Annotated in this window: 49 protein-coding genes and 1 pseudogene (1 of these 50 running past the window's edge); 37 read left to right on the forward strand and 13 right to left on the reverse strand. The window is 67.8% G+C overall.

Annotation, left to right across the window (positions count from 1 at the left end; all coding sequences use genetic code 11):
* The 4 genes from ptsP to VGK20_00440 all read right to left on the reverse strand — a co-directional run.
* Positions 1–567 carry the 5' end (the start) of a phosphoenolpyruvate--protein phosphotransferase gene (ptsP, locus tag VGK20_00425; GenBank protein ID HEY2772490.1) on the reverse strand. 1,779 nt of this gene lie to the left of the window's left edge, so the window shows 567 of its 2,346 coding nt (coding positions 1–567); it begins with the start codon at positions 565–567; its stop codon lies off the left edge, out of view.
* A gap of 217 nt (positions 568–784) precedes the next feature.
* A complete protein-coding gene (locus VGK20_00430) occupies positions 785–1,567 on the reverse strand; it encodes a bifunctional hydroxymethylpyrimidine kinase/phosphomethylpyrimidine kinase (GenBank protein ID HEY2772491.1) in 783 nt (260 codons plus the stop codon).
* On the reverse strand, positions 1,564–2,796 hold the full coding sequence (locus VGK20_00435) for a DegT/DnrJ/EryC1/StrS family aminotransferase (protein HEY2772492.1): 1,233 nt from the start codon (positions 2,794–2,796) through the stop codon (positions 1,564–1,566). The genes VGK20_00430 and VGK20_00435 overlap by 4 nt, the downstream gene beginning before the upstream one ends.
* Complete coding sequence (locus tag VGK20_00440) at positions 2,793–3,596, reverse strand: Sir2 family NAD-dependent protein deacetylase (protein HEY2772493.1); 804 nt, start codon at positions 3,594–3,596, stop codon at positions 2,793–2,795. Before VGK20_00440 ends, VGK20_00435 begins: the two co-directional genes overlap by 4 nt.
* 171 nt (positions 3,597–3,767) lie before the next feature.
* Here VGK20_00440 and VGK20_00445 point away from each other — a divergent pair, with 171 nt between their 5' ends.
* Positions 3,768–6,668, forward strand: a complete 2,901-nt coding sequence (locus tag VGK20_00445) for a PBP1A family penicillin-binding protein (GenBank protein HEY2772494.1) — start codon at positions 3,768–3,770, stop codon at positions 6,666–6,668.
* Here VGK20_00445 and VGK20_00450 read toward each other — a convergent pair.
* Positions 6,628–7,650, reverse strand: coding sequence for a histone deacetylase (locus VGK20_00450; protein HEY2772495.1), 1,023 nt, complete (start codon positions 7,648–7,650; stop codon positions 6,628–6,630). The two genes, VGK20_00445 and VGK20_00450, sit on opposite strands and share 41 nt — an antisense overlap.
* 225 nt (positions 7,651–7,875) lie before the next feature.
* Here VGK20_00450 and tatA point away from each other — a divergent pair, with 225 nt between their 5' ends.
* The gene (tatA, locus tag VGK20_00455; protein ID HEY2772496.1) at positions 7,876–8,223 is read left to right on the forward strand and encodes a twin-arginine translocase TatA/TatE family subunit; all 348 of its coding nucleotides are present in this window, start codon (positions 7,876–7,878) and stop codon (positions 8,221–8,223) included.
* 10 nt (positions 8,224–8,233) lie between these two features.
* Complete coding sequence (tatC, locus tag VGK20_00460) at positions 8,234–9,031, forward strand: twin-arginine translocase subunit TatC (GenBank protein HEY2772497.1); 798 nt, start codon at positions 8,234–8,236, stop codon at positions 9,029–9,031.
* Positions 9,032–9,038: 7 nt separating this feature from the next.
* Here the strand turns inward: tatC and VGK20_00465 are convergent, their stop codons facing one another.
* Genes VGK20_00465 through VGK20_00475 form a run of 3 tightly spaced genes read right to left on the reverse strand, consistent with a single transcriptional unit; the run spans position 9,039 to position 11,645 of the window.
* The gene (locus VGK20_00465) at positions 9,039–9,407 is read right to left on the reverse strand and encodes a hypothetical protein (GenBank protein HEY2772498.1); all 369 of its coding nucleotides are present in this window, start codon (positions 9,405–9,407) and stop codon (positions 9,039–9,041) included.
* Entirely contained in the window at positions 9,385–9,705 is a 321-nt protein-coding gene (locus tag VGK20_00470; protein ID HEY2772499.1) for a hypothetical protein, read from the reverse strand. The genes VGK20_00465 and VGK20_00470 overlap by 23 nt, the downstream gene beginning before the upstream one ends.
* Positions 9,702–11,645 carry a hypothetical protein gene (locus VGK20_00475; protein HEY2772500.1) on the reverse strand — a complete coding sequence of 648 codons (1,944 nt, stop codon included), beginning with the start codon at positions 11,643–11,645 and terminating at the stop codon, positions 9,702–9,704. The genes VGK20_00470 and VGK20_00475 overlap by 4 nt, the downstream gene beginning before the upstream one ends.
* Before the next feature lie 101 nt (positions 11,646–11,746).
* On the opposite strand from VGK20_00475, the gene VGK20_00480 reads away from it, so the two are divergent.
* Complete coding sequence (locus VGK20_00480; GenBank protein ID HEY2772501.1) at positions 11,747–12,532, forward strand: enoyl-CoA hydratase/isomerase family protein; 786 nt, start codon at positions 11,747–11,749, stop codon at positions 12,530–12,532.
* A gap of 70 nt (positions 12,533–12,602) precedes the next feature.
* Here the strand turns inward: VGK20_00480 and VGK20_00485 are convergent, their stop codons facing one another.
* Both VGK20_00485 and VGK20_00490 read right to left on the reverse strand, forming a co-directional pair.
* Positions 12,603–12,893 (reverse strand): hypothetical protein, encoded by a 291-nt coding sequence (locus VGK20_00485; protein HEY2772502.1) that lies wholly within the window; start codon positions 12,891–12,893, stop codon positions 12,603–12,605.
* Between the two features lie 3 nt (positions 12,894–12,896).
* Positions 12,897–13,715: an alpha/beta fold hydrolase gene (locus VGK20_00490; protein ID HEY2772503.1), complete on the reverse strand. Its 819-nt coding sequence runs from the start codon at positions 13,713–13,715 to the stop codon at positions 12,897–12,899.
* On the opposite strand from VGK20_00490, the gene VGK20_00495 reads away from it, so the two are divergent.
* From VGK20_00495 to VGK20_00525, 7 genes and pseudogenes are all read left to right on the forward strand, one after another.
* The gene (locus VGK20_00495) at positions 13,714–14,721 is read left to right on the forward strand and encodes a tyrosine recombinase XerC (protein HEY2772504.1); all 1,008 of its coding nucleotides are present in this window, start codon (positions 13,714–13,716) and stop codon (positions 14,719–14,721) included. The two genes, VGK20_00490 and VGK20_00495, sit on opposite strands and share 2 nt — an antisense overlap.
* Before the next feature lie 225 nt (positions 14,722–14,946).
* A pseudogene (gene argB, locus VGK20_00500) lies at positions 14,947–15,816 on the forward strand (acetylglutamate kinase).
* Positions 15,817–15,925: 109 nt separating this feature from the next.
* On the forward strand, positions 15,926–17,131 hold the full coding sequence (locus VGK20_00505) for an acetylornithine transaminase (GenBank protein ID HEY2772505.1): 1,206 nt from the start codon (positions 15,926–15,928) through the stop codon (positions 17,129–17,131).
* Complete coding sequence (argF, locus tag VGK20_00510; GenBank protein ID HEY2772506.1) at positions 17,128–18,060, forward strand: ornithine carbamoyltransferase; 933 nt, start codon at positions 17,128–17,130, stop codon at positions 18,058–18,060. The genes VGK20_00505 and argF overlap by 4 nt, the downstream gene beginning before the upstream one ends.
* A 33-nt stretch (positions 18,061–18,093) precedes the next feature.
* Entirely contained in the window at positions 18,094–19,311 is a 1,218-nt protein-coding gene (locus VGK20_00515; GenBank protein ID HEY2772507.1) for an argininosuccinate synthase, read from the forward strand.
* Between the two features lie 4 nt (positions 19,312–19,315).
* Positions 19,316–20,884: an argininosuccinate lyase gene (gene argH, locus VGK20_00520; GenBank protein HEY2772508.1), complete on the forward strand. Its 1,569-nt coding sequence runs from the start codon at positions 19,316–19,318 to the stop codon at positions 20,882–20,884.
* A complete protein-coding gene (locus tag VGK20_00525; GenBank protein HEY2772509.1) occupies positions 20,881–21,510 on the forward strand; it encodes a hypothetical protein in 630 nt (209 codons plus the stop codon). Before argH ends, VGK20_00525 begins: the two co-directional genes overlap by 4 nt.
* Positions 21,511–21,574: 64 nt before the next feature.
* Here the strand turns inward: VGK20_00525 and VGK20_00530 are convergent, their stop codons facing one another.
* A complete protein-coding gene (locus VGK20_00530; GenBank protein HEY2772510.1) occupies positions 21,575–22,732 on the reverse strand; it encodes a serine hydrolase domain-containing protein in 1,158 nt (385 codons plus the stop codon).
* 114 nt (positions 22,733–22,846) lie between these two features.
* On the opposite strand from VGK20_00530, the gene VGK20_00535 reads away from it, so the two are divergent.
* From VGK20_00535 to VGK20_00595, 13 genes are all read left to right on the forward strand, one after another.
* On the forward strand, positions 22,847–23,779 hold the full coding sequence (locus VGK20_00535) for an ACP S-malonyltransferase (GenBank protein ID HEY2772511.1): 933 nt from the start codon (positions 22,847–22,849) through the stop codon (positions 23,777–23,779).
* Between the two features lie 26 nt (positions 23,780–23,805).
* Positions 23,806–25,137, forward strand: a complete 1,332-nt coding sequence (locus tag VGK20_00540; protein HEY2772512.1) for an aminoacetone oxidase family FAD-binding enzyme — start codon at positions 23,806–23,808, stop codon at positions 25,135–25,137.
* 75 nt (positions 25,138–25,212) lie between these two features.
* Positions 25,213–26,082 (forward strand): diaminopimelate epimerase, encoded by an 870-nt coding sequence (dapF, locus tag VGK20_00545; protein HEY2772513.1) that lies wholly within the window; start codon positions 25,213–25,215, stop codon positions 26,080–26,082.
* 33 nt (positions 26,083–26,115) lie between these two features.
* The gene (gene dapA, locus VGK20_00550; protein HEY2772514.1) at positions 26,116–27,033 is read left to right on the forward strand and encodes a 4-hydroxy-tetrahydrodipicolinate synthase; all 918 of its coding nucleotides are present in this window, start codon (positions 26,116–26,118) and stop codon (positions 27,031–27,033) included.
* Positions 27,030–27,848 (forward strand): 4-hydroxy-tetrahydrodipicolinate reductase, encoded by an 819-nt coding sequence (dapB, locus tag VGK20_00555; GenBank protein HEY2772515.1) that lies wholly within the window; start codon positions 27,030–27,032, stop codon positions 27,846–27,848. Before dapA ends, dapB begins: the two co-directional genes overlap by 4 nt.
* Positions 27,849–27,940: 92 nt before the next feature.
* Positions 27,941–28,438: a 2-amino-4-hydroxy-6-hydroxymethyldihydropteridine diphosphokinase gene (gene folK / locus VGK20_00560; protein HEY2772516.1), complete on the forward strand. Its 498-nt coding sequence runs from the start codon at positions 27,941–27,943 to the stop codon at positions 28,436–28,438.
* 6 nt (positions 28,439–28,444) lie between these two features.
* A complete protein-coding gene (gene fsa / locus VGK20_00565; GenBank protein HEY2772517.1) occupies positions 28,445–29,092 on the forward strand; it encodes a fructose-6-phosphate aldolase in 648 nt (215 codons plus the stop codon).
* A gap of 155 nt (positions 29,093–29,247) precedes the next feature.
* Positions 29,248–30,327 carry a response regulator gene (locus tag VGK20_00570; protein HEY2772518.1) on the forward strand — a complete coding sequence of 360 codons (1,080 nt, stop codon included), beginning with the start codon at positions 29,248–29,250 and terminating at the stop codon, positions 30,325–30,327.
* A 177-nt stretch (positions 30,328–30,504) separates the two neighbouring features.
* Entirely contained in the window at positions 30,505–31,218 is a 714-nt protein-coding gene (locus tag VGK20_00575; protein ID HEY2772519.1) for a cob(I)yrinic acid a,c-diamide adenosyltransferase, read from the forward strand.
* Between the two features lie 67 nt (positions 31,219–31,285).
* Positions 31,286–31,984 (forward strand): MBL fold metallo-hydrolase, encoded by a 699-nt coding sequence (locus tag VGK20_00580; GenBank protein ID HEY2772520.1) that lies wholly within the window; start codon positions 31,286–31,288, stop codon positions 31,982–31,984.
* Between the two features lie 219 nt (positions 31,985–32,203).
* Positions 32,204–34,366 carry a hypothetical protein gene (locus VGK20_00585; protein ID HEY2772521.1) on the forward strand — a complete coding sequence of 721 codons (2,163 nt, stop codon included), beginning with the start codon at positions 32,204–32,206 and terminating at the stop codon, positions 34,364–34,366.
* 283 nt (positions 34,367–34,649) lie between these two features.
* Positions 34,650–35,837, forward strand: a complete 1,188-nt coding sequence (locus VGK20_00590; GenBank protein ID HEY2772522.1) for a zinc-binding alcohol dehydrogenase family protein — start codon at positions 34,650–34,652, stop codon at positions 35,835–35,837.
* A gap of 113 nt (positions 35,838–35,950) precedes the next feature.
* A complete protein-coding gene (locus tag VGK20_00595) occupies positions 35,951–36,838 on the forward strand; it encodes a 3-hydroxyacyl-CoA dehydrogenase family protein (protein HEY2772523.1) in 888 nt (295 codons plus the stop codon).
* Between the two features lies 1 nt (position 36,839).
* Here the strand turns inward: VGK20_00595 and VGK20_00600 are convergent, their stop codons facing one another.
* Positions 36,840–37,784: an ADP-ribosylglycohydrolase family protein gene (locus tag VGK20_00600; protein ID HEY2772524.1), complete on the reverse strand. Its 945-nt coding sequence runs from the start codon at positions 37,782–37,784 to the stop codon at positions 36,840–36,842.
* Positions 37,785–37,930: 146 nt separating this feature from the next.
* Between VGK20_00600 and VGK20_00605 the strand changes: the two genes are divergently transcribed.
* The 9 genes from VGK20_00605 (at position 37,931) to VGK20_00645 (ending at position 47,548) form a co-directional block, all read left to right on the forward strand.
* The gene (locus VGK20_00605) at positions 37,931–38,875 is read left to right on the forward strand and encodes an NAD-dependent epimerase/dehydratase family protein (GenBank protein ID HEY2772525.1); all 945 of its coding nucleotides are present in this window, start codon (positions 37,931–37,933) and stop codon (positions 38,873–38,875) included.
* A gap of 5 nt (positions 38,876–38,880) precedes the next feature.
* Entirely contained in the window at positions 38,881–39,780 is a 900-nt protein-coding gene (locus tag VGK20_00610) for a lysophospholipid acyltransferase family protein (protein HEY2772526.1), read from the forward strand.
* A 38-nt stretch (positions 39,781–39,818) separates the two neighbouring features.
* Positions 39,819–40,955: a HupE/UreJ family protein gene (locus VGK20_00615; protein ID HEY2772527.1), complete on the forward strand. Its 1,137-nt coding sequence runs from the start codon at positions 39,819–39,821 to the stop codon at positions 40,953–40,955.
* 138 nt (positions 40,956–41,093) lie between these two features.
* Positions 41,094–41,855 (forward strand): HAD family phosphatase, encoded by a 762-nt coding sequence (locus tag VGK20_00620; protein HEY2772528.1) that lies wholly within the window; start codon positions 41,094–41,096, stop codon positions 41,853–41,855.
* A gap of 31 nt (positions 41,856–41,886) precedes the next feature.
* Positions 41,887–43,494, forward strand: coding sequence for a carboxyl transferase domain-containing protein (locus VGK20_00625; protein ID HEY2772529.1), 1,608 nt, complete (start codon positions 41,887–41,889; stop codon positions 43,492–43,494).
* 14 nt (positions 43,495–43,508) lie between these two features.
* Positions 43,509–45,017 carry a biotin carboxylase N-terminal domain-containing protein gene (locus tag VGK20_00630; protein ID HEY2772530.1) on the forward strand — a complete coding sequence of 503 codons (1,509 nt, stop codon included), beginning with the start codon at positions 43,509–43,511 and terminating at the stop codon, positions 45,015–45,017.
* A gap of 1 nt (position 45,018) precedes the next feature.
* Positions 45,019–45,531 (forward strand): acetyl-CoA carboxylase biotin carboxyl carrier protein subunit, encoded by a 513-nt coding sequence (locus tag VGK20_00635; protein HEY2772531.1) that lies wholly within the window; start codon positions 45,019–45,021, stop codon positions 45,529–45,531.
* A gap of 1 nt (position 45,532) precedes the next feature.
* Positions 45,533–46,414, forward strand: a complete 882-nt coding sequence (locus VGK20_00640; GenBank protein HEY2772532.1) for a LysR substrate-binding domain-containing protein — start codon at positions 45,533–45,535, stop codon at positions 46,412–46,414.
* 111 nt (positions 46,415–46,525) lie between these two features.
* Entirely contained in the window at positions 46,526–47,548 is a 1,023-nt protein-coding gene (locus VGK20_00645; GenBank protein ID HEY2772533.1) for an alcohol dehydrogenase catalytic domain-containing protein, read from the forward strand.
* 69 nt (positions 47,549–47,617) lie between these two features.
* Here the strand turns inward: VGK20_00645 and VGK20_00650 are convergent, their stop codons facing one another.
* The gene (locus tag VGK20_00650) at positions 47,618–50,374 is read right to left on the reverse strand and encodes a hypothetical protein (GenBank protein HEY2772534.1); all 2,757 of its coding nucleotides are present in this window, start codon (positions 50,372–50,374) and stop codon (positions 47,618–47,620) included.
* A gap of 279 nt (positions 50,375–50,653) precedes the next feature.
* Here VGK20_00650 and VGK20_00655 point away from each other — a divergent pair, with 279 nt between their 5' ends.
* From VGK20_00655 to VGK20_00670, 4 genes are all read left to right on the forward strand, one after another.
* Positions 50,654–51,718, forward strand: coding sequence for a glycosyltransferase family 2 protein (locus VGK20_00655; GenBank protein ID HEY2772535.1), 1,065 nt, complete (start codon positions 50,654–50,656; stop codon positions 51,716–51,718).
* Positions 51,719–51,900: 182 nt separating this feature from the next.
* Positions 51,901–52,653 (forward strand): Bax inhibitor-1/YccA family protein, encoded by a 753-nt coding sequence (locus tag VGK20_00660; GenBank protein ID HEY2772536.1) that lies wholly within the window; start codon positions 51,901–51,903, stop codon positions 52,651–52,653.
* Positions 52,654–52,699: 46 nt separating this feature from the next.
* The gene (rapA, locus tag VGK20_00665; protein HEY2772537.1) at positions 52,700–55,570 is read left to right on the forward strand and encodes an RNA polymerase-associated protein RapA; all 2,871 of its coding nucleotides are present in this window, start codon (positions 52,700–52,702) and stop codon (positions 55,568–55,570) included.
* A 250-nt stretch (positions 55,571–55,820) separates the two neighbouring features.
* On the forward strand, positions 55,821–56,416 hold a 596-nt coding region (locus VGK20_00670; GenBank protein ID HEY2772538.1), incomplete at its 3' end, for a sulfatase-like hydrolase/transferase.

The following is a 56,416-nucleotide window of genomic DNA, read 5'->3' on the forward strand; positions in this document are numbered from 1 at the left end:
CGAGCGTGCCGACTCGAGGCTCTCGAGCCTCTGCACGGCCTTCTGCATCTCGCGGCGGAAACGCTCCCTCTCCTCTTCCTGGCGCTGCAGGCGCTCGGCGAGGTGGGCGTTGACCATGAACGCGCGGATCTGGCCGGCAACCGCGCGAGCCAGGCTCACGTCCTCCGGCGAGAAGCGCCGGCGCCGGCGGCTCTGGACGACGAGCACGCCGCGCGTGGCCGGCCCTTCGCCTACCGGCACGCCGAGGAACGAGTGGTACTTCTCTTCACCGGTTTCGGGAAAGAATTTGAACCGGGGATGCGCCAGCGCATCGTCGACGACGATCGGCTGCTGCTGCTCGACGACGAGGCCGACGAGGCCCTCGGTCTTGCTCATCGTCACGCGCCCGATGCTGCGCGCGGGAAGGCCCTGCGTCGCGGCCAGGCTGAGAAGGCCGGTTTCGGGATCGTAGCTGTAAAGCGAGCAGACCTCGCAATCGAAGGCCGCCGCGACCATGCGCACGAGTCCTTCGAGCGCTTCGCCCGACGACGAGCCCGGGCCGAGCAGAACCGTCAGGTCCTCGAGCAACCGCAGGTGGCGGCGAGTGCCGCGCGGCCGGTCGCCGCTCGAGGCTCGATCCGCCGAGTCTGAAAGCGTGTCCTTGATGCAGCGAGCTTATATCAGCGGCTCGCGACCGCTCAATGACGATGCATCCGCCAGGGACCGGACGCCGCCAATTGCCAAGCAATTGCGGCGGATCCTGCAGCGAATCGCCGCGAAATCCCGCCATGCAGCAGTCGCTCGCTCAGCGCGGGCCGGGGGCGCGAAAACGGGTACGACCGATGCGGACACCGGAGACGATCAGGGAGTGCACGTGCTCGCGCGCGCGCCGGACCGCGGTCGCGAGGTCGTCGCCGCCTGCCAGCGCAGCGGCGGCGGCCGATGCCAGGGCGCATCCGCTTCCATGCATCGATCCGCGGATGCGCCGCGACGTCATTCGCGTCTCGCGTCCGTCATTGAGAAGGAGGTCGGTCGGCGCTGCGCGAAGATGCCCGCCTTTGACGAGCACGGCGCCGCCGGTCGCGGAGGCGAGAACAGCGGCGGCTCTTCGCATTCCTGCGAGATTGGTCACGGGGACTCCCGCCAGCGCGGCCGCTTCGTCGAGATTCACCGTCACGAGCGTCGCGACCGGAAACAGGCTCGAGACGATCGCCCTCACGGCTGCCGGCGCGGCAAGCCGGCCCCCGCCGGTCGCTGCGAGCACCGGATCGAGGACGACGGGAATGGCGCGCGAACTGAGGCGACGGCCAAGGGCTCGCGCCACCTGGGCCGTCGGTACCTGACCGATCTTGATCGCGGCAACCGGAAGAGCGTCCAGCAGCTCGTCGAGCTGGGCGAGCACGAGGCTCGGAGCGACGGCGCGAGACGAGCGCAATCCGGTCCCCGACTGCACGGTGATCGCCGTGACGACAGCCGCGGGCAGCGCGCCCATCGCTTCGATCGAGCGCACGTCCGCGAGAATTCCCGCTCCCCCGGACGGATCGAGGCCTCCGATGGCGACGACGAGCGCAGGACGTCGCCCGCTCATGCGGATGCGACGGCGGCTTCGAGAGACTTGGCAACGACGGCGACAGCCTCGTCGCTGAGCGAAGGATGGATCGGCAGGCACAGCACCTCGCCGGCGGCGCACTCGGCTTCGGGCAGGTCGCCCGGTTTTCCTCCGAGAGTCGCAAAACACGGCTGCAGGTGCAGAGGCTGCGGATAGAACACGCGCGTCGGCACTGCGCGTTCGGCGAGGATCGCCGCGACGCGGTCGCGACGTCCGCTGCCGCGCGGATCGTCGATGCGGACGGTGAACTGGTGCCAGACGTGGCTTTCGACGCCGGCAGGCAGCGCGGGCGCGACCAGGCCGTGCCGCTGGCCCGGCGCAAGCAGCCGCGCGTACAGCGAGGCGATCTCGCGGCGGCGCGCGGTCCAGCCGGCAAGATGCGGCAGCTTGGCATTGAGCACTGCCGCCACCAGCTCGCCCATGCGCGCATTGATCCCGACCTCGTCGTGCTGGTAGCTCGTCGACGTTGCGCCGTGACTGCGCAGACCGGTGATCCTCGCGCCGAGGTTCTCGTCGCGGGCAACGACGAGGCCTCCGTCGCCGGGGCCGCCGAGGTTCTTCGTCGGGTAGAACGAAAAACAGCCGATTTCACCGAAGCAGCCGACCGACGCTCCACCGTGGCGACAATCGATGGCCTGGGCTGCATCCTCGATGACGGCGACGCCGTGCTCGCGCGCCAGCGTGACGATTTCGCCGATCGGCGCGCTGTACCCGTAAAGGTGCACGGGCAGCAGCGCCGCAAGGCGCGCTCCGCTGGCGCGATGGCGCAGCTGCGTCGCCGGCCCTTCGAAATGCCTGGCGATCGCAGTGCGGAATTCAGCCGCCCCCGCGTTGAAGCTCTTCCGGTCGATGTCGCAGAACACCGGCACTGCCCCGGCGCGCCACACTGCGCCTGCGGTGGCGAAGAACGTAAACGCAGGCAGCACGACCGCGTCGCCGGCACCGATGCCGAGCGCAACCAGAGCCAGGTACAGCGCGTCGCTTCCCGACGAGACGGCGACGGCGCACTTCGCACCGAGCCGGGCGCCAAGCGAAGCCTCGAGCTCGGCGGTCTCCGGCCCGAGCACGAACTGCTGGCGAGCCAGCACACCGTCTATGCGTCGGCGCGCATCGACTTCGACGGCGCGGAAGTCGGCGGCGAGGTCGAGCCACGCCGGACGGGACGTCGACGTGGGAAGGGACGCCCGGATGGGAGGCGAAGTGCTCAAGAGGGAACGATTCCGGCGGCGCGCACCAGCATCGCCATCGACTCGGCAGCCGAGCCACCCAGCACGGCCGCCGCGTCGCGGTCTTTGGGTGTCGGCTCGTTGTTGACGATGACGAGCGGCGCGCCCGCCGCCACGGCAGCATCGGGCAGCGAGGCCGCCGGATACACGACGAGCGACGAGCCGATGACGATGAAGAGGTCGCAGCGCGAAGCCGCCTCGAAAGCCTCGCGCGTCTCGCGCTCGGGCATCTGCTGGCCGAACGAAATGGTGGCCGGCTTGACCGGTCCGTTGCACGAGCGGCAGTACGGCACCTCGAGCTTCCCGCTGGAGATCTGCTCGTGAAGCTTCTGGCGGTCGTGCTCGAGCCCGCACTCGATGCAGGTCGCGCGCATCGACGTCCCGTGGATCTCGATGGTCCGCTCGGGCGAGCTCCCGGCTTTGCGGTGCAGGCCGTCGATGTTCTGCGTGATCAGGCGGTCGAGCTTTCCGGCTCTCTCGATCGCGACCACCGCGTGGTGGGCACCGTTCGGCTCGGCCGCGCGAAGGATCGGATACGTCTCGGTTGCCAGCTTCCAGTAGTCGCGGCGCGTCTGCTCGTGGAGGCAGAACAGATCGAAGGTCAGCTTGCGCGGATCGTGGCGCGACCACAGTCCGCCCGGAGAGCGGAAGTCGGGAATTCCCGACTCGGTCGAGATGCCGGCCCCGGTGAGGAAAACGACCGAGCGCGCGTCGCGCAGAAGCTCTGCCGCCCGCTCGAGTGACGGACGCTCCGGCGAGCGCTGTGCATCCGCGGATTTCACGAGCGGCCGCTATAACCGTCGCGGCGCCTTGCCTCAAGCCACTGACGCCTTGGCTCGCGCGGCAGCGCTCCAGGCAATACTCGCCGCGGAATTGGCAACGAGGGTGCAAACCCTGCCGTCTTTCGCTAAGGCTAGCGGGTCGGCCCGGGCCTCGGGCGACGGTGTCGCCGGGTGTTTCGTGTTCTGAAGTGGCTGATCGCGCTCGCGGTCACGGTAGTCGTGGCCGTCGGCGCCGTGGTCGTGCTGACCGCGTATGACGAGCTGACCGCGACGCTCCCTCCGCTGGACCGCCTTCTCGACTACGATCCGCCGGTTGCCACGAGGGTCTACGCCGACGACGGCTCCCTGATCGAGGAGTTCTACCGGGAGCGCCGCTATCGCGTCGCGATCGCCGACATTCCTCCGATGGTGCGCAACGCGTTCCTCGCCGCCGAGGACTCCGATTTCTTTTCCCATCGCGGTGTCGACTTCGTCGGCATCGCGCGCGCGTTCCTCGCCAACCTCCAGGCCGGCAACGTCGTGCAGGGTGCCAGCACGATCACCCAGCAGGTGGTCAAATCGCTGCTGCTGACCCCCGAGCGGAGCTACCAGCGCAAGATCAAGGAGATCCTGCTGTCGCTGCGCCTCGAGCAGCACCTGACCAAGGAAGAGATTCTCGAGCTGTACCTCAACCAGATCTACCTCGGCGACGGCAACCACGGCATCGGCGCGGCTGCGAAGAACTACTTCGGCAAGACCGTGCAGGAACTGACTCCGGCCGAGGCGGCGATGCTGGCGGGGCTGCCGGCAGCGCCGAGCCGCTATTCGCCCAACCGCGACATGGAAGCGGCCACCAGGCGCCAGCACTACGTGCTGCGGCGCATGCTCGAGGAGCAGTTCCTGAGCGCAGGCCAGTACCAGGAGGCGATGCGCGAGAAGGTGCACGTGCTCACCCATCGCCAGCGGCCGGGCGGAGTGCGCAACTACTACACCGAGGCGGTGCGCCTCCAGCTCGAAGACATGTTCGGCGCCGAGGCGCCGTACAACCAGGGCTATTCGGTGCACACCGCGATGCAGCCGAAACTGCAGGCGCTGGCCGAAGCGGCGATCCGCAACGGAATCGAGCGCCTCGACACTTCGAACGGCTACCGCGGCCCGCTCGCCCATCTCAGCGACGACGAGAACCGCCAGCACATGGCAGCCGTCGATTCGGAGCTGGCCGGCGCCCCGCCCGATGCCGAGCGCATCTACGAAGCCATCGTCAGCAGCGTGGCGTCCTCCAGGCTGGAAGTCTCGATCGGGACGGCGACGCACGCGACGCTCGACGTCTCGTCCCTGCACTGGAACGCGCAGAACAAGACGAGGCGGTTTGCGGTCGGCGACCTCGTCGAAGTGCGCGCGCGGGAGAACGGGCACAGCAACCCCGAGCATCCTTCGGTCGAGGAGCCGGTGCACTGGTACCTGACCGAAACCCCGCAGGTCGAGGCGGCACTGCTGGCAATCGACAACGCCAAGGGCGGCGTGGCCGCGATGGTCGGCGGCTACGATTTCCTCGGCAGCCAGTTCAACCGCGCACTGCAGGCCAGGCGCCAGCCGGGCTCGGCGTTCAAGCCTTTCATCTATTCGGCCGCGCTCGACCACGGCTTCACGCCGGCGACGATCCTGATGGATTCGCCGGTGCAGTACATGGATCACGACAAGATCTGGGAGCCGCGCAACTACACGCGCGACTACAAGGGCCCGATCCGGCTGCGCACCGCGCTCGAGCAGTCGCGCAACGTCGTGTCGGTCAAGATCGTCGATTCGCTCGGCGTCAAGACCGTCGTCGACTACCTGCAGCGCTTCCACCTGAACGCCGAGTTCGGACCGAACCTCTCGCTCGGCCTCGGAACCACCGAGCTCACGCTGAAGGACCTGACCGAGGGTTACACGACGTTTGCCAACGGCGGCGTCAAGGTCGAGCCCGTCGTCATCAAGAGCATCGAGGACAAGGACGGCAACCCGTTCTTCAGCGACACGCCGCGCCGCCGCGAAGCGTTGTCGCCGGAGACTGCCGCGCTGATGACGTACATCCTCGAAGGCGTCGTCGAACGCGGCACCGCAACCGCAGTCAAGGCGCTGGACCGTCCCGTTGCCGGCAAGACCGGCACGACCAACGACCAGCGCGACGCGTGGTTCATCGGATTTACGCCGACGATGACCGTCGGCGTCTGGGTCGGCTACGACGACCAGACGCAGACGCTCGGGCGCCTCGGCACCGGCGGCCACGTCGCAGCTCCGATCTGGCTCGACTTCATGAAGCCCGCGCTCGCGGGTACGCCGGTGCGCGACTTCGAGATTCCCGAAGACATCGACTGCGTGAACATCGATCCGAACTCCGGCAAACGAGCCGGAGAATGGACGTCCAAACCTTTCCTCGAATGCTTCAAGCAGGGCACGGAGCCGGGCTCCGGAGGCGGGCTGGAAGTGGCGGGCGCCGGGGCGAGCGAAGCGCTCGAGTCGATCACGTCGAACACGACGACGGACTCGCCGTCCGATTACGACGAAGCGCCGACGGGGCATTCGTCCTCAGGGGCCCTTCGCTCCGCACCTGCCGTTGCCGCGCCCGGCATGCTGCCTCCTGCAGCGCCGGATGCTGCTGCAGCGCCGCCCGACGCCGCCGCGCCGCCGCGCGATCCGCGCTGGGCCACAGGGCAGGCGACACAGCCGATCAATTCCCGCGGGCGTTCGGCCGACGACTCCGCACCCGCGCCCCTTTATCCTTACACGCCGCCGAGCCAGCGAGGCGCAGCCGCCGAACATCTCAAAGCCGAGGCGGTCGAGACGCCGAACGGTCCCGAAGTGCACCTGTACCGCCAGCCCGCTCCGGCGCCTTCTGCGCCGCCGCCCACCGCACCGGCCACCCCGCCGGCCACTGCCACGCAGCCGCGCCTGTGGCCGGCGCCGGTCGGCAACGCGCAGGAGGCGTCGCCTCCTGCAACGGACCATCCTTCGCGCCGCATCTGGGGCGGAGTCCCGATCCAGCCTCACAGCGAAGGCGCGGACGAAGGCGTCAGAGGGTCTCCCAATACGGAGCCAGAGCCTCGCGACTGAGACGGCCCCACGCCGTCAGCTCGCCGCCGCCCGCGACGAACGCAGCGGGGTCCGCCAGGTGCGCAATGCTGGTCGCCACCGAATCTTTCAGCGCCTCGATGTCGTAGCCGCCTTCGAGCAGCAGCAGCACGCGCCCGCGCGCAGACTCGTCGGCGACCTCGACCAGCGCATCGGTCATCGCACCGAAGGCCGCCGTGGAAAGCGCCATCGATGCGAGCGGATCGCTGCGATGCGCGTCGTAGCCGGCCGAGACCAGCACGAACTCGGGCGCGAACTCGCGCGCGAGCGGAAGAACGAGGTCGCGAAAAGCCGCGAGGTATTCGTCGTCGCCGCAGCCGGCCGGCATCGGCACGTTGACCGTGTATCCGCTCGCCCTTCCGCGGCCGGTTTCTTCGGGACGCCCCGTGCCGGGATAGAACGGGTACTGGTGCGTCGAGACGTACAGCACCTGGTCACTGTCGTAGAACGAATGCTGGGTGCCGTTGCCGTGGTGCACGTCCCAGTCGACGACGAGGACGCGCGAAAGACCGCGAGCGTCCGTCAGGTGGCGCGCAACGACGGCAACGTTGTTGAAGAGGCAGAAGCCCATCGGATGGTTGCCCTCGGCGTGGTGGCCGGGGGGCCTCAGTGCGGCAAAACCGTTGTCGACGTCGCCGGCCAGGATGGCATCGGCCATCGCCACTGCGCCGCCGGCGGCCAGCAGCGCCGCATCGAACGAGCCCGACGATGCCGGCGTATCGGCGTCGAACTGCGTGTGGGGACGCGCCGCGCTGGCGGCGACCGCCGCCACGTGCGCGGCGTCGTGAACCCGGCGCAGCTCTTCCTCGGTAGCGGCCCGGGCGGCGACCCGCGGCAGCGCCGAAAGCGGCGCCGCCTCGAACAGCTCGCACAGCGCCTCGATGCGCGCCGGGCTCTCGGGATGGCGCCTTCCGGTGTCGTGGTGGGCAAAGCGACGGTCGACCAGCAGTGCCGTGCGGCGCATGCGGCTTCTTAGCGCGAAGATGGACGGGCAACCAGCGCGCCCGCGATGCCGGGCAGGCGCGTTTTTTCACGCCGCGACCGCGCCATGCAGCCGCGGTCGGGCGCTCGGGGTCCGGTGCGCCGGCAGTCGGCGGCCGGCGCGGCGGCGGCGGTATTCCGGCAGCAAAAATGGCTGCGGCAACAGCGGGGGTTGACAGTCGGGTCAGGTGCTCCTAGCGTCCAGAGAATGTTCGGCATCGGTCCTTCCGAGCTCATCGTCATCCTCGTGATTGCCCTGCTGGTTCTCGGGCCGAAACGGCTGCCGGAGCTGGCCGCGGGCCTCGGCAAGGGTCTTGCCGAATTCCGCCGCGCGACGGCCGACATCAACGCCGAGCTCGACGAGGCGCGGCGCGCGCTCGAAGAGCAGGCGCGCGAGGCCTCGCGTGCATCGCAGCAGGGCCGCGTCTCGCGCAACCCGCGCGCAGCAGCCGGCGAAGAAAACGCCCCCGTTACCGCCTCCGCGCCCGCCGCCGACGAGCATGCGGCGGCCGCCGACGACGACGAGTCGCACCCGCACCCGAAGGCCCCGGCCTGATTCCGACGTCGTGGAGGACGTCGAGCTGCCCCTGACCGGCCATCTGGCCGAGCTGCGTCGCAGACTCCTGCGTGCCGTCCTGGCCATCGCCGTCGCGTTCGCGTTCTGCTACCCCGAGTCCGCGCTGATCTTCCAGATCCTCGAGCACCCGCTGCGCAGCTCGGCCGAAACCAACAACCTCAAGTTCCAGATCATCGGCACCGGCATCGCCGAGGCGTTCTTCACGCGGCTCGGGGTCTCGCTGGTCGCATCGGTGTTCGTCGCGATCCCGGTGATCCTTTACCAGCTGTGGCGATTCATCGCGCCGGGGCTGAAGACGCACGAGGCCAGCTACGCGAAGTGGTTCGTGCTGTTCGGCACGCTGTTTTTCGCGTCCGGTGCGTCGTTCTGTTACCTGTTCGTGTTCCCGGTCGGGTTCCCGTTCTTCCTGCAGGAGTATGCCGACCTCGGCATCGACCCGGTGCTGCGCATCAGCGAGTACCTGTCGTTCACGTCGCGGATGATGCTCGCGTTCGGCGCGACCTTCGAGCTGCCGGTCGTGATCTTCTTCCTCGCGCGCGCCGGCCTGGTCACGTGGCGACAGCTGCTGCAGTTCTCGCGTTACGCCGTCGTCGTCATCTTCATCGTCGCCGCCGTCTTGACGCCGACGCCCGATGCCGCCAACCAGTTCATGATGGCGATTCCGCTCTGCTTCCTCTACGCCGCGTCGGTCGGCGTGGCGTATTTCTTCGGCAAACCGCGGCCGGTCGAGGAGACCGCCGAAGAGGAAAAGCCCGAAGATTCGACGACGCTGCCTTCGCGCCGCTGACGCGGGCTCAAGCGGGATCGGCGGCGTCTGCGTCGAGAAGATTGCGGCGGACGGCTTCGGCCATCGCCGGTGACGTCGGTACCTGGCGTGCGTTCACTTCCGCACCGAGCCGGGCCAGTGCGCGCAGGCACGCCTGCACCGAATCGGGCACCGCGAGCACGACCAGCAGAGATTCGGAGCCCGCCGGGCCGTAGAAGCGCTCCATCGTGCGCGGGACGGCCCAGTCTTCCCACGCTTCGATCACGAGGCGGAAGTAGGCCGACTCGGCGCGAGGCACGGCCAAGTGCAGCGTGTAGACGCCGAGCTGCGGATCGAACTCGCCTTCGCCGGCATCGAGCCCGATCGCGTCGTTCTCACTGATAGGCACTGGTGGCATCGAACCACACCTCCGAGCGCTCTTCGCAGCGGCCGCACTCGACGCGCACGACGCGCAGGATACGACCTGCGACGTTCTCGCTCCGCTCGCCGAGGGTGGACAGGTTTCCTCCGCAGGGACACTCGCGGTGGGCGAGGTGATCTTCGATCTGCGAGAACGCGTCGATCGCGAGCGCGGTGGCGCGGGCGCCACCGGGGAGCGCAGCCAGGGCGCGCGCGAAGCGCCTTCGGCGCAGCAGTCGCCACAGCGACGCTGCGAGGGCAGCCAGCAGTGCGAACGCGAGAAGGAGGGAGATCACTCCGTGGTCGCGTTCGGGTCGCCCGGAATGGTGCCGAACACCGAGCTGGTGCCGACGTGCCGGACGTTCTTGATCGGCGGCCTGGTCACCGGCTCTCCGCGCCTGGCCTTGGCCAGAAGGTCGGAATAGCCCGGCGCCAGCGCAACGGTCGGCGACGAAGACGGTCCGCTGATCGTGACCGGCACGATCATCCCGGCTTGCACATCGACGAGCGGCGCAAGCCACGATGCCGACTGCGCGAGGCGGGACGCGACGGCGCCCGGCACCGCGACGGTGCCGTCAAGCGCCAGGCCGGCAGCCTGCGACCAGCTTCCGTCGGCATCGAGCTGGAAATCCCCGCTGTGCAGGACGAGGCCTCCGATCGAATAGACGTCCGCCGACCGCGACAGCTCGAGGAAAAGGCGATCGACGCGGGTGCCGATGGTTCCTTTTCGCGAATGCGGCAGCAGCGATGCGAGGTCGGCCGCGTGTGGCAGCGCGGGGTCGGCGGCGGCGAGAGCGTCGACGACGCGCGCGGCAAGATCGAGGTTGCCGATGCGACCGGCGACCAGCGATGCGTGGGCATTCCACACCGGGTTGCGATCCTTGTCCTGGCCGAGCTCGGACGTGGCCGCGCCGGCACCGTCGACGTCGAGCCCGAGCTGCGGCGCGACCGCCGCCACCATCTGCTTCACGTCCGCATGCTTGACCTGTCCGGTCACGGAGAACTTGGGATGGTCGGCCGGCGTGTAGCTGAGCGCACCGGTGCTGTCGCCGTTCCACAGCGTCGAAAATCCGTTGCTCACGCGGAACGTGCCTTCGAACCACTGCAGTCCGAACGGGATGCTGCCGAGGTCGAGGTTGCCGAGGCGCATGTCGCCGGGGCGAATGCTGAGCGCCACTTCGGCATTGATGGCGAGCAGGGATCCGCTGAACGCTGCATTCGTCACGTGCACCGGCCATCCGCCGAGCAGGGGAACGTCCAGCGACGGAGCATTCGCGAACAAGCGGAACCCTCCTTTGCCCGGGACTCCGGAGAACTGCAGCCGGCCGGTCACTTTCATGTCGGGACGGAACGGCTCGGGCACTTTCCAGTCCGCGGCCACCGCTTTCGCGTCCACGTTCGAGAACGACGCCTGCAACTCGTACTTGCCGGTCGGCAACGGATCGAACCAGCCCTGCAGGCCAAGCTCGTAGCCGCTCCATTTCATGTGGCCGTCGCGAAGACGCATCAAGCGGTCGTCCAGCGAGAACGCGGTGGTCACCGTCAGCGTGTCGGTGCGACCGAGCACCTGCCACGGTGCGGTCGCGACGAGCTCTCCGCGCAGCGGCGTAGCCGGAACCTCTTCGCTGGTCGTCTCGCCGACGACGCCCGACGCAGTGCCGTGCAGGTCGAGATTGCCCGACAAGCTCGGATCGAAGCGATTCGGCAGCAGCGTGCGCAGGGCGTCGATCGGTGCGCCCGTAAGGCGGTACTCGGCCTCGACGGTATCTCCGCCGTACGGGCCGTTGGCCCAGTGAATCGTGCCCGTCGCCTCCAGCATCGTGCCGGCTGCCAGCGGCGCACCGGAGAGCTCGAAGCGGCACGAGCGCCCGTCGGCCGCCGGCATCAGCGCGACGTGGGCATTGTCAAAATGGATGCGACCGTAACTGATCGTCACGAGGTCGACCTGGGCCTCGGAGATCTCGAAGCGCGCGCCGGAAGAGCCTGAGACATCCTTCAGCGCCGTCAGAAGCGGTTGCTCGCCGCTGGCCGCGCCAACGGACGGCACGTGAAACAGCTCCGACAAACGCTCGGCGCGTTCGGCAGGGACTGCCGATCCGAGCTCGGCCAGGATCGCCGGTGGGATCGCCGGTGGAGCCGGCGGCGCCTCGCTGTGATGCTGCGCCGGTGCCGGTGCTGCCACGCCAAGGGCCGTCAGGGCAACAGCGGCGCGCAGGATCGTCTTTCGCAAGTCCATGATCGACGTGCCTCTCTAAGGATAGGATTTCCGTTTTGACTGGCGCAGCCAGGCGCGTTAGTGGACGCGGATTCTACTTGCGCGCCGCCGGGGGAGCAACGATGTCTTTCGAGCAGATCACAGTGGCCAGAGGCGCGATTTCCCGCATCACGCTGGACCGCCCGGCCGAACGAAACGCGATGACGCCGCAGATGGGCCGCGAGATCCGCGCGGCCGTGGACGAGATCAACTCCGATGCGGAGGCTCGCGTCGTCGTCATCACCGGTGCCGGCAAGGGGTTCTGCTCCGGGGCCGATCTTCGCACTCTCGGCGCCGAGGCCGGCTCCGGAGAAGCGGCGGAGGGACTGGGCGGCGGCGAGAACTTCTACCGGGCCTTCCTCTCGATCCGCGATTTGAAGGTCCCGTCGATCGCGGCCGTCAACGGGCACGCGGTCGGGGCGGGCTTCTGCTTTGCGCTCGGAGCCGACCTTCGCGTGATTCACCGGGACGCGAAAGTCGGGATGACGTTCGTGCGGCTCGGCATCCACCCGGGGATGGCCGCGACGTGGACGCTGCCGCGACTCGTCGGACCGTCGGCCGCCGCCGACCTCCTGTACACCGGCAGGCTCATCGGCGCCGACGAAGCGCTCTCGCTCGGCATTGCCAATCGCATCGCCGGCGACGATTTCGACGCGGTCGTCGACGAGCTTGCCGGCGCGATCGCAGCGGCAGCGCCGGTGGCGGTGCGCGAGACCAAGCAGAGCCTGCGCGACAGCGAGCTGCGCAGCCTCGATGCAGCGCTCGCGCATGAAGCCTCGGTGCAGGCAATGACGTTCACGACCGAGGACGCGGGCGAAGGCATCCGCGCGATGCGCGAGAAACGCGCCCCGGCCTTCCGCGGCCGCTGAATGGGGTCAGGCACCAGCCGTATAAATTCGGCGACGACGACCAGTTGATGCGGCTGGTGCCTGACCCCAGCTATTTTCGAAAGAGCTTGTCGAGGTCCGAGAGGCGATCGGGCCCGGGCGCTGCCTTGGACGGCTGCGCATCGGGCCGCCGCGCGAAATAGTCGCAGAAATTGGCGCGCGACTTTTCGAGCACCCGCTCGGCCATCGGCTCGGCGCACTCGTTGTAGACCGCCTCGTCGTAGAAGCGGCAGTTCCGGCAGCAGCGCAGATCGCTCGAGCAGCGCGGGCACTGCATCGACCTTCCGATCGGATCTTCGAGGTCCAGCTCCTGCGCGCAAGCGTGGCAGACGAAGCGGGCCACCTGCTATTTCCCCTGGTGGCGCGCCAACCAGCGTGCGAGCACCGAAAGAAGCTCGTCCAGCGCTCCCGGCTCCTCGAACCGGTGGCCGACGGCGGGGAAACGTTCGACCTTGCACGGTCCGGCGACGCTGCGACAGATGAGGTCCGCGTGCGAGACCGGCACGACGTCGTCGGCCTCCCCGTGCATGACGAGCACCGGCATCGAGAGGGCCTGCATTGCCTTGGGCGCATCGATGCGAAGCACGTCGTCGAGAAAAGCCGGCCTGAGAAACCCCGAGCCGACGCGGCGACGCCCGCGGCTTCGCCATTCGGCGATCGCCTTGTCGGAAAGTCCCTCGGTGAAGATCTTCGTGTCGGCCACGGGCGCGATGAGCGCGAGGCGGCTGACCAGGTGCGGCGCCTGCGCCGCCGCGAGCAGCGCGACGAGGCCGCCGAGGCTCGAGCCGATCAGCGTGCAGTCGGTCGCGGTGAACCCGTGCATGAAGTCGAGGGCTCCGAGCGCGTCGGCGACTTCGCCGCTGACGGTGAGGTCCTCGTACTCTCCTTCCGAATCGCCGACGTAGGAAAAGTCGAAACGCAGGATGTTGTAGCCGGCCGGAGCGAAGCGTTCGGCGATTGCCGTCTGCTTGGTCCCTCCCCTCGTCGACTCCATGCCGTGGCAAAGCACCAGCCAGCGGCTGCTGCCGGCACCGGCGCGGTGGATGTCGCCGACCAGCCGGTTTCCGCGCCTGGACGGAAACTCGACGTTCTCGCTCGCGACGGGCGTTTGCGCAGCCGGGGCCGGTTTGCCCGTACGTCCAGAGGAAGGCGGCTGCGCGGGCATGACCGCGCGTGATACCATGCAGGAAGTCGTGTCCGAAACTGCCGAGGCCGTGCTGGATCTTTTCGAACGGTCACTGGCCGCGGAATCGGGGCTGGCCGCCAATTCCCGTCGCGCCTACCTGGCCGATCTTCGCCAGTTCCTCACGTTCCTGTCCGAGCGCGCGTCCGGGCAGGACCGCGGGCAAGTCCGCGGGAATGCCCGGCGCCTGCCCCGCCGCACGCGGGGGAATCCCGACCAGCCGGTTGCCGCCGTGTCGATCTCCGTCCTGAGCGGCATCGGCGTCGCCGATGTACGCGCGTACGTTGCCGAAAGGCTTCGCGACAGCGCCCGGTCGAGCACGGCGAGGAAGCTCGCTGCGCTGCGTGCGTTCTTTCGATGGCTGGCCCGCGAGGGAGCTGCCAGCGATCCGAGCGAAGCGGTTTCGGTGCCGAAAGTTCCGCGCCTGCTGCCGGTGCACCTTTCCGTCGACGACATGGCGGCACTGCTGGCCGCGCCCGATACCAATACCGCCGCCGGCCTTCGCGACCGCGCCCTGATCGAGCTCCTGTACTCGTCGGGGCTTCGCGCCGCCGAGTGCGCGCACCTCGACTGGAAGCACATCCACGAGTCGCTCGGCGTTGCGCGCGTGCTCGGCAAGGGCAGCAAGGAACGGGTCGTGCCGGTCGGCGCCGACGCCCTGGCGGCGTTGTCGCGTTACCGCAGCGGCTGGAGCCTGCCGCGCATCGATGCAGCCGCGGTCTTCGTCAACGCCCGCGGCACCCGGCTCACCACCCGCAGCATCGGCCGCATCGTTGCCAGGCACCTGGCGGGCGCCGCCGTCGTGGCCCACGCCACTCCGCACTCTCTGCGTCACAGCTTCGCGACCCATCTTCTCGACGAGGGCGCCGACCTTCGCGCGATCCAGGAGATGCTCGGCCACGCATCGATCGCGACGACCCAGCGCTACACGCACCTCGAGCTCGGGCGCCTCACGGCGGTGTACGACAAGGCTCATCCGCGAGCGTAGCCGTCCCTCGGGGACCACGCAGGCTCACGCAAGGCTCGGGAAGGAGAGCCGGCGGCAGCGGCGGCCCGGCGGCAGCAGGAGCGAGCCGCAGGCCAGGGCTCTGCGGCGCTGGAAGACCGGGGGAACAAGCGCTATACGTCGCAGTTCCGGGACAGCACCAGAGCGGGGACGAGTCGACGCACAGCGCCGGGCGGCCATCGTGTTTTTCCGGAAAGGAATTCGACGTTGAAGGAACTGATCGCCAAGGCCGACGTCCTGCTCGAAGCGCTGCCGTACATGCGGCGCTTCGCCGGACGTGTCGTCGTCATCAAGTACGGCGGCCACGCGATGCTCGACGAGACGTTGAAGTCGGGCTTCGCCGAGGACGTGGTGCTGTTGAAGTCCCTCGGCCTGCGGCCCGTCGTCGTCCACGGCGGCGGTCCCCAGATCGAGGAGGCCCTGTCCCGCCACGGGATCGAGTCGCGCTTCGTGCGCGGCATGCGCGTCACCGACGAAGCGACGATGGAGATCGTCGAGATGGTGCTCGGCGGCCAGATCAACAAGGCGATCGTCGCGATGATCCACACGCACGGCGGCAAGGCCGTCGGGCTGACCGGCAAGGACGGCCGCCTGCTGATGGCCGAGAAGCTGCTCGTGCGCGTCGAGGAAAAAAGCGGCGAGGCGGAGAGCGTCGATGTCGGCATGGTCGGAAGGATCCGGCACATCAATCCCGAGATCCTCGAGCACATCGAGAACACCGACTTCATCCCCGTCATCGCACCGATCGCGACCGACGAGCAGGGACGCACCTACAACGTCAACGCCGACGTGGCCGCTGCCGAGATCGCACGCGGCCTCAAGGCGGAGAAACTGATCCTGCTCACCGATGTCGCGGGCATCAAGAATGCCGACGGCGACGTCCAGGCGCTGTTGTCGGCAGCCGAGGCCAGGCGCCAGATCCGCGCCGGCTCGATCGCCGCCGGAATGGTCCCGAAAGTCGAATGCGCAATCGATGCCCTCGAGGGCGGAGTCGGGCAGGTGCACATCATCGACGGGCGGGTGCGGCACGCGGTGCTGCTCGAGATCTTCACCGACCGGGGTGTCGGCACCGAGGTGCTTCTCGATGTCCCGGCAAAGGCCGCGCCGGCAAAAGCGCGCACCCGGAGCCGTTCCGCAGCGGCGACCGGCACGCCTGCGCGAAAAAGGCCGCAGCAACAGTAAGCCCATGAGCACGACAGCCGGCAGCAAGATCCGCACCGACGACGCGAAGCCGCGGTCCATCATCGAGGCCACCGACCGCTTCACGACGGGCAACTATGCCCGCTATGCGGTCGCGTTCACGCACGGCAACGGATGCCGGCTCTACGACGAGAACGGACGCGAGTACCTCGACCTCTTCGCCGGGCTTGCGGTCTCGTCGCTGGGCCACGCGCATCCGGCGCTGGTCGCGGCGATCCGCGAGCAGGCCGGCAAGCTGATCCACACGTCGAACCTCTATTACCACGAGCCCGGTGCGCGGCTGGCCGAGCGCCTCGTGGAGCTGACGTTCGCCGACCGCGTGTTCTTCTGCAACAGCGGGGCCGAGGCCAACGAGGCTGCGATCAAGATGGCGCGGCGCGCCTCCGGCGGCCGCTACAAGATCATCGCGTCCCACGGCTCGTTTCACGGCCGCACGTACGGAGCGCTGGCCGCCACCGGTCAGCCGGGCCTGAAAGAAGGCTTCGGGCCGATGCTCGAAGGTTTCGTCCACGTCGAACCCGGCAGTGCCGATGCCGTCGCGGCAGTGATCGCCGAAGACACGGCGGCGGTGATCGTCGAGCCGATCATCGGCGAAGGCGGCGTTCTCGTGCCGCCGCAAGGCTACCTCGCCGCGCTGCGGGACCTCTGCGACCGCACCGGCGCTCGCCTGATCCTCGACGAAGTGCAGACCGGCAACGGGCGCACCGGAACCCTGTTCGCGTACGAGCACGAAGGGATCCGCCCCGATATCGTCACGACGGCCAAGGGGCTGGCCGGAGGGCTTCCGATCGGCGCCGTGCTCGCGCGTGAAGACGTCGCGGCGGCCTTCGTTCCGGGCTCCCACGGCACGACCTTCGGCGCGAATCCCGTCTGCTGCGCGGCCGCGCTCGCCGTGCTGGGCGAGCTCGTCGGCGGCGTCGCCGCCAATGCGGGCCGCGTCGGTGCCTATCTCCTCGCGTCGCTGCGCCAGGCGCTTGCGGGTCGCGGCGATGTCGTCGAAATCCGTGGCAAGGGCCTGCTGATCGGCATCGAGATGACGAGGGACACCAAGCCGATCGTGCGCGCGCTTCTCGAAAACGGCGTCATCGCCAATTCGACGGCGGGCAATGTGATCCGCCTCATCCCGCCGCTGATCCTCACCGAGAAAGAGGCGGACGAGGGCATCGCTGCGCTCGTGCGGGTACTCGGATGAAGCGCGACCTCGTCACGCTGCGCGACATCTCGCGCACCGAGCTGTTCCACCTGATCGCGCTCGCACGGCGCCTCAAGGCCGACGTGCGTGCCAGGCGCTCCCATCCGTGGCTGCCCGGGCGAACGCTGGCGATGATCTTCGAGAAACCGAGCCTGAGGACGCGGGTCACTTTCGAGACCGGCATGTACCAGCTCGGCGGCGGCGCAATCTACCTTGCGCCCGGCGACATCCAGCTCGGGCGAAGGGAGCCGGTCGGCGACATCGCCGCCAACCTTTCGCGCTGGGTGGACCTCATCGTCGCGCGCACGTTCTCGCACGACTCGCTCGTCGAACTTGCGCGCTCGGCCACGGTGCCGGTGATCAACGGGCTGAGCGACCTCTATCATCCGTGCCAGATCCTCGCCGACCTGATGACGCTGGCCGAGCTTCGCGGCTCGCTCGAAGGCATGCACGTCGCGTTCATCGGCGACGGCAACAACATGGTGCATTCGTGGGTGCTGGCAGCGGCCAAGGTCGGCTTCGATTTCGTGCTCGCGTGCCCGAAAGGCTACGAGCCCGACCCCGACATCCTCGCCGAGGCGCAGGGCGCAGCACCCGGCCGCATCCGCGTCACGCACGAAGTGGCCGACGCCGCGCGCGGCGCCGACGTGCTGTACACCGACGTGTGGACGAGCATGGGCCAGGAGGACGAGGCCGAAAGGCGGCGCAAGGTCTTCGCGAAGTTCCAGATCAACGACGCGCTGGTTGCGGCGGCGAAGCCGGACGTCATCGTCATGCACTGCCTGCCGGCGCACCGCGGCGAGGAAATCACCGCGTCGGTGATCGACGGCCCGCGCTCGGTCGTGCTCGAGCAGGCCGAGAACCGGCTGCACCTCCAGAAAGCCATCCTGGCGTGGCTGGCCGGCGCCCCCGAGGCACAAGGCCACTGACGCCGGTCCCGACTCTCTTTTTCAAGGAAGAACGTGAGCAAGAGCGACAAACCGAAGAAGATCGTGCTCGCCTACAGCGGCGGCCTCGATACGTCCGTGATCCTCAAGTGGCTGATCGAGCAGTACGACTGCGAAGTGGTCGCCTACATCGCCGACGTCGGCCAGGACGAAGACCTCGAGGGCGCGCGCCAGAAAGCTTTCCGCACCGGCGCGGTCGAAGCGTTCGTCGAAGACCTGCGCGAGGAATTCGTGCGCGACTTCGTCTTCCCGATGTTGCGCGCCGGAGCCGTCTACGAGGGCACCTACCTTCTCGGCACGTCGATCGCGAGGCCGGTGATCGCCAAGCGCCACATCGAGGTCGCCAGGCGCACCGACTCCGACGCCGTCTCCCACGGCGCCACCGGGAAAGGCAATGACCAGGTTCGCTTCGAGCTGACGTACGCCGCGCTCGCCCCCGACCTCAAGGTCATCGCGCCGTGGCGCTTCTGGGACCTCAATTCGCGCGCCAAACTGTTCGATTTCGCCGAAAAGCACGGCATCCCGCTGCCGGTCACGCGCGACCGCGGCTACAGCATGGACCGCAACGTGCTGCACATCAGCTTCGAGGGCATCGAGCTCGAGGATCCGTGGCAGGCGCCGCGCGAAGACATGTTCGTGCTGAGCGTGTCGCCGGAAGCTGCGCCCGGCACGGCGACGTACGTCGAGATCGAGTACAGGAGCGGCGATCCGGTAGCCCTGGACGGTCACGCGCTGCCTCCGTTCGAGCTGCTCGCACGGCTCAACAAGATCGCAGGCGCCAACGGCGTCGGCCGCGCCGACATCGTCGAGAACCGCTACGTCGGCATGAAGTCGCGCGGCGTCTACGAGACGCCCGGCGGCACCGTGCTGACGATCGCGCACCGCGCCCTCGAATCGCTGACGCTCGACCGCGAGGTCATGCACCTTCGCGACAGCCTGATCCCGCGCTACGCCGAAATGGTCTACTACGGCTACTGGTTCGCACCCGAGCGCGAGATGCTGCAGGCCGCAGTCGACGAGTCGCAAAAGTGCGTCAACGGCACTGTCCGCATGAAGCTCTACAAGGGCGCGGCCACGGTGGCCGGCCGCAAGTCGGACGACTCGCTGTACGTGCCGGCGCTGGCGACGTTCGAAGAAGACGAAGTGTACACCCAGGCCGACGCCACCGGCTTCATCCGACTTTCGGGGCTCAGGCTGAAGGTGCGAAACATGGTAAGGTCCAGAAAGGGCTGAAATCATGGCCGACCGGAAAACCAGGCGATCGGCGACTGCCGCCGGCGGTTCGACTCCCGCCCGCAGCGCGGCGCCCGACAATGCCAAGAAGGCCAAGGCGGCCAAGGCAGCGGGCCGCGCGTCCGTCACGAAAAAATCCAGTGCGCAAAGCCCCGCCGGCCGGGCGAATCGAAGCTGGGGAGGCCGCTTCGAGGCAAGGCCCGACGAAAAGACCCAGGCCTTCACCGCGTCGATCGGTTTCGACCAGCGCCTGTATGCGCACGACATCCGCGGCAGCGTCGCGCACGCGTCGATGCTCGCCGCCGCGGGCATCCTGACCGCCGCCGAAAGAGACAGCATCGTCAAAGGGCTTCGCGAGATCGAGGCCGAGATCCGCGAAGGCCGTTTCCGCTTCGAGGTGTCCGACGAGGACGTGCACATGGCCCTCGAGAGGCGCCTGGTCGAGAAGACCGGTGCGGCCGGCGCCAAGCTGCACACCGCAAGGTCGCGCAACGACCAGGTCGTCACCGACGTGCGCCTCTACCTGCTCGATGCGTTGCCCGCGATCGATGCGCGCATCGACGACCTGCAAAGGGCGCTGCTCGAGGTCTGCCTGGAGCACCCGAAGGCCGTGATGCCGGGTTACACGCACATGCAGAGGGCGCAGCCCGTGCTGCTCGGCCACCATCTGCTCGCGTATTACGAGATGCTCGTGCGCGACCGCGGCCGTCTCGATGATGCGAAGGTGCGCATCGACGTGCTTCCGCTCGGCGCCGGCGCCCTTGCCGGCACGACACTGCCGATCGACCGCGCCCGCACTGCGCGGGAGCTCGGTTTCTCGAAAGTCGCAGAGAACAGCATCGATGCCGTCGCGGCCCGCGATTTCGTGCTCGAGCCTCTGGCCGACCTTGCGATCCTGTTCGCGACGCTGTCGCGCCTGGCCGGCGAGATCGTGCTGTGGGCCACGAGCGAATACGGCTTCGTTCGCCTGCACGACGCGTATTCGACCGGCAGCTCGATGATGCCGCAGAAGAAAAATCCCGACATCGCCGAGCTGGTGCGAGGCAAGTCGGGGCGCGTATTCGGCAACCTGGTCGCCGTGCTGACGGCGGCCAAGGGCCTTCCGCTCGCGTACAACAGTGACCTTCAGGAAGACAAGGAGCCGCTGTTCGACAGCATCGATACGGCCTTGTCCTGCCTGGCGACGCTGGCCGCGATGCTGCGCTCGCTCACGTTCGACGAGGCGGCGATGCGAAGGGCAGCGTCCGACTCGTTCCTGCTTGCGACCGACCTCGCCGAGATCCTCGTCTCGCGCGGGGTGCCGTTTCGCCAGGCCCACGAGGTGGTCGGCAGGATCGTTCGCCACTGCATCGACGAGCGCATCGAGCTGACGGCACTGTCGAGCAGCGAGCTCGAGAAATTTTCGCCGGCGCTCGGTGCGGCAGCCGATCGCAAGGCCGGCGGCACCGTGGCTTCGCTTCTCACGCTCGACCAGGCCGTCGCGCGGCGCCGCTCCTATGGCGGCACGTCGGGCAGCCTGGTCTCGCGTCGCGTGAGCACGCTCGCGAAGAAGCACGGCGTGAGGCTGCCGTGATCGGCCAGCGCAGCGCGCGTATCGGCCAGCCCGGCGCGCGCATCGCCCATTCCAGCGCGCGTATCGCCCGGCCCGGCGCGCGCATCGCCCGCGCTGCAGCGGGCGCGGCTCTTGTCGCGTGCGTAGTTGGTTGCGGGCTTCGCACGCCGCCCCGCCCTCCCGAAGACACCGCGCCTGTCATTCCCGGCAAGGTCGAAGCCACGCGCCAGGACGGCGCCGTCGTCGTGCGCTGGCAGCGCGCCGAGCACAGCGCCGACGGCCAGAAGCTCGACGACCTCGCAGCGTTCGTCGTCGAGCGAAAGCGCGACAGCGAAAGCGAATGGACGAGGATCGGCACCGTTTCGGTCATCGACCAGGAAAAGATCCGCCGCCGCAAGCAGTTCGAGTACCGCGACGAGAGTGCGCGCGATGCGCCGGTTTCTTACCGCGTCATCGCAGTGGACGCCGACAAGCAGGAAGGTGCGCCGACGGCGCCCGCAGCGGCGGTCGTGCCGCCGCCGAAACCGCCCGCTCCCGTGGCGCCGGCTGCTCCCGCGGCGCCGCCTGCGTCTGGGGGTGCGCCGGCTGTTCCCGCAGCGCCGACGGCGCCCGTAGCACCCGCTCCACCCGCGCCCGCCGCCCCTTAGCCGGCCGGCCCGCAGATTCTTTCGCGCACGTGCATCTCCCGACGGCGCACGCGCCTTCGCAGGCTCAGCGCACGAGCGCCGCGTGCACGAGATCGGCGATCTTCTGGTGCCGCAGCGTGCTTTTCGTCTCCGCCATCAGGCCCGCCGACAGGAACACGCAGACCAGTCCTTTTTCCGGATCGACCCAGAAGCAGTTGGAACCGGCGCCGAAGCCTCCGTACGCAGAAGGTGATGCCGTAAGACCGAACGGAGTCGGGAACCACGCGCCCTGGCCGCGCACGAAGAACCCGTAACCGAGACAAGCCGGGAACAGCGGCCAGCCGAAGGACGCCCTGGCGTAGTCCCAAAGGCCGTTCGGCAGATCGCCGGTCTGGTTGGTCGTCATCAGGCCGATCGTCGACGGCGAAAGGATGCGGATGCCGTCGATCTCGCCGCCGCGGCGGAAGCACTCGGCGAAGCGGAAGAAGTCGTGCGCCGTGGTCAGGCAGCCTCCGGCCGGAAGCTCGAAATCCTCGGCGATCATCGCCGCTGCGCCTTCGAGCAGGTCGGGATCGAACATGTCGGGACTGCGGTCGCGTGCAATGACGGGAACTTTCCTTGCCGCGAGATCGGCGCGAAGCCCGAGCGACGTGTCGGTCATGCCGAGAGGCCCGAACAGGTCTTCGGCCATCATCTGCCGGTAGCTGCGACGCCCGCCGTCGAGGCGCCGAACGATGGCCGCGAGCACCGAATGCGCGATCAGCGCCGAGTAGTTCACGCGCTGGCCGGGCACGCCCTCCGGAAGAAGCGCGCACGCAACCTCGGCCATCGCGTCGATGTTGCCGAGCTGTTCGGGCGCGATCGCAGGAAGCCCGAACGGAAGCCCGGCACGATGCACGATGAGGTCGCCGATCGTGACGTTGTGCTTCCCCTTCTGGCCGAAGGCCGGCAGGATCTCGGCGACGCGGGTAGTGACGGCGATCTCGCCACGCTCGACGCGCATCATCACCATCGTGTTGGTGAGCTGCTTGGCGATCGACATCGAGAAGAACACGTCGGACAGCTCGGCGCTGCGTCCGGTCGCGCGATCGGCAAACCCGAACGCCTCGTGCACGACGAGCCGTCCCTCGCGTGCGACGAGCAGCACGCAGCCGTCGTAGCGCATGGCGTCGACGTCGTCGCGAATGACGTCGCGCAGGCGATCGAGGCGGTTGGAATCGAAACCGGCATCCGCTGCAGTCATGAAAGTCCCTCCGGGGCGGCGAAATCTGACACCACCGCCGCCGCGCGGCAATCGCAAGCAGCCTGCCGGGCCGCAATCTGTACCTGCCGCGGATTTCGCGTTAGAGCGATGGGGATGAGCAGGCAGCCGGCCCTCGCGGTCGTCTTTCCCGGGCAGGGCGCACAGAAGCCCGGGATGGGGCGCGACTTCTTCGAGCAGTACGCCGAGAGCCGGGCAGTGTTCGAAGAAGCTTCGGCCGCGCTCGGCTACGACGTTGCCGCGCTGTGTTTCGACGATCCGGCCAGGCTCGCGCTGACCGAGTTCCAGCAGCCGGCGATCCTGGCCACCGAGATCGCGATGATGGAAGCGCTGCGCCGGCGCCACGGCTACGAGCCGCGCTATTTCGGTGGTCATTCGCTCGGCGAATACACGGCGCTCGTGGCGGCCGGCGTCATGGCTCTCGGCGATGCCGTGCGCCTCGTTGCCCTTCGCGGTCGCCTGATGCAGCAGGCCACTCCGGCGGGCACCGGCGCAATGACCGCGATCGTGCACTCGGACCTCGACGTCGCATGGCTGCGCTCCACTGCGCAAGGGTTCGGCGTCGACGTCGGCAATCACAATGCCCTCGACCAGGCGTCGCTGAGCGGGCTGGCCGGCGACGTGGCCGAAGCCGTCGCTGCCGCGAAGGCTTCCCCGAAGGGCCGCGTTCGTGCGATTCCGCTTCGCGTGTCGGCGCCGTTCCATTCGCGTCACATGAAAAGCGTCGAGGCGCCGCTGGCGGCCGCGCTGAAGTCGATCGGGCACCTCGACAGCGCCAGAGCCGTCCACGTGCTGTCGAATGCATCGGGCACTTTCCACAGCGGATCGCGCCGCGACCTGGAGCGCGGCCTCGTCGAGCAGGTGGCGAGCACGGTGCGCTGGGTCGAGGACATGCGCGAGCTGGTCGAGCGCGACTGCCGCATCGTCGAAGTCGGGCCCGGGCGGCCGCTGCGCGGCTTCTTCGCGTCGCTCGGCGTCGAGATCGAGTCGATCACCAGCGTCGCGACGATCCCGGAGCCGAAGCACTGAGCGTCGAGGCCGACCCGCCGCCGCCGATTGTCGTCGTCGGCGCCGGCGCAGCCGGACTGATGGCAGCGATCCACGCCGCGGGCCCCACGGCGTCGCTCGCGCGCGGCAGCAACGCACCCGGCGTTGTCGTCGTCGAAAGCACTCGCGACGGCGGCCGCAAGATCCTGATCAGCGGCGGAGGCCGCTGCAACATCCTGCCCGGCGAGCTGGACGAATCGCGTTTCGTCACCGACTCCTCGGCGAACACGATGAAAAAAATGCTGCGCTCCTGGCCTCTGTCCGCGCAGCGCGCGTTCTTCGAGCAGGAGCTCGGCATCGAGCTTCGCCTCGAGAAGGAGACGGGCAAGCTTTTTCCGGCGAGCAACCGCGCCCGCGACGTGCGCGACGCGCTGGTCTCGTGCGCGAGCTCGCGGGGAGCCCGCCTGCGTTTCGAGAGTCCCGTTGCCGCGCTGGCGCGCATCGAACGAGGCGGGCAATCGCCGCTCTGGCAACTGACGATGCGCTCCGGCGAGACGCTCGATGCCTGCGCCGTCATCCTCGCGACCGGCGGCCTGTCGGTGCCGAAGACCGGCAGCGACGGTAGCGGGCTTCGCATCGCGGGCGAGCTCGGCCACCACTTGCAACCGACTTACGCGGCGCTGACCCCACTGCTCGACGAGACGGCCACCTTTGCCGGACTCGCCGGGATCTCGCTCGACGTCACGCTCGAAGCGTCCGGTGGTCGAAGGCCCCTGCGCACCCGCGGAGGATTCCTGTTCACCCACCGCGGCTACAGCGGGCCGTCGGTGCTCGACCTGTCGCACGTCGCGGTGCGAAGCCTCGAGCACCGCAGCGCACCGGGCGAAACCTCATCGCAGCCGGTCACGCAGAAGATCCTGCAGAAGATTCTGGCGAGCTGGACTGCGCTCGACCGCGAGGACTGGGAGCGCGAGCTCGAGCCGCGCCGCGCGGGCGTGCTCGGCGTCATTCGGCAACATCTCCCGTCCAGGCTCGCGGAAAGGCTTCTCGACGTGGCCGGCATCCCGCCGCAGCGCAGCCTCGCCGAGCTGAGGAGCGGCGAGCGCCGCGCGCTGCTGGAAGTGCTTACGCGCGCCGAGCTGCCGTGGACCGGCCACGAAGGATACCGCAGCGCCGAAGTGACCGGAGGAGGAATCGCGCTGTCGGATGTGGATCCGCGCACGATGCAGAGCCGCGTCGCGGCCGGCCTGTTCCTGTGTGGAGAGATGCTCGATGCGTTCGGGCCGATCGGCGGCTTCAACTTCGCCTGGGCCTGGGCCACCGGCCGCGCCGCCGGTGAAGGCGCCCGCGCGTACGCCGCATCGGGCGATGCCGCCGCGCGGGTCCAGAAGGGCGCCTGACGGACGCAGACGGGCCTTTTTGCGCAGCCCGCGACCTTGGCCTTCGCAAGAAGCCGGCGCTATATCCCGCCGACGATGTCGCTCTCGTTCACCAAGCTGCACGGTTGCGGCAACGACTATCTGTTCGTCGACTGCACCGGCGACTGCGCGCTGCCCGGCTCGGAGCAGCTTCCGGCCATCGCGCGTTACGTCTCCGATCGCCACACCGGTGTCGGCAGCGACGGCGTGATCCTCGTCTGCCCGGGCAACGGCGACGGCACCGATTTCCGCATGGAGATGTACAACGCCGACGGCAGCCGCGGCATGATGTGCGGCAACGGCATTCGTTCTCTCGGCAAGTACGTCTACGACCACGGCCTCACCACCCGCCGCAGCCTGCAGATCGCCACCGATTCGGGACCGAAGAAGCTCGACCTCGAGCTCGACGGCGGCCGCGTCTCGCGCGTGCGCGTCGAGATGGGCAAGGCCGTGCTCGACGGCCGCAAGATTCCGATCGACAGCGACGAGCAGTTGATCAACGCCCCTCTCGAAGTCGCCGGCCAGACCTGGCGCGTCACCTGCGTGTCGATGGGCAACCCCCACTGCGTGACGTTCGACGTCGACCCCGACGGCATCGAGGACATCGCGAGGATCGGCCGCCAGTTCGAGCGCCACGCGTTTTTCCCCGCAAGCGTGAACACCGAGTTCGCGCGCGTCGACTCGCGCACCGAGCTGACGATGAGAGTGTGGGAGCGCGGATCGGGCGAAACTTTCGCGTGCGGAACCGGCGCCTGCGCCGTCGTCGTCGCCGGCGCGCTGACCGGTCGCACCGACCGCCACGCGACGGTCCACCTTCGCGGCGGAGACCTCGAGATCGAGTACCACCAGGACGGAAACGTCGTGATGACGGGGCCGACAGTCGAGGTGTTCTCGGCAACCGTGGAGATTCCGGACCGGCTCTGCTGAGCGGTCCGGCGGAGGAAGCAAGTCATGGCCGCGATGTTCCAGGGAACCTTCACAGCACTGGTCACGCCGTTTCGCGGCGGCGAAATCGACGAGCCGGCCTTTCGCGCGCTGATCGACGAGCAGATCGAAGCGGGAATCGACGGCATCGTCCCGTGCGGCAGCACCGGCGAGTCTGCCACTCTCAGTCACGAAGAACACGAAAAGGTGATCGGCATCGCGATCGACCACGCGCGCGGCCGCAGCAGCCAGGCCGGTCGCAGCGTCAAGGTGATCGCCGGCACCGGCTCGAACAACACGCGCGAAGCGTGCCGCCTCACCCGTGCCGCCGCAGACGCCGGTGCCGACGCCTCGCTGCTGATCAGCCCTTACTACAACAAGCCCACGCAGCACGGGCACGTCGAGCACTTCAAGGCGATCGCGGCCGCAGCACCCGAGCTTCCACTGATCCTCTACAACATCCCCGGCCGCACCGGCATGAACATGCTGCCGGAGACGATCGCGCGCCTTGCCGAAGTGCCGAGCATCGTCGGCATCAAGGAAGCGTCGGGGTCGGTGGACCAGTGGCTCAACATCATCCGTCTTTGCGGCCCCGACTTCTGCGTGCTGGCCGGTGACGATGCGGCCACGCTGCCGATGATGTCGATCGGCGCCCACGGCGTGATCTCCGTCCTCACCAACCTGATGCCGGCGCGCTTCAAGGCCATGGTGGACGCCGCGCTGGCCGGCGACTTCGGATCGGCTGCGCAGATCCAGTACGAAGTTCTGCCTCTGCTCCAGGTGCTGTTCCTCGAGATCAATCCGATCCCGGTCAAGGCTGCGCTGGCGATGATGGGCCGCATCCACAACGAAGTGCGGCTTCCGCTGACTCCGCTGTCGGATGCTCCTGCCGCGCGGCTGCGCGACGCCTTGCGCGCCGCAGGGCTTCTCGCGGAGGCGCGGGCTACGGCATGAGCCGCGCGCCGATCATCGTGCTCGGCGCCGGCGGCCGCATGGGCCGGCGCATCGTCGCGCTGGCCGAGCAGGGCAGCGAAGCGCGCGTAGTCGGCGCCGTCGAAATCGCGGGATCCCACCTGATGGGCCAGGACGTCGGCGAGCTGGCCGGCGTGCCGCTCATCGGCGTCAAGGTCGTCGCCGATTTCGCTGCAGCCGTCTCCGGCGCGGAACAGGGCGCCGTCGCGGTCGACTTCACGCAGCCGGAAGCGGCCGTCGAGCACGCCAGGCAGGCGGCAGCGATGTGCACGCCGATCGTCATCGGCACCACCGGCCTCACGCGCGAGCAGAAGAACGAGCTCGAGCTGGTGTCGAAGAGGACGCCGCTCCTGCTGTCGCCGAACATGAGCATCGGCATCCACGTGCTGCGCGGGCTGGTCGGCGAGGCGGTGCGCAAGCTCGGCCCGGGATTCGACGTCGAAATCGTCGAGGTGCACCACAACCGCAAGAAGGACGCACCGTCGGGCACGGCACTGGCGCTGGCCGAGGAAGCTGCCGCTGCCGCCGGCGTCGATCCTGCCACGGCCTTCGTCCAGTCCCGCCAAGGGCTGGTCGGAGAGCGCCGCAACGGCGAGATCGGCGTGGTCGCCGTACGCGGAGGCGACAACATCGGCGAGCACACCGTGATGCTGCTCGGCACCGGCGAGCGCCTCGAGCTCATTCATCGCGCATCGTCCCGCGACTGCCTTGCCGCCGGCGCCGTGCGCGCCGCCGCCTGGCTCCACGGCAAGACCCCCGGCCTCTACTCGATGTCCGACGTTCTGGGACTCCGCTAGCAACCTGCTCCAGCAACCTGCCGGCGAGCCGCACATCGCGCAGGTTGCGCGATCGGCGCCCGGACCGATATACGCGGCACGGGGAACTCAGGGTGAGCCATACGGCTTTCATCGGGATCGGCACCAACCTCGGCGACCGACAACGTAACTACAGGACTGCGCTGGAGAAAATCGGCGCGCTGAAGGACACGCGCGTCATCGGCAAGTCGTCGATGTACGAGAGCGAGCCTCACGGCAAGGCGCGCAACTGGTTTCTCAACGGCGTCGTCGAGATCGTCACCGAGATGGAAGCCGCGCCGCTGCTCAAGGAACTTCAGAAGATCGAGTCGGCGCTCGGTCGCAGGCGCGAGGCTGCCAAGACGTCGATCTCGCGCGAGATGGACCTCGACATCCTGTTTTTCGACCACGATACGATCGACAGCCGCAGCCTGAAGATCCCGCACCCGGAAATGGGCAACCGCAAATTCGTGCTGCTGCCGCTGGCGGAGCTGGCGCCGGCTTTCCTTCACCCGCTCTCCGGCAGCAGCGTCTCGAGCCTGCTGGCGACGTCACCGGACAAGAAAAAGGTCATGCTCTACCGGCCTCGCTAGGACTTCATGCAGATTTTCATCGACAGCGCCGACATCAACGAGATCCGCGAAGCAGCCGAGATGGGCGTCATCGACGGCGTGACCACCAACCCGTCGCTGGTGGCCAAGACCGGCAGGCGCTTCGAGGACGTCCTCTCCGACATCCTCGAGGTCGTCGACGGCCCGATCAGTGCCGAGGTCGTCAGCACCGAGGCCGCTGCCATGATCGCCGAGGGCCGCAAGCTGGCGGCTCTGCACCCGAACATCGTCGTCAAGGTGCCGATCGGAGCCGAGGGCCTGAAGGCGATCCGCGCGCTGTCGGACGAGAACATCCGCGTCAACGTCACGCTGATCTTCCAGCCCGCGCAGGCCCTGCTCGCGGCCAAGGCCGGCGCGGCGTACGTCAGTCCCTTCGTCGGTCGCCTCGACGACGTCTCCGAGGACGGCATGGCGCTCATCGGCCAGCTCGTCGAGATCTTCGACAACTACGACTACGGCACCGAGATCCTCGTCGCGAGCATCCGCAGCCCGATGCATTTCGTGCATTCGGCAAGGATGGGCGCCGATGTAGCCACCTGTCCGCTCTCCGTGATCCAGCAGCTCCTCAAGCACCCTCTTACCGACGCCGGCCTGGCCAAGTTCCTGGCCGACTGGAAGAGCGTGCCCAAGAAGTAGGAAGGACTGGACCTCGCCTCACCTCTCCCCCGCCCCGGGGCCTGCCGCGGCTCCAGCGCACAACTTCGGGAGCAGACGGGCGCTTGACTCACTTGGCTCGGGATCTACCATGAGCGGTTGACGGTCGTCGTGCGGGGAACAGTCCGTCACTCGGCTTGAGAGAGCTTCCGAAAGTCTACTTCGAACGCTTGCTGGAAACGTCGCCCGACATTGTCGTGGCGGTCGACCGCAACGGCGTCATCATCTTCTACAACGACGGGGCCGCCGAGATCCTCGGCTACCGCGGGAACGAGGTCCTCGGGACCCCGGTCGCGCGGCTCTACCCGGACGTCGAGGAGGCCAAGCGCGTCATGGAGGCCATGAGGGGCGGCCAGGGCCGCGTCAGCACCTTCGAGACCGAGTTCGTCGCCAAGGACGGGCGCCGGGTACCGGTGGCCATCTCCGGCTCCATCATCCACGACGAAAAGGGCCGCGAGCAGGGCAGCATCGGCTTTGCCAAGGACATCCAGCACCTGCGCGAGCACGACCAGCTCGTCACCCTCGGCCAGCTCGCCGTCAGCCTTGCCCACGAGGTCAACAACCCGCTGGAGGTGCTGGTCAACCAGGTCGAAATGATCGAGCGCTTCCTGCACGACAGCACGAGCAGCCAGGACTATTCGCGCGAGCACGAGCGCGTCGAGGCGATCCGCCGCGAGCTGCGCCGCATCCAGGCCATCGTCGAACGGGTGGGCGAGATGGCCGCCGACGGCTTCTACGCTTCGCGCGAATACATGCCGGGGCGACTGATGACCGATCTCGGGCTGGACGCCGCGCCGGTCGAGGAAGTCGCACCGGCCGCTTGCGCCTGCGGAGGCGAGATCCGCGGCAAGACGATCCTCGTCGTCGACGACGATGCGGGGGTGCGGCACTCGATGGCGGAGATCCTCGGCGGCGAAGGCTGCAAGGTGATGACGACGCCGTCGGGACGCGAAGCGCTGGCGCTGATCGAGCGCGAGCGCGTGGACCTGGTGATCAGCGACGTGCAGATGCCGGACATGGACGGTTACGAGCTGTTCCGGCGCATCCGGGAGGGGCACCACCAGCTCCCCGTCGTGCTGATGACCGCGTACTATTACGACAAGGATCACGTCATCAAGCGCTCGAAGGCCGACGGCCTGCGCGACGTGATCTTCAAGAAGCCGATCGATCCCGGCCGCCTGCGCGAAATCGTCGAGTCGCGCGCGGCGGCGCATTGACGGGGTCAGGCACCAGCGGCCGCGGTGTCGGTGCGGACTTGCAGCGTCATTCCTGCCGCTGGTGCCTGACCCCAGGCTTCAGCGGCTGCGGTGTCGGTGCGGACTTGCAACGTCATTCCTGCCGCTGGTGCCTGACCCCAATTTGACCTTGCGTCTACGCCGCTTCAGGAAGGCGTCGTGACGATCCGCATCGATCGCGTGTATACGCGCACGGGCGATGACGGCCAGACCGGGCTCGTCGGCGGCCGGCGCATCGCCAAGGACGAGCTGCGCATCGCGTGTTACGGCGACGTCGACGAGCTCAACAGCGTGCTCGGCGTCGCGCGCAGCGCGCTGGCCCCGCAAAAAGCCGGCGACGACGACTCCGCGCGCATCGACCGCGTGCTCGCGTTCGTACAGCAGGAGCTGTTCGACCTCGGCAGCGAGCTGGCCACTCCGCCCGAGTCCGAATACGAAGGAATGATCCGCATCGGCGACGACGCCATCGCGCGCCTCGAGCAATGGATGGACGAGCTTTCGAGCGACCTGCCGCCGCTCAAATCGTTCGTGCTGCCGGGCGGAGGTGCGGCCGCTGCTTCGCTGCACGTCGCGCGCACCGTGTGCCGTCGCGCCGAGCGCGCCGTGACGACGCTGGTGCGGCGCGGCGAAACTTCACCGGCCACCGCGCGCTACCTCAATCGCCTGAGCGACCTGCTGTTCGTGCAGTCGCGCTGGATCGCGGTGCGAAGCGGCCACGGCGAGGTGCTCTGGCAACACGGCCTGGAGCCGCCGCCGCCCGGGCGCTCCGGTCGCGGACGGGCGCGCAAGCCTGCGCAGGCGAGCGAAGCGCAACCGTCCGGCACCTCCTCGACTGCATCCGACGCCGCAGCGCGTCCGAAAAAGTCGCGATGACGCCGGCGGCGCCACGATCGTGCGGCCCGTGCGCCCGCTGCGTCGAACCCCCGGCAGGGAGAACGCCATGACCCCCGAGCGAACCGACGGACACGGGCTTTCGATCAAGCAGATCGAGATCGGCCCGATGCAGAACTACGTCTACATCGTCGCCGACATGGAGCAGAGGAAGGCGCTGCTCGTCGACCCCGCATGGCAGATCCAGGGACTCGTCGACGAGCTCGACAAGCAGGACCTCGAACTGGTGGGTGCGCTGATCACCCACTACCACCCCGACCACATCGGGGGGGACTTTGCAGGCCATCACATCGAAGGCATCCAGGAGCTGATGGCCGCGCGCCCCTGCAAGATCTACATCCACAAGGCGGAGGCCCCGTACGTGCAGCACCAGCTCGGCCTGACGCCGGCCGACTACGTGCAGACCGACGACTCGACGACCGTGGACGTGGGACGGATTCCGGTGCGATTACTCCACACTCCGGGGCACACCCCCGGATCCCAGTGCTTCCTGGTCGGGGGGCACCTCGTCTCCGGTGACACCCTGTTCATCGGATCCTGCGGTCGCGTCGACCTGCCCGGAAGCAACCCGAGTGATCTCTATTACAGCCTCAATCAGAAGCTGAAACGTCTGCCCGACGAGACGATCCTTTTGCCCGGGCACAACTACTCGCCGGAGCGCACCTCCACGATCGCGCACGAGAAACAGAACAACCCGTTCATGCGTTTTGAAAGCGTCGAAGACTACCTGCACGCGATGGGCCACTGACGCATCGCAGCATCACCCCCGGGAAAGTCGCAGCGCTGCGACGAACGGGCGTTTGAGCCGCGCATTCCTGCCGGAAATGCCTTGACTCATCGGTGCGCCCCGAACATAGGATTCCCCTGCACTCGGCTCGGTCCCCCTCGCGTTCATACGGGGTAGGGTTGGGGACCTCGATCGACCAATCATCCCAGGACCCATCATCCGCAGGAGGAGTACATCCATATGAAGCATACTTTCTATCGGCTCGTCGGCGCGGTTGCCGTTGCGTCGCTCGTCGGCGCAGCCGGCATCGCGCAGGCGGACACCGCCGCCGACATCGCCTGTCACTCCGCAATCGGCAAGAACGTGTCCAAGCTGCAGGCCACGCTGGTCAAGAACATGGTCGGCTGCCACAAGGCGCGCGACAAGGGCGGCCTCAACTCTACCGACTGCAACAAAGTCATCGGCACCAACAGCGCCGACATCGAGAGCGGCGGAAAGAACTCCGCAGCGATCTCGGCGGCCGTCGCGGCGATGACCGCGGTCTGCACCGACGCCAACGCGGCAGTGATCGCGCTGTACCCCAACTGTCCGTCGCCGGAGTCACACGCGAACACCACGATGGACAACGTGCTGCAGTGCCTGACCAAGCTCTCCGCCGACTACGTCGGCAAGCTCGGTGCGACCGTGCTCGGCAATCCTCAGACCGAGCCGCTCAGCAAGGCCGAGGGTGGATGCAAGGGCGCAGTCGCCAAGGCCCTGTCGAAGGCCATCAAGACCGACAGCGGCACCCGCGCCAAGTGCATGTCGAGCTTGGAGAAGACCAATGGCGCGCTCGTGACTTACGGCTCGAGCACCTGCATCGACGGCGCGGGCGACCCCAAGGGGAAGATCGCCGGCGCGATCACCGCCGTGGATACCGGCATTGACGGCAAGTGCGGTGCGGCCAGCCTGCTGACGAAGAGCAACTTCCAGGACATGGACTTCTGCAGCGGCACGCTCGGCTCGGCCGGAAATAACGCCGCGACAGCCGTCGGCCTGCACACCTGCATCACCAAGCGCGCCGTTGCGCCGACCGCCGACGGCCTTGCCGCCCTGATCTTCGAGCTGCCCGGCAAGTGCGCAGTCGCCGCCGACGTGATCATCAACGCCGGCTTCGGCCAGAAGCACTCGAACACTCGCCTCGACACCGGCTTCACCGGCCTCGGCCAGGACGTCGACGTCGAAGACAACTCGCTCGGCGGCGTCAAGCTCTCGGGCTGCAATGCATTCTGCGAGGATTGCCAGGTGAGGATCGACAGCCACAACGGCTACTGCCGCTGCGGCAACTCGCCGACGACGAAGTGCTTCAACAACATCGAGACGGCCGACGCGACCGAATGCCCCGGCGGCGGCGACAACGTCTGCCACTGCATGTTCGGTCCTCCGCTCGCGCTGAACGCCGGCGGAACTCCGGCCTGCGTCGTCAACACTTTCAGCGGCGACTTCACCGGAACCACCCAGGCCGTCGGCGAGTACAACGTGACGACCAGGACGAACGCGATCGTCTATACCGGTGAGAGCCTGTTCGCGCCGTGTCCCACCTGTTCGGGCGCCGGCACGCCGACGGTCGGCGGCACCGGCACCTGCCACGGAGGCCAGCAGACCGGTGCCGCGTGCCACATCGACGCGATTCACCCGGACTTCGGCCCGGTCAGCTTCGATTGCCAGCCGTCGAGCGGCAAGAACGTCAGCGGCACCGGCCTGAAGCTCGCCCTCGCGTTCACGAGCGGGGATAGCCCTTCGGTGAACGCGACCATCAACAACGCGAGCTTCTGCGACACGTCGGCCGGACCCTGCCACTGCAGCGTCTGCACGGGCAACACCAACGTCGCCTGTAACAGCACCGCGGACTGCACGGCGTTCGGCGCCGGCACCTGCGGCTTCGACGTGACGACCCTGAGCGGCGTCGACCAGAAGCCGAAGCAGAACCAGTGCGGGACGGTCTGCATGGCCAACACCAGCCCCGACGACGGCATGGGCACCTGCGACGACCCCATCGACAACTACTGCGATGGCGCCAGCATCCTGCGTGCGAGCGGCCGCGGCATCCTGACGTGCTTCACCAACGCCGATTGCACCCCTGCGCACCACTCGGACTGCCCGGGCGGCGACTGCGGCAACTGCACGCTGCAGCTGCCGCGCTCGTGCTTCCTGCCGGCCGTCACGGCGACGGGCACGCCCGGCATCTACAACAGCGAGGGCGTGTCGGCGTTCTGCACGGGTCCGACGTCGAACAGCGGCATCAACGATGCCGGCGGCGTCCCGGGACCGGGCCGCGTCAAGCTCGACTTCGACTTCAACGTGTGGTGCGACGCCGCCCACACCAAGCAGTTCCAGCTGCCGGGCGGCTCGAACTGCCCGTAGGCTCCAACCTTTCCGCAGCGGCCTCGCGGCCGTGACGGACCAGCAAAGGCCCCCGCATCGCAAGGTGCGGGGGCCTTTTTTTACGTTCGCATCGCTGCCGTCGGCTGCGACCGCGGCGGTTGTCTCCGCGCCCCGGTCGCGTTACGAGACCGCGTCTTTTTCGGACGCAGCGGCCACCCAGTCCACCGGCGGCCGCCCGCATCCACCGAGCCCGGCCTGGCCGTAGGCCGCTGAGGATCAGCGGCCGTTCAGCGTAGGTCGCTGAGGATCAGCGGCCGTTCAGATGAGACCGACGAACCTCGACAGGGAGACGGGAATGACGATCAAGTCGGATGCGTGGGTGCTCTACGCCGGGGAGAAGGGAGCACCGCCCAAGCCCACCCAGCTCGTGCGCGAGACGTTCGAGTTTCGCGAGCCGGGGCCGGAAGAGGCGCTGGTTTCTCCGCTGTTCGGCTGCATGGAAGGCAACATGGGCCACGCCGTCGAGCGGCGCCCGATCGATCTCTGCCTTGCCCGCGGCGAGGACAAGGTCGTCGTCGGCAATGCCGGCGTCGTGCGCGTCGACAAGGTCGGCTCGGCCGTCTCGACGGTTCGCGACGGCGACATCGCCATCGTGTTCTGCAACGGCGCTCCCGACCGCTTCGGTTATCCCGAGAGGATCTGGGCCTACGATGCGCCCGGCACCGTCGGCGTGCTGTCGCGCCAGACGCGGATGCACGAGAAACAGCTCATCCGCATCCCGAAGAACACCGCGTATCCGCTCGAGCAGTGGGCCGCGTTCTCGCTTCGCTACGTGACGGCGTGGTCGAACTGGGAGCTCGCGTACGGCACGCTCCGCCTGCTGCTGAACGAGAAGGAATTGCCGCACCCCGAGGTCTGGGGCTGGGGCGGCGGCGTCTCGCTCGGCGAGCTCGCGCTGGCAAGACATGCCGGCTGCCGCGTCGCACAGATCGCGTCGACCGACGAGCGCCTGACGACGATCGAGAGCCTCGGCATCCGCGCGATCGACCGCCGCGAGTTCCGCGACCTGTACTTCGACAAGAAGAAGTTCCGCGCCGACGAGGACTACACGAAGAACTACCTGGCCGCCGAGAACATCTTCACGAAGAAAGTCACCGAGATGACGGGCGGCAACCTCGTCAACATCTTCATCGACTACGTCGGCGTGCCGGTGCTGCGCGCCACGCTCAAGGTGCTGGCCCGCGAAGGCATCCTGACGACGGCCGGATGGAAGGAAGGGATGATGATCGAGCTGGTGCGCGCCAGCGAATGCATCGCGCGCCACCAGCACATCAACACCCACTACGCACGCTACGAGCAGGGCCTGGCCGCCGTCGAATTCGCCGAAAAGAACGGCTGGCTGCCGCCGCTGGACACCCGCGTCTACGATTACGACGAGATCCCGGCGTTGTTCGACGACTACGCGCACGACCGCGTCGGCTGGTTCCCGGTGTTCCGCGTCAACGGCTAGCAAGAATGCAATCGGTGTAATGGGGTCTGACCCCATTCGCATCCATCATGGGGTCTGACCCCATACACATGGGGTCAGACCCCATTACACAGTAGGTATAGAGAGACCACGACATGAGCATCGCAAAGATCGCAATCCTCGGCGGCGGACAGATGGGTGCCGGCATCGCACAGGTGGCGGCGGTCGCCGGCCTCGACGTCGTGATGATCAAGGCCACGCCGGGACCGGCCGACAAGGCCCGCGCGTCGATCGAAAAGGACCTCGCCCGCGTCGTCGAGCGCGGCAAGCTCGAGCAGTCCGAGATGGACGCGACGCTCGCCAGGCTCCGCTTTACCGACAAGATCGACGCCGTGGCCGATTGCGACCTTTTCCTCGAGTCCATCGTCGAGGATCTCGGCGTCAAGCAGGCGAAGTTCGCCGAAGTCGACCGCATCGCGAAGCCGTCGTGCATCCTGGCGAGCAACACGTCGACGCTGTCGATCACGGCGATGCAGGGCGCGACCGGGCGAACGGACCGCTTCATCGGGCTGCACTTCTTCAATCCGGCAACCATGATGAAGCTCGTCGAGGTGATCCCCACCGACAGCACCGACGGCGCGGTCACCGCTTCGGCGATCCAGTTCGTCGAGAAGCTCGGCAAATCGCCGGTGCTCGTCAAGGACCAGACCGGCTTCATCGTCAATCGCCTGCTGACGCCGTACATGCTCGATGCGATGCGCTGCTTCGAGTCGGGGCTGGCCGACATCGCCGGCATCGACACCGCGATGCAGCTCGGCGCCAACCATCCGATGGGACCGCTGGCGCTGGCCGACTACATCGGCCTCGATATCGTGCTCGCGATGTCGCAGAACCTCTTCGCGACGTTCCAGCAGGACTACATGAAGCCGACGCCGCTGCTCGAGCACCTGGTGCGCGAGAAGATCCTCGGCCGCAAGACCAGGCTCGGCTTCTACGACTACTCGCACAAGCCGCCAATCGAGAACAAGGCGCTCCAGCGCTGATTCAGACGGCGAGGCGCGCGGCGAGGCGGCGCAGCGTAGTGGGGCCGATCTCCGCGGCTTCCACTGCATCGATCCAGCGTGGGGGAATCCCGTCGACGCCGAGGTGGGCGCCGGCAAGCGCCAGCGTCATCGCAGTGATCGCGCTCGCGTTGCCGCCGAGCGACAACGCCGCCACGGCGGCGTCCACGAAGCTCAGCGAGTGATCGGCGAAGCAGAACAGCGCCGTCACCACCGATCCGAGCGCCGTCTGGTTGTTGCCGAGGCGAGCGACGACGAGCGACGGCGCGACCGACTTTCCCGACAGGTCCGCGGCAACTTCCAGCTGGGAACGGTATTCGCGCACCTGCGCCTCGCCGGCGATCGTCTCGAAGAACGCGCGCGGCTCGATTCCGTCGTCCCGTTTTTCCAGTGCGACGGAAATACCGAGCGCGAAAAGAACGGCCCCTTCGACGCCGAGGGCGTGCGTGTGCGTGACACCGGCCGCTTCCTCGGCGATCCAGCGCAGCGTCGGCACGTCGTGGCCATGCAGCAGTCCGACGGCCGTACTGCGCGCGGCAGCAGCGTTGCCGTAGCAACCCCGGCCGGCGTGCGCGTCGCCGGCTTCCTGCCACGGCGAGCCCGCCTTGAGCCGCGTGAGCGCGAGCATCGTTCCCTGCCCGTAGCCGCGCCCTTCGTGAAAATGCGAAAGAAGCTTTCCCGCGAAATTCTCGCCGTCGAATTCGGCAAACTCCGCGAGCGACTCGGCCAGCGCGACCGTCATCTCGGTCGTCGAGCCGTAAGGACCCGGAACGAGCGCTTCCAGCTCGTGTCGCGAAGGGTAGCGATGCGCGACCAGGGCTGCCGATACGTTCTCGACCTGGGAGCCGAGGCTGTCACCGATCATCGCGCCGAAAAGGGCGCCTTCGACATGGGCAAGATGCGCGAGATTGGAGGCTTGGGAATGCATTGCGGAGTTTGCCGGGCACGGCGCCACAGGACGAGCGCGGCCGGCCGGCGCGGCATGATGCCAGAGAGAAGGCCCCGGCCAAACGGCTTCGCCTGCCGTCTCGACGGCTTTGCCTCCCGCCTGCATTTGCCGTAATCGCTGCGGACGTGCGCAAGCTGCTGATCACTGGAATCGCCGGCGGCCAGGGACGCCTCGTCGCGAAAATGGCGATGCGCGCGCGCCCCGGCAGCGAGCCGTGGCAGGTGGTCGGCGTGGACCGCCAGAAATGGCCGAGCGCTCCCGACGGCGTCGTCGTGCACCAGTTTGACATGCGCAAGCGTCGCTTCGAGGACGTCTTCCGTCACGAAAGGCCCGAGGCCGTCGTGCACCTGGCTTTCGTGCGCCATTTCCGCGCCGACCTGGCCACCCGCCACGAAGTCAACGTCGAAGGCACCAAGCACCTGCTCGAGCATTGCGCCGAATACGGCGTGCGCCAGCTCGTCGTCCTTTCCAGCTCCTACGTCTACGGCGCGCTGCCGACCAACGAGCGCTACATGACCGAGGAGCACCCGCTGAACGCATCGCGCAATTTTCCCGAGATGCGCGACCTCTGCGAAGTCGAGGGATTGGTGTCCGCGTTCCTGTGGCGTTATCCGGAGATCGCCACCTGCGTCATCCGGCCGGTCAGCACGCTCGGCCATTCGGTGCACAGCGCGATCGGCAGCTACATGCGCATGGCAATGGTCCCGACGATCATGGGCTTCAACCCGATGATGCAGTTCATCCATGAAGAGGACGTCGCCGAGGCGATGATGGTCGCGCTCGACCGCAAGGTGCGCGGGATCTTCAACGTCGCCGGGCCGGGCGCGGTGCCGCTCAAGCGGGCGCTGAAGGAAATGGGGCGCCAGAGGATTTCGATTCCCGATCCTTTCGCGCACCTGCTGATCCGTACGCTGTTCAACCTGAACATCTACCAGTTTCCTTCCGGCGCGATCGACTTCATCAAGTATCCCTGCACCGTCCGCGACGAGCGCTTCCGCGCGGCCACCGGCTTCAAGCCGCGACACTCGCTGGCCGAAGCGTTCGCGACGATGGCGATCTCGCCGCACTGAGCATCATGCTGGGAAGCCTCCTCGAGCTCGCATCCTCGATCACCGGCGGCATCTCCGATTCGGTTTCCGAGCTGTCGCGGCTGGTTGCCACGCTGCCCGACGAAATCGCCGGCAAAGTCGACCGCATCCCGGCCGACCTCAACGAGTACGGCTACGATCCCTGGGGCTACAGCCCGAAGGCGATGAAACGTTTCATCATTCCGAGCGCGTACCTGTACCGCTACTATTTCCGCTGCCGGACCACGGGGCTGGAGAACCTGCCGCAGGGTCGCATGCTGCTGATCGGCAATCACGCCGGACAGATGGCGTTCGACGGCGCGATGATCACGGCGGCGTGCGTCCTCGAGGCCAACCCGCCCCGCCTCGTGCGCGGCATGGGCGAGTACTGGCTCGGCACCCTGCCCTACATGAGCGTGCTGCTCGACCGCACCGGCAGCGTCGTCGGCACGCGCCAGACCTGCGTCGACATGCTTCGCCACGGCGAATGCGTGATGGCGTTTCCCGAAGGCGTTCGCGGCATGAACAAGGTCTACGCCGACGCCTACAAGCTGATGGAATTCGGTCTCGGCTTCATGCGGCTCGCGCTGGAAACCGATACGCCGATCGTGCCGGTCTCCGTCGTCGGTTCTGAGGAACAGAACCCCGGCCTTGCCGACCTGAAGGGCGTCGGCCACCTGCTCGGCATGCCGTCCTTTCCCGTGACGCTCACGTTCCCGTGGCTCGGTCCTCTCGGCATGCTTCCGCTGCCGGTGCGTTACCACATCGAATTCGGCAAGCCGATGCGCTTCGAAGGTCATGCCGAAGACGAGGACGACTCGATCCAGGCCAAGGTCGACCAGGTCAAGGCCGCGATCAGCGCGCAGCTCGCGCGCGGTCGCGCGGCCCGCAAGAGCATCTTCTTCTGAAATTTTGCGCGCGAAGGCGCCCGGCAGCAGCGTTGCTGGTGGCGGCCGTGCTCGCCGCACCCGCGGCCGCGCGCGCGCACCTCGGCAACATCAGCTACGCCGATTTCAGCGTCAGCGGCAACGAGGTGCTGCTGCAGTTCCGCTACGCCGCGCACGTGACGCCGGGATTGCCGCCGTCGCAGGCGGCGCAGCCTTCCAGGGCCGACCTGCTTGCGCTCGAGGACGGCATTCGCGCGTGGCTCGACCGCACGACGACGCTGTCGTCCGGCGGCCGCGCGTGCACCGTCGAAATCGAAAACCTTGCAGGGCCGGACCAGGACCAGAACCTCCAGGTCATCGCCGTGTGGACCTGCCAGGTCCCGAAGATCTTCGGACTGCGCATCGATTTCCGTCCTCTCGATGAAGTGATCGCCGACTGGCAAACGATCGCGACGCTTCACCTCGGCAGCGAAACGATGAGCACGGTGTTCGTGCCGGGACGCACGCGATGGGTGATCGGCGATGCGGGACCGGAAGTTTCGCCGCCGGCCGGTGCAGGCGGCAGCCCGGCAGCGGCGGGGTCCTCGCAAAATTCGCCCGCGACGAACTCGCCGGCCGCCGGTGCTGCCAGCGGCTCGGCGGGATCCAGCTTCGAGCAGTTCTTCCGCCTCGGCGTCGAGCACATCTGGACCGGTTACGACCACCTGCTGTTCCTGCTGGCCGTCCTGCTGGCCGGCGGCGGAATCCGCCGCCTTGCCGCCATCGTCACGTCGTTCACGCTCGCGCACAGCATCACGCTCGGCGTCGCGGCCACCGGACTGCTGCGCCTGCCGGTGGTGTGGGTCGAAGTGGCGATCGCGATCAGCATCGTGTTCGTCGCGGTCGAGAACATCTTCGCGCGCGGCGCCGACCGCCGTGCACTCGTCACGTTTTTCTTCGGCCTGGTGCACGGGTTCGGATTTGCCAGCGTGCTGTCGGCGGCGGCGCTGCCGGCCGCCGGAATCGTCGTGCCCCTGCTCGCGTTCAACCTCGGGGTCGAGGCCGGCCAGCTCGCCGTCGTCGTCGCGGTGGTTCCGGCGCTCGCCGTCGTGATGCGCGGGCCGCACGCGCGGCGGATCCAGGTCGTGCTGTCGCTGCTGATCGCGGCCGCCGGCGCCACGTGGGCGCTGGACCGCATCTCGGCGCTGCTTCGCTGAAGCGGGAGATCGGAAATCCCGAGATCCGCGGCCGTGGGGTCAGGCACTAGCGGAATAGTGCCTGACCCTATTCCCCTGGTGCCTGACCCTATTCCCCTGGTGCCTGACCCCATTCCTCTGGTGCCTGACCCCATTAGCTTGGCAGCCTTTTTTCTGGTCAACTCCGCGGCCATGCCTGCCCCGGCGCCCGTGGATCTTTCCAGCGTTCGCGCCGCCGTTTTCGATTACGGCGGCGTGCTGATCGACGGAGGCCCGCGCGAAGTCGTCGCGTTCGGCGACCGGGTGGGTCTGCACGAAGACGTGTGGAAACCGCTGCGCCGGCGCTTCTTCGGCAATGACGGCATCTGGGCCGACCTCGAGCGCGGCGAGGTCGCGTTCAGCGACTTCACCGCCGCGTTGATGCTTGCGGTGACGGAGGCCGGCGGCACGATCACCGCCGACCAGGCCGCCTCGTTCATGGGAAGCTCCGATCCGATGGGTCACCGCGCGCGGCTGCGACCTGCAATGCTCGATGCCGTACGCCGCCTTCGCACGCTGATCCCGACTGCGCTGCTGACCAACAACGTGCGCGAATGGCGCGAGGGTTGGGAGGCCGTGCTCGAGCCGCGCGCACTGTTCGATCTCGTGATCGACTCGAGCGAGGTCGGCGCGCGCAAACCCGAAACGCGCATCTACGAGATCACCCGCGAAAAACTCGGAGTCGCCCACGACGAAATCTTCTTCCTCGACGACATCGGCCAGAATCTGAAGGCCGCGCGCGTGCTCGGATGGCAGACGGTGCTGTTCACCGAGACCGACGACGCGCTGGCGACGCTCGAAGCGCTGATCGCTGCGCAGCAGCGCCGCCTCGGCAGCGAGGCCGCGCCGCGCCTTCGCGAAACATCGGACAGCGCCGCGTAACGCGGGCCGGCCGCGAAGAAATCGAACCGCCGTGCGCAAGCTCGCGAGCCAGGTCCGCACCACGTCGCCCGAGTTCCTCGAGAACAAGGCGCGCATGCAGGCATTGTCGGCCGACCTGAAACAGCGCCTGGAGGTCGCGCGCCGCGGAGGATCGCAATCGGCCCGCGACCTTCATACCAGCCGCGGCAAGCTGCTCCCGCGCGAGCGCGTCGAAAGGCTGCTCGACCCCGGCTCTCCGTTTCTCGAATTGTCTCCACTGGCCGCCGGCGGTCTCTATGACGGCCAGGCGCCCGGCGCCGGAATCGTCACCGGCATCGGCAGCATCCACGGACGCCAGTGCGTCATCGTCGCCAACGACGCGACCGTCAAGGGCGGCACGTACTTTCCGATGACGGTCAAGAAGCACGTGCGCGCCCAGGAGATCGCGCTCGAAAACCGCCTGCCGTGCGTGTACCTCGTCGATTCCGGCGGCGCATTCCTGCCGATGCAGGACGACGTCTTCCCCGACCGCGACCACTTCGGTCGCATCTTCTACAACCAGGCGAACATGTCGGCGCTCGGCATTCCGCAGGTCGCCGTCGTGATGGGCTCGTGCACGGCCGGCGGCGCGTACGTACCGGCGATGTCGGACGAAACGATCATCGTGCGCGAGCAGGGAACCATTTTCCTCGCCGGACCGCCGCTGGTCAAAGCCGCGACCGGCGAAGAAGTGACTGCCGAAGATCTCGGCGGCGGCGCGCTGCACACCGGCACTTCCGGCGTTTCCGATCACCTCGCCAGAGACGATGCCGACGCCATCCGCATTGCCCGCGAGATCTTCGAGAGCCTGCCGAAATCCCGTCCCTGCCCGCTGGAGACCACGACGCCCGAGGAGCCGGCCTACGATCCGGCCGAGATCTACGGCATCGTCAACCCCGAAAATCGCCGGCCTTACGACGTGCGCGAAGTGATCGCGCGCATCGTCGACGGCAGCCGCTTCCACGAATTCAAGGCACGCTACGGCACGACCGTCGTCTGCGGATTCGCGCGCCTGCACGGCTACCCGGTCGGCATCGTCGCGAACAACGGCGTGCTGTTCTCGGAGTCGGCGCTGAAGGCGACGCACTTCATCGAGATGTGCTCGCAGCGCCGCATCCCGCTGGTGTTCCTGCAGAACATTACCGGCTTCATCGTCGGCCGCGAGTACGAAGCGCGAGGCATCGCCAAGGACGGAGCCAAGATGGTGACCGCCGTCGCGACGACGAAGGTCCCCAAGTTCACCGTGCTGATCGGCGCCTCCAACGGCGCCGGCAACTACGGCATGTGCGGACGCGCCTACAGTCCGCGCCTGCTGCTGATGTGGCCGAACTCGCGCATTTCGGTGATGGGCGGCGAACAGGCGGCCTCGGTGCTGCTGCAGGTCAAGCTTGCGCAGTACGAAAAGGAAGGCCGCGTGATGAGCGAAGCCGAGCAGGCCGAGTTCAAGCGCCCCGTGCTCGAAAAATACGATCGCGAGGGAAGCCCGTACTACAGCACGGCACGCATCTGGGACGACGGCGTGATCGATCCGCTGGACACTCGCGCGAGCCTGGCACTGGGTCTTGCCGCGTCGTTCAACCGTGAGGTCGAGGAAACCTCGTTCGGAATTTTCCGGATGTGAGCCAGAGGCGCGCGATGACCAGACCGATCCGTAAACTCCTCGTCGCCAACCGCTCGGAGATCGCGTGCCGCATCGCGCAGACCGCGCGCGAGGCCGGCATCGCGACGGTAGCCGTCTATTCGGAACCGGACACCGACGGCGAACACGTGCGCGCCTGCGACGAGGCCGTCGCGCTCGGCGGCCGCACGTCGGCCGAGAGCTATCTCGACCAGGACAAGATCCTCGCGGCTGCTCGCACGAGCGGTGCCGATGCGATCCATCCGGGCTACGGGTTCCTCGCGGAAAATTCCGGGTTTGCCCGCCGCGCCGAGCAGGCCGGCCTCGTCTTCGTCGGGCCGACGCCCGAGGCGATCGAGGCCATGGGCGACAAGATCCGCGCGCGCGAGGCCGCGCAAAAAGCCGGCGTTCCGGTGCTGCCGTCGGCGCCGGTCACTGGCGACGCCGCAAAGGACCGCGCGGCGGCCGAAAAGCTCGGGTTCCCGGTGCTCGTCAAGGCGGCGGCCGGGGGAGGCGGGCGCGGCATGCGCCGGGTGGACGATTCGGCGTCGCTCGTCGATGCGATCCGTTCGGCCGAGCGCGAAGCCGGCTCGGCATTCGGCGATGCGCGCGTCTACATCGAAAAGTTCGTCGTCGGGCCCCGCCACATCGAGATCCAGGTATTCGGCGACAGCCACGGCCGCGTGCTTCATCTCGGCGAGCGCGAATGCTCGGTGCAGCGGCGCCACCAGAAAATCATCGAAGAGGCACCTTCGCCTGTCGTCGACGCGGCGCTGCGCGAAAAGATGGGATCAGCCGCAGCGGGGCTGGCAGCGTCGATCGGCTATCGCGGCGCAGGCACCGTCGAGTTCGTGACCGCTCCCGACGGCAGATTCTACTTCCTCGAGGTCAATACCCGCCTGCAGGTCGAGCACGCGGTGACCGAAGCCCTTACCAGCACCGATCTCGTGCGCTGGCAGCTCGAGATCGCGGCGGGCGGACGGCTTCCCGAGCGTGCGCCGTCGCCGCGCGGCCACGCGATCGAATGCCGCGTTTGCGCCGAAGATCCCGCCAACGGTTTCCTGCCTTCACTCGGCCTCGTGCGCCGGGTCGAGCATCCGCGCGGAGTCGGCGTTCGCGTGGACACTGCGCTGAGGGACGGATGGCGCGTGCCGGTCGAGTACGACTCGATGCTGGCCAAGGTCATCACGTGGGCACCCGACCGCACCCAGGCCACACGGCGCATGATCGAGGCGCTCGAAGGCTTTCCGATCGTCGGATTCACGACCAACGTCGCGTTTCTCATCGAGCTGCTGCGCAGCGAGCGCTTCGCGCAGGCGCAGTTCTTCACGACGACCATCGACGGCGAGTACCGCGACTGGAAACCGGACGATGCCGCGAGTTTCGACGCGGTCGCCGCCGCCGTTGCATTGCTCGTGCGATCCGGGGCGACGCGAAGCAGCGCCGCAACAACCGCGGACGGGGCAGCGTCGATCCCGAGCCCGTGGGAAACGCTCGGCGCCTGGCGCGTCGGCGGAGGATCCTGAGATGGAGCTGCGTTTTCGCGCCGGCACCCGCAACGTCGCCATGACAGTGGCTGCGCGCGACGGGAAGAACATCGTCAGCATCGACGGCAGGGACGTCGTCGTCGACGACGTGCGCATCGACGAGCGCTCGGTCACGCTGTCGATTGCCGGACGCCGCCACCGCGTGCTGTTCGCCAGCGAGCGCGGCCACGTCTTCGCCGCCGAAGGCGGCCACGCGTGGGAATTCGTGCCTGGCGAAGAGGCGGCCTCCGAACAGGCCGGCGCCGGAGCGTTCGAACCGCTCGTCAGCTCCCCGATGCCCGGCAAGGTGCTGCAGGTGCTGGTCGCCGCGGGAGACATCGTCGAGGCCGACGGCGCGCTGCTGCTTCTCGAAGCGATGAAAATGGAAATGACGGTGCGCGCGACGCATCGCTGCTGCGTCGCTTCGATCCGAGTCGAGGCCGGCGCGATGGTCGGTCCCGGCGACACGCTCGTCGAGCTCGAAGAGGCGCCGACCGACGAAGCCGCGTCCTGAGATGGCCGAGGACTTCCCGCCTCCGGCTTCGCTGCAGGCCTTCGCAAAGGCCGCCGAAACGCTCAGTTTCAAGGAGGCGGCCGAAGCGCTGCACGTCTCGCCGTCGGCGCTGACGAGGCGGATCCAGGCACTCGAAGAACAGGTGGGCGCGGCGCTGTTTCGCCGCCTCCATTCCGGTCTGGAGCTGACGCCCGAAGGCGTGCGCTATCTCGAGAGCGTGCGGCGCGTGCTCGCGGAGCTGCGCCGCGCGCAGGCTTCGGTTCTTCCGCCGGTTTCGAATCCGCTTCGCATCAGCGCCCTGGAATCGTTCACCGAGAGCTGGCTGGTCCCGCATCTGCCGGAGTTCGAGAAACTGCATCCGCAGATCTCGCTCGAAGTGGCGGCCACGCTGCGCTACGCGGATTTCGACCGCGATCCGGTCGACGTCGCGATCCGTTTTGGTACCGGTCCCTGGGACGGCCTTCACAGCGAGCCGCTGGTCGATCTCGAGGTTCTTCCCGTCTGCAGTCCCGTGCTGCTTCACGGAGACCATCCTCTTGCCTCGCCTGCAGATCTGGCGGCCCACACGCTGATCCGCGTCAGCCAGGTTCCCGAGTCGTGGCCGGAGTGGCTGCGCGCGGCCGGCGTCGAGGATCTCGTGCCGAAGCGCTACGTCACGTACGATCATCTGTCGATCGCACTTGCCGCGGCGGAATCGGCGCAGGGCGTGGCGCTGTGCGCGCGCTTCCTTTGCGCGGCGCGGCTTGCGAGCGGGCGGCTTTGCATCCCGTTCGACACGGCGCTGGTGTCGCGCTCGACGTACCATCTGGTGTGCCGGCCTGAGGGGCTGGACGATCCGCGCATCGTTGCGTTGAGGGACTGGCTGGTCGATTCGCTGGCGTGAGGGCGCCATTGCGTAACCCCGCCCGATCGCACCGGCCGCTTGCGCGGGGCGCAACGACGGTTGCCGAAATCCCGTTTGCGGCGCCGGCCGCCGCGGCGGTACGACAACGGCATGAGACAACTCACCTGTACCGAACCCGGAGCCGTGGCGTGGAAGGACGTCGACGAACCGTCATTGCCGTCACCTGCGGGGGCGCTGGTGCGGCCGCTGGCGGTCGCACGCTGCGACATTGACCTGTTCCTGGCGTCCGGCTTGATCCCGTCGCGCGGGCCTTTCGCGCTCGGCCATGAGTGCGTCGGCGAGATCGTCGCGCTCGGCAGCGACGTGCACGGGCTTTCCATCGGGCAGCGCGCCGTCGTCGCGTTTCAGCTCAGTTGCGGGGCCTGCCCGACGTGCCGCCGGGGAGGCAGCGCGAACTGCGACCAGTACCCGGTGCTGTCCGACTACGGGATGCAGCCGCTGTCCGGCGTCGAATACGGCGGCATGTTGTGCGATCTCGTCAGCGTTCCGTATGCCGAGGCGATGCTGTGCCCGGTGGATTCGGCGCTGGACCCCGTCGCGATGGCGAGCGTTTCCGACAACGTCCTCGACGGATACCGGGCCGTTGCTCCTCACCTGGCCGAAGCGCCGGGAAGCGAGGTGCTGATCGTCTGCCATGGCCTGAAGAGTGTTCCGCTGTACGCGGCGCAGGCAGCGCTGGCACTTGGTGCGTCGCGCGTGGACTACGCGAGCGACGATCGCGAGGCGCTCGAGCTTGCCGAGCGCCTCGGCGCCCGACCCGTGCTGACCGATTTCTCGAAAAGGATCGGCCGCTATCCCATCGTCGTCGATTCGGGCCTGACGCCGAACGGACTGCACTGCGCGATCGCGTCGACGCGCGCGGAGGGCATCTGCCACAGCACGAGCTTCTATGCCGGAGGGAGCATCCCGATGCCGCTCGGCAAGATGTACACGCTCGGCATCCGCTTCTTCATCGGCCGCGCGCACGCGGCCTCCTTGCTTCCCGAGGTGATGCCGCTGATCGCCTCCGGGGCGCTCCGGCCCGGCGAGGTCACGACCCGAGTGGCCGCTTGGGACGAAGCGCCGGCAGCGTGGCTGGAGCCGGCCATCAAGCTCGTCATCTCCCGCAACTGAGGGGGTTGGGGTCAGGCACCATTCTTCTGGTGCCTGACCCCATTCCTGTGGTGCCTGACCCCATAACGACTATGGAATAGGGGCTGGGGTGCATTGGCAGGCGCCGTTGTTGCTTTGGCAGAGCGAGCCTGTCGAGCAGGTGCCGACGCAGCCCGGGGCTGTCGACTGGGCGCAGGTCGGCAGCGGCAGCGTGGCGCAGCCGCACGAGTTGTTGTTGTCGATGCAGACCTGGCCCTCGTCGCACAGGCCGGCGCAGGTCGGTGCAATCGCCGCGCCGCACGGGGGCGCGCCCGGAGCGCCGCATTCGCAGGTCGAGCCGATGCTCTGGCACAGCTCGCCGGTCGGACACAGGCCGCCGCAGACCGGCGCGGAAGCCTCGCTGCACTGGGGGAGCGTCGCGATCTGGCACTGGCAGGTGCCGTTGTTGTTCATGCAGACGTCGGTTCCCGAACACGCGCCGCCGCAGACAGGCGCAGTGGCGCTGTCGCAGCTCGGCAGCGGCAGGCCGGTGCAGCTGCAGGTGGTTCCGCTGACGTTGCAGGTCTCGCCGGTCGGACAGACGCCTCCGCAGACCGGTGCCGTCGCATCCGCGCACATGGGCAGCGGCAGCAGCGTCGTCGACGTCGTGTCGGTTCCGCCGGGACAGTTGGCGCCGGACGGGAAGTCGTACGGAACGCTCATGTCGCTCTTGCAGCGGATGTCCTGGTCGAACGTCAGCAGCAGCGCACCGGGGCCGGGCAGGCCGGATGCAAGGTTGATCGCGGGGTTCGAAGTCGGCGCGACACAGAACGACGACACGGTGACCGGATTGTAGATGTCGGCGGTGCCGGTGTTCGTGATCGGGTCGGGGAAACACTTGCGCACCCCGAGGATCGTGCAGTGGCCGGCGCTGCTCGTCGTGCAGTCGGTGTCGCTGGTGCACGGAACGTAGCCGCTCCCGTCCGGCTTCACCTTGCCGTCGCAGTACATGTCGACCGGCCCCTGCGTGCACAGCCCGTCGGCGCCGCACTCGAAGTTCGTGCACTGGTTCTCGATGACACCCGCGCCGCCCGAGGCCGTGCAGGTGCCGGCGCCGACGTCGCTGCACTCGGAATTGTTCGAGCAGCTCAGCAGGCTGTTGCCGGTGCACGTGCGGCACGGGCACAGCGCGCCGGTCGGCGTGTCGCACGGCAGCTCGGCCTTCAGCGTGGAGGTGCCCGACGTCAGGTTCACGTCGATGATCAGGCCCGTGCCGCTGATGTTGGACGCCGACGGCGGCAGGCAGTCGTTGCTGATCGGGCCGAACGTGGGATCGATGCCGTTGACGTCGCACTTGGTGCCGATGCCGTTGCTGCAGGTTCCGTCGTAGACGCCGTCGTTCGGGGTCTTGTCACCGTCGCAGGTCGGACACGGGGCGCTGGTGCCGAGCCCGAGGTAGACGACGGCAGCAAGGTTGATCGAGTCGTGCCATTCGCCGGTCCTCAGGTCCATCGTGCCGCCCTCGTCGTTGCGCAGGCGCAGCGCGACGCACGCGGGGTTTCCACCGGCGGAGATCGGCAGCGGTGCGCCGAAGAAGCAGCGGCAGGTGGGATCCACCGAGCCGCAGCTGGCCGGATCCGAGCCGTTGATCACGTTGCAGGTCGTCTGCGAGTTGGACGTGCAGTGGCAACCGGTGACCGCACCTGTCGCGTCGTCGGTGTGCAGCTTGACGGTGCAGTTTTCGCAGTTGTCGTCGCAGTTGACGTCGAGGATGTCGCCGGCGTGGTCGGGAACGTCGATCACGTGGGCGAGTCCCGACCATCCCGCGTTGAGCTCGGTTACCGAGTGCCTCTCGGTCGAGTAGTGCGACAGGATCGAGCGCTTGATCACCGCGGGCGCGCAGCGGCCGGTGGCACTGGACACGCAGTGGCACGAGCCTCCCGATGTCGCGCACGTGGTCCCGGTCGGGCAGGTGCCGTCACACTGGGGAGCGGACTGGCCGCAGGTTCCTCCACCACCGCCGCCAGGCAGCGTGGTGGTCGTCGTGCTCGTCGTTCCCGCAACGCCGTAGGCGTCACGGATGAGCGCGCCCGCATCGTCGTCCGTGGACGAGGTCGCGCACGCGAGAAGGCCGTTGGTGTCGCTCGAGCAGGCCTGCAGCTTGGCGAGCACGTCGGATGAGAACTGGCACGACGGAGTCACCTTGGCGACGAAGCGCTGCTCGGCTTCGAGGATGCGCCCGCGCGGATCGGCGCCGTCGCAGTCGTACGACGACGTGCCGCTTCCCTGCACGTCCTTCTGGTTCTGGCACGAGCGGCGCTCGGTCATGATCGTCTGCAGGATGCGGCCGGTGCCCTTGGCCAGGCGGCCCTGGCACTTGCGCAGCGGCTTGAGAAGCCGCTCGTCGGGATTGCCCTGGGCGCTGTGGCCAAGCGCGCCGACCTCGGCGTCCCCGAGAGCGAACATGCAGTCGGCAACTTCGCCGAAATCGTCGATGTTCGCCGTTGCGCCGCCGTCGTCGGCGGCCTGGGCGGGAGCAGGGCACGCGGTATAGTCGGACGACAGCAGCGACTCCGAGCCGCTGCACGCCGAAACCACCGCGCTCTTCTGCTGGGTACGCGTGAGCGCCAGCCGGCCGTCCGCGTCGGCCTGGGAGACATCGCCGCAGTCGACGGACAGCGGCACGCTGCCGGTGCTGCGGTGCTGGTTGCACGTCGCAACGACCTTGGCCGCGGCCCGCGCGTACTGGGTCGAAGCTTCGGCGATCGCGTTGCGGCACGCCGATTCGGGTGCCGAGTAGGTCGTCGCCCATGACGGCTGCAACGACAGCAGGACGAAAGCGAAAACGGGCGCTGTCTGAATCCTCATCGTGGTCCCTCCCGCGCTGGTCGCCTGGCAACCCGCAGCCACGTGGGACGCGGCATCGAATGCAGGTTCGGCGACGAGCCGATGACGCTGAGGACTAGCGGTACACTATTTACATACTTCTCAGCAAGGGGACTTACAAAAATCTCAGTAGGGGGGACGGCCGGCGGGTCCCACTCAGCTTGGGCCGCGGGGACGCTCCCGATTACCCCATCAGTGGTTGAAATGAGCGGAAAAACTGGGAAAAAGGAGGGCTTCCAGCCCTTTTCCCTCGGAGCATTCGTGGCGGCGGACACAAAACCCCTGGTTTCGGTGGTGATCCCGGTCTTCAACGGCGAAGCGACCATCCGCCGGGGCATCGAGTCGATCTTCGGCCAGACCTGGCCCGACATCGAGATCGTCGTCGTCGACGACTGCTCCAGGGACTCGACGCGCCAGATCCTCGAGTCGTTCGGAGACCGCATCCACGCGATCTTCCACGAGAAGAACCGTGGCACCGCCGGCGCCTACAACACCGGCAGCGCGGCCGCCCGCGGCCGTTTCCTGCTGCTGATGGCCAGCGACTGCTACCTGAGCCAGGCCGACTACATCGAGCGCGGCATGCAGCACTTCGCCGATCCGACGGTTGCCGGAGTGATCGGCCAGGGCGTCTTCGACAATCCCGACCGCCTCGACACGATCCAGCGCATCTTCACGCTGGTCAACGTGCTCGACGTCGTCGAAGTGCACAATGAGGACGTCTACGAAGTCTCGTTCATCGAGACGCGCTGCGATCTCGTGCGCAAGGAAGCTCTCGAGCGCATCGGTTTCTGGTTCGAGGGCCTCTACAACTCCACCGAAGACCAGGACATCTCCGCGCACATGCGCGAGTGCGGCTACCGCCTGCTGCAAGACAAGAAGATGAAGTTCTCGCTGGATTTCGGCCAGACCGAGGACAACCTCTACAAAATCTTCAAGAAGCAGTACAAGTACGCGCACGGCCAGGGCTACATTTTCCTGCGCTACGGGCTCGGCCACCACGTGATGACCGGAGACCAGCACAATCGCCGCATCCGCATCCGCCATCGTCTCATCCAGATCGCGATGGCGCCGCTCGTGCCGCTGCTGCTCGTATTGTCGCTGGTCAGCCAGGTGGCCGGACTGCTGCTCGCTGCGATCGTCGTCGCTCGCGGCGTGCATTACTGGAGATCGGCGGGCGGCCTGCTTTCCGGAACGAATCGCCTGACGGGTGCCCTCGTCGGCATCGGCTGCGACGTCACTTACGGCACGAGTTTTCTCACCGCGCTCGTCTACTGGGCGATCAAGGACCCTGCCATCGTCCGCTTCGGCGGCCCTGCCCGCGCCTGAGCCGGCAAATTCGCGCCAGCTTGCGCGTTTCGTCGTCGGGTTTTTGCGCATCCGCCGCTGCGTGCGGGAAATCCCTGCCGTTTCCGGATTTCGCGCGGGCGACCTGTACCCGGACCGGGTTTGCGCTACCCTTTGCGCTTAACGGAGGTCACTCGCTCATGGCCACGAACAATCCTCTCCCCATGCGTTCCAGCAACCCGGTCCTGTCGGCCGACACGTTCGGGCGCCGCCAGGCGGCCGGCGCCGCGATGACGATCGAAGGCACGGTCAACAAGACCGCGGCCAGCCTGCTCATTCTCCTCGTGACAGCGCTGTGGACGTGGAGCCTCGGCTCGGCCGATCCGCTGACGGGTCACGCCGATCCTGCGGCCGCCATGCCGTGGATGATGGTCGGCATGGTAGGCGGCTTCATCGTCGCGATGGTGACGACGTTCAAGCGCGAGTGGTCTCCGGTGACTGCGCCGGCGTACGCCGCGCTGGAAGGGCTGGCCCTCGGCGGCATCTCGGTGGCGATGAACGCGCGCTATCCGGGATTGGTCGGCCAGGCTGTATTCCTCACCTTCGGCACCCTCGGTGCCCTGCTCGTCGCGTACCGCTCCGGCTGGATCCAGGTGACCGATCGCTTTCGCCTCGGGATTTTCGCCGCGACCGGCGGCATCGCGCTGTTCTACCTGGTCGGCTTCATCCTGAGCTTCTTCGGCACCGGAATCCCGCTGATCCACGGCAGCGGGCCGGTCGGGATCGCCTTCAGCGTATTCGTCGTCGGAATCGCCGCTCTCAACCTCGTGCTCGACTTCGACTTCATCGAGCAGGGCACCCGCGCGGGCGCTCCGAAGTACATGGAGTGGTACGCGGCATTCGGGCTGATGGTCACTCTCGTGTGGCTGTACATCGAGATTCTGCGGCTGCTCTCGAAGCTGCAGGAGCGGCGCTGACGCGTCTTCCTTCGATCCCTCCTTCTTTGCGCGCAGCAGCGTGAGCATGGCTAGCGGCATCGCCGTCGGGCAGCGCTACGTCAGCGACGCCGAGCCCGAGCTGGGCCTCGGACTCGTCATCGGCGTCGACGGCCGCATGGTCGAGCTGGCTTTCGCGGCGGCCGACGAAGTGCGACGCTACGTCGTCGGCTCCTCGCCGCTTCGCAGGGTGCGCTTTTCAGTCGGCGACGTGCTCGTGGACGAAGCGGGGCTTGCGCACCCGGTCGATGGCGTCGAAGAGCGAGACGAATTGCTCTTCTACCGGTCGGGCGAGGTCGAGCTGCCCGAGACGCGCGTGGCTGCGCGCACGGACGTCAGCGGCCCTCGCGAGCGGCTCCTGTCCGGAAGAGTCGATGCGCCGGCAGCCTTCGACTTGCGCGTGGAGACGCTCGAACGACTGCACGCCATCCGTGCCTCCCCGGTGCGCGGATTTGCCGGCCCCCGTATCGAGCTTCTGCCTCACCAGTTTTCCGTCGCCGGTGACGTCAGCGCGCGGCTTCTTCCCCGCGTCCTGCTGGCCGACGAGACCGGCCTCGGAAAGACGATCGAAGCGGGTCTGATCATCAGTCGCCTGATCCTTACCGGTCGCGCGGCAAGAGTGCTCGTCATCGTGCCGGACGCGCTCGTCAACCAGTGGCTCGTCGAGCTGAGGCGCCGCTTCCAGCTGCGATTCGCCGTGTTCGACGCCGAGCGATGCGACGCGATCGAAGAAAGCGAGCCGGGTACCAATCCGTTCGTGCAGGACCAGTTCGTGCTCGCAGGGCTGTCGCTTTTTTCCGGAAACGAGGAGCGCAGCAGCCAGGCCGCCGACGCACGCTGGGACGTCGTCGTCGTCGACGAGGCCCATCACCTGCAGTGGTCGCGACAATCCGGACCCGGTGCGGGCTATGCAGCCGTCGAGCGCATCGCGCAGGGAAGCGAAGGCCTGCTGCTGCTGACGGCTACGCCCGAGCAGCTCGGCGCCGAAGGACACTTCGCGAGACTGCGGCTGCTCGATCCGGACCGCTACGGCGATTTCGAGCAGTGGCGCGAAGAAGCCGAAGGCTGGCGCGACGCGGCCCGCATCGCCGGCGAGCTCTCCGCGCAAGGGCCGCCATCGGCCGGTACTGCCGCCGATCTCGCTGGAATTCTCGGTCGTGACCTCGACGAAATTCGCACCGCCGCGCTGACGGAGCAGGGGCGCTGCCGCCTTCTGTCCGAGCTCATCGACCGTCACGGTCCCGGTCGCGTGATGTTTCGCAACACACGAGCCGCGGTGGCCGGATTTCCGCGCCGCAGTGTGCATCGCCACCAGCTCCAGGCACCGGCCGATGCGCTGCAGCGCGATGCCCTGCTGGCAAGGCTCGCAAGTGAGCTCTCGGCCGACGTCCCGGATCCGCGATCACGCCCGGAAGTTTCTTTCGATTTCAACGCCGATCCCCGCATCGCTTGGCTCGTCGGTCTTCTCGGCGCCGACGGTCCGGCCAAGGTGCTCGTGCTCTGCAGCAGCGCAGCCAAGGTCGAAGCGCTCGAAGCGGCGATCGCTGCGCGCATCCGCATCGCCACGGCGCAGTTCCACGAAGGCCTGACGCTGCTGCAGCGCGACCGCGGCGCCGCGTGGTTTGCCGAGCCCGACGGCGCGAGGCTGATGATCTGCTCGGAGCTCGGCAGCGAAGGACGCAACTTCCAGCACGCCCAGCACCTCGTGTTGTTCGATCTTCCGCTCGATCCGGACGTGCTCGAACAGAGAATCGGACGCCTCGACCGCATTGGCCAGCGCGGCACCGTCGAGATCCACGTGCCGTGGGTGGCCGGCAGCGGCCAGCAAGTCCTCGTGCGCTGGCTCGACGAGGGAATCGACGCGCTGCGGCGCCCGACTCTCGCCGCACGGCCGCTGCTGGAGCGATTCGGCAACCGCGTGCGCGAGCTTGCGACGAGTCCCATCGCGGCCGATTGCACCGAACAACTCGATCGCCTCGTCGCAGATACCGCCGAGGCCGCAAAAGAGCTGGCCGAGCACGTCGAGAAGGGCCGCGACCGGCTGCTCGAAATGGCTTCGCTTCGCCGCGAAATCGCCGATCCGCTGATTGCCGCCGTTCGCGCGCTCGACGAAGACGAAGCTCTCGAGGATTTCTTCCTGCGCATCCTCGAGCATTTCCACGTGCCGGCCGAAGAAGCGTGGCCGCGCTGCTACCTTCTCAATCCGGACGGAACGCGAAGCCCCGATTTTCCCAGCCTCGAATCCAGCCAGACGATGCTTTCGTTCGACCGCCACACGGCACTGGTGCGCGAGGACCTCGCGTTCGCGACTGCCGATCATCCGCTTCTCTGCGATGCGATGGAGTTCCTGGTCGCCTCTCCCGGCGGCAATGCTTCGTTCGCGTTGCTCGAGGACGCCCAGCCGGCACGCCTTTGGCTCGAAGCGCTGTTCGTCGTCGAGCCGGTGGCTCCGGCCAGGCTGCATTGCGATCGATTCCTCGCGCCGGTGCCGGTGCGCATCGTGCTCGACCAGCACCTGCGCGAAGCGGTCGCGACCGACGATCCGTCGCAGTTCGACCTCGTCAGTGGCCGCGGCCAGTGGGTCGCGACGAACCAGGCGACGCTCGCTCCGCTGCTCGCGAAAATGTCTGTGCGCTGCAAAGAGCTCGCCGAGGAGCGCGCGGCGCTGCTTCGCCGCGACGCGAGGGCCGCTGCCTCGGCACAGCTCGGCGCCGAGCTCGAACGCCTGGCGAGCCTGGCTGCCGTCAATGCCGCCGTGCGTCCCGAAGAAGCCGATGCGCTCAGGGCGCAGCGCGAAGAGCTGGACGCCGCGCTCGCGGGCGCGCGCCTTCGCGCCGATTCGCTGCGTCTGGTCTGGCAGGGGCCGGTTTCCGGCGGCGATCCGAAGTTTCGCGCCTGACGGCCGCCGTCTCCGCAGCCGGTACGCCGTCACTCCACCTCACGAGTTTTCCCATCCGTGAATCGGAAAGCGGGGGGCGATTCCTACATCTGGGAATCAGGCTCCCGGATTTGCTGCACAAAATCAGCGGCGAACTTCTTGCAGTTGACCTGCAAAGCCCGAGGGGCGGACCGCGCGCAGACCTGCGCGCGGATGTGAGCACCTGCACCCCGCCGAAATCCTGCGCTGATCAACCCGAGGAAACAGATCCATGAGCCGATTTCGTTCGATCCCTTCGATCGTGGCAGCCTTTGCCGTCGTGCTGGCCGCCGCGTTGCCCGCGAGCGCCCAGCAGATCTACGGAACGCCCGGTTCACCGGCTTCCAGGATTGTCATCGACGGAAAAGAACTGCCGGCGCCGCCGCAGAAGTTCGATGGCGTGATCCGCGACAATGCCAAGGACTCGAAACCTTTCTGGCCGGCCACCGTCGTCCCGCCGCAAGGCGCACCCAACGTGCTGCTGATCATGACCGATGATGTCGGCTACGGCGCGCCGAGCACCTTCGGTGGCGTGATTCCGACACCGGCGCTCGACCGCGTCGCGAAAATGGGGCTTCGCTTCACCGACTTCCACTCGACGGCGCTCTGTTCGCCGACGCGGGCCGCACTGATCACCGGGCGCAACCATCATTCGGTGGGCTTCGGGCAGATCTCCGAAATGTCCACCGGCTATCCCGGTTATGACAGCATCATCGACGAGAAGAGCACGACGATCGGTCGCATCCTGAAAGAACACGGCTACGCGACGTCGTGGTTCGGAAAGGACCACAACGTTCCGGCGTTCGAAGCAACCCAGGCCGGCCCGTT

The organism is Candidatus Binatia bacterium (assembly GCA_036493895.1).
Taxonomy (GTDB): domain Bacteria; phylum Desulfobacterota; class Binatia; order UBA1149; family CAITLU01; genus DATNBU01.

Excerpts from the sequence above, each read along its gene's own strand:
- VGK20_00430 (HEY2772491.1), bottom strand. The coding sequence starts at position 1,567 with ATGAGCGGGCGACGTCCTGCGCTCGTCGTCGCCATCGGAGGCCTCGAT.
- VGK20_00450 (HEY2772495.1), bottom strand. The coding sequence starts at position 7,650 with ATGCGCCGCACGGCACTGCTGGTCGACCGTCGCTTTGCCCACCACGAC.
- tatA (HEY2772496.1), top strand. The coding sequence starts at position 7,876 with ATGTTCGGCATCGGTCCTTCCGAGCTCATCGTCATCCTCGTGATTGCC.
- VGK20_00465 (HEY2772498.1), bottom strand. The coding sequence starts at position 9,407 with ATGCCACCAGTGCCTATCAGTGAGAACGACGCGATCGGGCTCGATGCC.
- VGK20_00475 (HEY2772500.1), bottom strand. The coding sequence starts at position 11,645 with ATGGACTTGCGAAAGACGATCCTGCGCGCCGCTGTTGCCCTGACGGCC.
- VGK20_00480 (HEY2772501.1), top strand. The coding sequence starts at position 11,747 with ATGTCTTTCGAGCAGATCACAGTGGCCAGAGGCGCGATTTCCCGCATC.
- VGK20_00495 (HEY2772504.1), top strand. The coding sequence starts at position 13,714 with ATGACCGCGCGTGATACCATGCAGGAAGTCGTGTCCGAAACTGCCGAG.
- VGK20_00490 (HEY2772503.1), bottom strand. The coding sequence starts at position 13,715 with ATGCCCGCGCAGCCGCCTTCCTCTGGACGTACGGGCAAACCGGCCCCG.
- VGK20_00505 (HEY2772505.1), top strand. The coding sequence starts at position 15,926 with ATGAGCACGACAGCCGGCAGCAAGATCCGCACCGACGACGCGAAGCCG.
- argF (HEY2772506.1), top strand. The coding sequence starts at position 17,128 with ATGAAGCGCGACCTCGTCACGCTGCGCGACATCTCGCGCACCGAGCTG.
- argH (HEY2772508.1), top strand. The coding sequence starts at position 19,316 with ATGGCCGACCGGAAAACCAGGCGATCGGCGACTGCCGCCGGCGGTTCG.
- VGK20_00530 (HEY2772510.1), bottom strand. The coding sequence starts at position 22,732 with ATGACTGCAGCGGATGCCGGTTTCGATTCCAACCGCCTCGATCGCCTG.
- VGK20_00535 (HEY2772511.1), top strand. The coding sequence starts at position 22,847 with ATGAGCAGGCAGCCGGCCCTCGCGGTCGTCTTTCCCGGGCAGGGCGCA.
- dapF (HEY2772513.1), top strand. The coding sequence starts at position 25,213 with ATGTCGCTCTCGTTCACCAAGCTGCACGGTTGCGGCAACGACTATCTG.
- dapA (HEY2772514.1), top strand. The coding sequence starts at position 26,116 with ATGTTCCAGGGAACCTTCACAGCACTGGTCACGCCGTTTCGCGGCGGC.
- dapB (HEY2772515.1), top strand. The coding sequence starts at position 27,030 with ATGAGCCGCGCGCCGATCATCGTGCTCGGCGCCGGCGGCCGCATGGGC.
- fsa (HEY2772517.1), top strand. The coding sequence starts at position 28,445 with ATGCAGATTTTCATCGACAGCGCCGACATCAACGAGATCCGCGAAGCA.
- VGK20_00580 (HEY2772520.1), top strand. The coding sequence starts at position 31,286 with ATGACCCCCGAGCGAACCGACGGACACGGGCTTTCGATCAAGCAGATC.
- VGK20_00585 (HEY2772521.1), top strand. The coding sequence starts at position 32,204 with ATGAAGCATACTTTCTATCGGCTCGTCGGCGCGGTTGCCGTTGCGTCG.
- VGK20_00590 (HEY2772522.1), top strand. The coding sequence starts at position 34,650 with ATGAGACCGACGAACCTCGACAGGGAGACGGGAATGACGATCAAGTCG.
- VGK20_00595 (HEY2772523.1), top strand. The coding sequence starts at position 35,951 with ATGAGCATCGCAAAGATCGCAATCCTCGGCGGCGGACAGATGGGTGCC.
- VGK20_00600 (HEY2772524.1), bottom strand. The coding sequence starts at position 37,784 with ATGCATTCCCAAGCCTCCAATCTCGCGCATCTTGCCCATGTCGAAGGC.
- VGK20_00610 (HEY2772526.1), top strand. The coding sequence starts at position 38,881 with ATGCTGGGAAGCCTCCTCGAGCTCGCATCCTCGATCACCGGCGGCATC.
- VGK20_00630 (HEY2772530.1), top strand. The coding sequence starts at position 43,509 with ATGACCAGACCGATCCGTAAACTCCTCGTCGCCAACCGCTCGGAGATC.
- VGK20_00635 (HEY2772531.1), top strand. The coding sequence starts at position 45,019 with ATGGAGCTGCGTTTTCGCGCCGGCACCCGCAACGTCGCCATGACAGTG.
- VGK20_00640 (HEY2772532.1), top strand. The coding sequence starts at position 45,533 with ATGGCCGAGGACTTCCCGCCTCCGGCTTCGCTGCAGGCCTTCGCAAAG.
- VGK20_00645 (HEY2772533.1), top strand. The coding sequence starts at position 46,526 with ATGAGACAACTCACCTGTACCGAACCCGGAGCCGTGGCGTGGAAGGAC.
- VGK20_00650 (HEY2772534.1), bottom strand. The coding sequence starts at position 50,374 with ATGAGGATTCAGACAGCGCCCGTTTTCGCTTTCGTCCTGCTGTCGTTG.
- VGK20_00660 (HEY2772536.1), top strand. The coding sequence starts at position 51,901 with ATGCGTTCCAGCAACCCGGTCCTGTCGGCCGACACGTTCGGGCGCCGC.
- rapA (HEY2772537.1), top strand. The coding sequence starts at position 52,700 with ATGGCTAGCGGCATCGCCGTCGGGCAGCGCTACGTCAGCGACGCCGAG.